50 protein-coding genes (1 of these 50 only partly in view) are annotated in these 50,347 nt (G+C 44.3%); 18 read left to right on the forward strand and 32 right to left on the reverse strand.

Annotated elements, in window-relative coordinates; all coding sequences use genetic code 11:
• From L3V43_RS18265 to L3V43_RS18290, 6 genes are all read right to left on the reverse strand, one after another.
• A protein-coding gene (locus tag L3V43_RS18265; RefSeq protein WP_010605638.1) for a tRNA pseudouridine(13) synthase TruD crosses the window boundary here: on the reverse strand, positions 1 to 28 show its 5' portion. Its footprint begins 1,010 nt before the window's first position; 28 of the gene's 1,038 nt are visible here — the first part of the coding sequence; the start codon lies at positions 26 to 28; its stop codon lies beyond the left edge, outside the window.
• Positions 25 to 501, reverse strand: coding sequence for a 2-C-methyl-D-erythritol 2,4-cyclodiphosphate synthase (gene ispF, locus L3V43_RS18270; protein WP_102056158.1), 477 nt, complete (start codon positions 499 to 501; stop codon positions 25 to 27). Before ispF ends, L3V43_RS18265 begins: the two co-directional genes overlap by 4 nt.
• Positions 494 to 1,192, reverse strand: a complete 699-nt coding sequence (ispD, locus tag L3V43_RS18275; protein ID WP_211867882.1) for a 2-C-methyl-D-erythritol 4-phosphate cytidylyltransferase — start codon at positions 1,190 to 1,192, stop codon at positions 494 to 496. The genes ispF and ispD overlap by 8 nt, the downstream gene beginning before the upstream one ends.
• Positions 1,176 to 1,469, reverse strand: coding sequence for a cell division protein FtsB (ftsB, locus tag L3V43_RS18280; RefSeq protein ID WP_010605642.1), 294 nt, complete (start codon positions 1,467 to 1,469; stop codon positions 1,176 to 1,178). Before ftsB ends, ispD begins: the two co-directional genes overlap by 17 nt.
• A gap of 32 nt (positions 1,470 to 1,501) precedes the next feature.
• On the reverse strand, positions 1,502 to 2,146 hold the full coding sequence (locus tag L3V43_RS18285; RefSeq protein WP_010605643.1) for a hypothetical protein: 645 nt from the start codon (positions 2,144 to 2,146) through the stop codon (positions 1,502 to 1,504).
• A gap of 84 nt (positions 2,147 to 2,230) precedes the next feature.
• On the reverse strand, positions 2,231 to 2,701 hold the full coding sequence (locus L3V43_RS18290) for a DUF2947 domain-containing protein (RefSeq protein WP_045962078.1): 471 nt from the start codon (positions 2,699 to 2,701) through the stop codon (positions 2,231 to 2,233).
• A gap of 84 nt (positions 2,702 to 2,785) precedes the next feature.
• Here L3V43_RS18290 and L3V43_RS18295 point away from each other — a divergent pair, with 84 nt between their 5' ends.
• Genes L3V43_RS18295 through L3V43_RS18305 form a run of 3 tightly spaced genes read left to right on the forward strand, consistent with a single transcriptional unit; the run spans position 2,786 to position 5,089 of the window.
• On the forward strand, positions 2,786 to 3,022 hold the full coding sequence (locus L3V43_RS18295) for a DUF1653 domain-containing protein (RefSeq protein WP_010377401.1): 237 nt from the start codon (positions 2,786 to 2,788) through the stop codon (positions 3,020 to 3,022).
• A 46-nt stretch (positions 3,023 to 3,068) separates the two neighbouring features.
• On the forward strand, positions 3,069 to 3,902 hold the full coding sequence (locus L3V43_RS18300) for a MoxR family ATPase (RefSeq protein WP_010605645.1): 834 nt from the start codon (positions 3,069 to 3,071) through the stop codon (positions 3,900 to 3,902).
• A 2-nt stretch (positions 3,903 to 3,904) separates the two neighbouring features.
• Positions 3,905 to 5,089 (forward strand): VWA domain-containing protein, encoded by a 1,185-nt coding sequence (locus L3V43_RS18305; protein WP_010605646.1) that lies wholly within the window; start codon positions 3,905 to 3,907, stop codon positions 5,087 to 5,089.
• 47 nt (positions 5,090 to 5,136) lie between these two features.
• Here L3V43_RS18305 and L3V43_RS18310 read toward each other — a convergent pair whose 3' ends face one another.
• A complete protein-coding gene (locus L3V43_RS18310) occupies positions 5,137 to 5,790 on the reverse strand; it encodes a response regulator transcription factor (RefSeq protein ID WP_010605647.1) in 654 nt (217 codons plus the stop codon).
• A gap of 86 nt (positions 5,791 to 5,876) precedes the next feature.
• A complete protein-coding gene (acs, locus tag L3V43_RS18315) occupies positions 5,877 to 7,817 on the reverse strand; it encodes an acetate--CoA ligase (protein ID WP_102056155.1) in 1,941 nt (646 codons plus the stop codon).
• Positions 7,818 to 8,131: 314 nt separating this feature from the next.
• On the opposite strand from acs, the gene L3V43_RS18320 reads away from it, so the two are divergent.
• The gene (locus L3V43_RS18320; protein ID WP_237117119.1) at positions 8,132 to 9,292 is read left to right on the forward strand and encodes a DcaP family trimeric outer membrane transporter; all 1,161 of its coding nucleotides are present in this window, start codon (positions 8,132 to 8,134) and stop codon (positions 9,290 to 9,292) included.
• 467 nt (positions 9,293 to 9,759) lie between these two features.
• Here L3V43_RS18320 and hflC read toward each other — a convergent pair whose 3' ends face one another.
• The 9 genes from hflC to L3V43_RS18365 all read right to left on the reverse strand — a co-directional run bounded on the left by hflC (position 9,760) and on the right by L3V43_RS18365 (position 19,722).
• Complete coding sequence (gene hflC / locus L3V43_RS18325) at positions 9,760 to 10,638, reverse strand: protease modulator HflC (protein WP_010377388.1); 879 nt, start codon at positions 10,636 to 10,638, stop codon at positions 9,760 to 9,762.
• Positions 10,639 to 10,643: 5 nt separating this feature from the next.
• On the reverse strand, positions 10,644 to 11,819 hold the full coding sequence (gene hflK / locus L3V43_RS18330) for an FtsH protease activity modulator HflK (RefSeq protein WP_237117118.1): 1,176 nt from the start codon (positions 11,817 to 11,819) through the stop codon (positions 10,644 to 10,646).
• A 92-nt stretch (positions 11,820 to 11,911) separates the two neighbouring features.
• A complete protein-coding gene (hflX, locus tag L3V43_RS18335) occupies positions 11,912 to 13,201 on the reverse strand; it encodes a ribosome rescue GTPase HflX (RefSeq protein ID WP_237117117.1) in 1,290 nt (429 codons plus the stop codon).
• Positions 13,202 to 13,225: 24 nt separating this feature from the next.
• Entirely contained in the window at positions 13,226 to 13,489 is a 264-nt protein-coding gene (hfq, locus tag L3V43_RS18340; protein ID WP_010377383.1) for an RNA chaperone Hfq, read from the reverse strand.
• A 76-nt stretch (positions 13,490 to 13,565) separates the two neighbouring features.
• Positions 13,566 to 14,456: a tRNA (adenosine(37)-N6)-dimethylallyltransferase MiaA gene (gene miaA / locus L3V43_RS18345; RefSeq protein ID WP_237117150.1), complete on the reverse strand. Its 891-nt coding sequence runs from the start codon at positions 14,454 to 14,456 to the stop codon at positions 13,566 to 13,568.
• A 106-nt stretch (positions 14,457 to 14,562) separates the two neighbouring features.
• Entirely contained in the window at positions 14,563 to 16,428 is a 1,866-nt protein-coding gene (gene mutL / locus L3V43_RS18350) for a DNA mismatch repair endonuclease MutL (protein WP_237117149.1), read from the reverse strand.
• Between the two features lie 3 nt (positions 16,429 to 16,431).
• On the reverse strand, positions 16,432 to 17,775 hold the full coding sequence (locus tag L3V43_RS18355) for an N-acetylmuramoyl-L-alanine amidase (RefSeq protein ID WP_102056149.1): 1,344 nt from the start codon (positions 17,773 to 17,775) through the stop codon (positions 16,432 to 16,434).
• A complete protein-coding gene (gene tsaE / locus L3V43_RS18360) occupies positions 17,768 to 18,241 on the reverse strand; it encodes a tRNA (adenosine(37)-N6)-threonylcarbamoyltransferase complex ATPase subunit type 1 TsaE (protein WP_069020897.1) in 474 nt (157 codons plus the stop codon). Before tsaE ends, L3V43_RS18355 begins: the two co-directional genes overlap by 8 nt.
• Positions 18,238 to 19,722, reverse strand: a complete 1,485-nt coding sequence (locus L3V43_RS18365) for an NAD(P)H-hydrate dehydratase (RefSeq protein WP_237117116.1) — start codon at positions 19,720 to 19,722, stop codon at positions 18,238 to 18,240. Before L3V43_RS18365 ends, tsaE begins: the two co-directional genes overlap by 4 nt.
• Before the next feature lie 11 nt (positions 19,723 to 19,733).
• On the opposite strand from L3V43_RS18365, the gene queG reads away from it, so the two are divergent.
• Positions 19,734 to 20,867 (forward strand): tRNA epoxyqueuosine(34) reductase QueG, encoded by a 1,134-nt coding sequence (gene queG, locus L3V43_RS18370; protein ID WP_010377373.1) that lies wholly within the window; start codon positions 19,734 to 19,736, stop codon positions 20,865 to 20,867.
• Positions 20,868 to 20,958: 91 nt separating this feature from the next.
• On the opposite strand, the gene L3V43_RS18375 is transcribed toward queG, so the two are convergent.
• From L3V43_RS18375 to L3V43_RS18385, 3 genes are all read right to left on the reverse strand, one after another.
• Positions 20,959 to 22,092 carry a response regulator gene (locus L3V43_RS18375; RefSeq protein WP_010605658.1) on the reverse strand — a complete coding sequence of 378 codons (1,134 nt, stop codon included), beginning with the start codon at positions 22,090 to 22,092 and terminating at the stop codon, positions 20,959 to 20,961.
• A 156-nt stretch (positions 22,093 to 22,248) separates the two neighbouring features.
• Entirely contained in the window at positions 22,249 to 24,216 is a 1,968-nt protein-coding gene (locus L3V43_RS18380) for a hybrid sensor histidine kinase/response regulator (protein ID WP_010377369.1), read from the reverse strand.
• A 150-nt stretch (positions 24,217 to 24,366) separates the two neighbouring features.
• Positions 24,367 to 24,855: a GNAT family N-acetyltransferase gene (locus L3V43_RS18385; protein ID WP_102056146.1), complete on the reverse strand. Its 489-nt coding sequence runs from the start codon at positions 24,853 to 24,855 to the stop codon at positions 24,367 to 24,369.
• A 67-nt stretch (positions 24,856 to 24,922) separates the two neighbouring features.
• Between L3V43_RS18385 and L3V43_RS18390 the strand changes: the two genes are divergently transcribed.
• The 4 genes from L3V43_RS18390 to L3V43_RS18405 all read left to right on the forward strand — a co-directional run bounded on the left by L3V43_RS18390 (position 24,923) and on the right by L3V43_RS18405 (position 26,867).
• The gene (locus L3V43_RS18390) at positions 24,923 to 25,474 is read left to right on the forward strand and encodes a glutathione peroxidase (RefSeq protein WP_199539679.1); all 552 of its coding nucleotides are present in this window, start codon (positions 24,923 to 24,925) and stop codon (positions 25,472 to 25,474) included.
• 64 nt (positions 25,475 to 25,538) lie between these two features.
• On the forward strand, positions 25,539 to 25,820 hold the full coding sequence (locus L3V43_RS18395) for a peptidylprolyl isomerase (protein WP_010377362.1): 282 nt from the start codon (positions 25,539 to 25,541) through the stop codon (positions 25,818 to 25,820).
• Positions 25,821 to 25,920: 100 nt separating this feature from the next.
• The gene (locus L3V43_RS18400) at positions 25,921 to 26,499 is read left to right on the forward strand and encodes a glutathione S-transferase family protein (RefSeq protein WP_019647242.1); all 579 of its coding nucleotides are present in this window, start codon (positions 25,921 to 25,923) and stop codon (positions 26,497 to 26,499) included.
• Between the two features lie 11 nt (positions 26,500 to 26,510).
• Positions 26,511 to 26,867, forward strand: coding sequence for a DUF2750 domain-containing protein (locus L3V43_RS18405; RefSeq protein WP_010605663.1), 357 nt, complete (start codon positions 26,511 to 26,513; stop codon positions 26,865 to 26,867).
• A 43-nt stretch (positions 26,868 to 26,910) separates the two neighbouring features.
• On the opposite strand, the gene L3V43_RS18410 is transcribed toward L3V43_RS18405, so the two are convergent.
• The 10 genes from L3V43_RS18410 to ndk form a co-directional block, all read right to left on the reverse strand.
• Positions 26,911 to 27,297 carry a VOC family protein gene (locus tag L3V43_RS18410; protein WP_010377356.1) on the reverse strand — a complete coding sequence of 129 codons (387 nt, stop codon included), beginning with the start codon at positions 27,295 to 27,297 and terminating at the stop codon, positions 26,911 to 26,913.
• A 448-nt stretch (positions 27,298 to 27,745) separates the two neighbouring features.
• Positions 27,746 to 29,215: a ribosome biogenesis GTPase Der gene (gene der, locus L3V43_RS18415; RefSeq protein ID WP_010605664.1), complete on the reverse strand. Its 1,470-nt coding sequence runs from the start codon at positions 29,213 to 29,215 to the stop codon at positions 27,746 to 27,748.
• Positions 29,216 to 29,289: 74 nt separating this feature from the next.
• The gene (gene bamB, locus L3V43_RS18420) at positions 29,290 to 30,471 is read right to left on the reverse strand and encodes an outer membrane protein assembly factor BamB (RefSeq protein ID WP_010605665.1); all 1,182 of its coding nucleotides are present in this window, start codon (positions 30,469 to 30,471) and stop codon (positions 29,290 to 29,292) included.
• 9 nt (positions 30,472 to 30,480) lie between these two features.
• Positions 30,481 to 31,098 (reverse strand): tetratricopeptide repeat protein, encoded by a 618-nt coding sequence (locus L3V43_RS18425; RefSeq protein WP_010605666.1) that lies wholly within the window; start codon positions 31,096 to 31,098, stop codon positions 30,481 to 30,483.
• A 9-nt stretch (positions 31,099 to 31,107) separates the two neighbouring features.
• A complete protein-coding gene (gene hisS / locus L3V43_RS18430; protein ID WP_010605667.1) occupies positions 31,108 to 32,385 on the reverse strand; it encodes a histidine--tRNA ligase in 1,278 nt (425 codons plus the stop codon).
• Between the two features lie 178 nt (positions 32,386 to 32,563).
• Positions 32,564 to 33,682, reverse strand: a complete 1,119-nt coding sequence (gene ispG / locus L3V43_RS18435; RefSeq protein ID WP_102056143.1) for a flavodoxin-dependent (E)-4-hydroxy-3-methylbut-2-enyl-diphosphate synthase — start codon at positions 33,680 to 33,682, stop codon at positions 32,564 to 32,566.
• Positions 33,683 to 33,687: 5 nt separating this feature from the next.
• Positions 33,688 to 34,539, reverse strand: coding sequence for a RodZ domain-containing protein (locus tag L3V43_RS18440; protein ID WP_237117115.1), 852 nt, complete (start codon positions 34,537 to 34,539; stop codon positions 33,688 to 33,690).
• A gap of 8 nt (positions 34,540 to 34,547) precedes the next feature.
• Entirely contained in the window at positions 34,548 to 36,041 is a 1,494-nt protein-coding gene (gene pilW / locus L3V43_RS18445) for a type IV pilus biogenesis/stability protein PilW (protein WP_010605670.1), read from the reverse strand.
• A gap of 144 nt (positions 36,042 to 36,185) precedes the next feature.
• Positions 36,186 to 37,322 carry a bifunctional tRNA (adenosine(37)-C2)-methyltransferase TrmG/ribosomal RNA large subunit methyltransferase RlmN gene (locus tag L3V43_RS18450; RefSeq protein ID WP_102056140.1) on the reverse strand — a complete coding sequence of 379 codons (1,137 nt, stop codon included), beginning with the start codon at positions 37,320 to 37,322 and terminating at the stop codon, positions 36,186 to 36,188.
• Positions 37,323 to 37,517: 195 nt separating this feature from the next.
• Complete coding sequence (gene ndk, locus L3V43_RS18455) at positions 37,518 to 37,949, reverse strand: nucleoside-diphosphate kinase (RefSeq protein WP_010377338.1); 432 nt, start codon at positions 37,947 to 37,949, stop codon at positions 37,518 to 37,520.
• A gap of 308 nt (positions 37,950 to 38,257) precedes the next feature.
• On the opposite strand from ndk, the gene yegQ reads away from it, so the two are divergent.
• The 7 genes from yegQ (at position 38,258) to L3V43_RS18490 (ending at position 46,727) form a co-directional block, all read left to right on the forward strand.
• Complete coding sequence (gene yegQ / locus L3V43_RS18460; RefSeq protein ID WP_069020889.1) at positions 38,258 to 39,616, forward strand: tRNA 5-hydroxyuridine modification protein YegQ; 1,359 nt, start codon at positions 38,258 to 38,260, stop codon at positions 39,614 to 39,616.
• A gap of 2 nt (positions 39,617 to 39,618) precedes the next feature.
• The gene (locus L3V43_RS18465; protein WP_010377334.1) at positions 39,619 to 39,864 is read left to right on the forward strand and encodes a YfhL family 4Fe-4S dicluster ferredoxin; all 246 of its coding nucleotides are present in this window, start codon (positions 39,619 to 39,621) and stop codon (positions 39,862 to 39,864) included.
• Between the two features lie 479 nt (positions 39,865 to 40,343).
• The gene (locus L3V43_RS18470; RefSeq protein WP_102056138.1) at positions 40,344 to 43,031 is read left to right on the forward strand and encodes a PAS domain-containing sensor histidine kinase; all 2,688 of its coding nucleotides are present in this window, start codon (positions 40,344 to 40,346) and stop codon (positions 43,029 to 43,031) included.
• Positions 43,032 to 43,033: 2 nt separating this feature from the next.
• A complete protein-coding gene (locus L3V43_RS18475; RefSeq protein WP_237117114.1) occupies positions 43,034 to 43,438 on the forward strand; it encodes a response regulator in 405 nt (134 codons plus the stop codon).
• Between the two features lie 2 nt (positions 43,439 to 43,440).
• Positions 43,441 to 44,379 (forward strand): GGDEF domain-containing response regulator, encoded by a 939-nt coding sequence (locus L3V43_RS18480; RefSeq protein WP_237117113.1) that lies wholly within the window; start codon positions 43,441 to 43,443, stop codon positions 44,377 to 44,379.
• Between the two features lie 347 nt (positions 44,380 to 44,726).
• The gene (locus L3V43_RS18485; RefSeq protein ID WP_102056136.1) at positions 44,727 to 45,887 is read left to right on the forward strand and encodes a M23 family metallopeptidase; all 1,161 of its coding nucleotides are present in this window, start codon (positions 44,727 to 44,729) and stop codon (positions 45,885 to 45,887) included.
• A 126-nt stretch (positions 45,888 to 46,013) separates the two neighbouring features.
• Entirely contained in the window at positions 46,014 to 46,727 is a 714-nt protein-coding gene (locus L3V43_RS18490) for a response regulator transcription factor (RefSeq protein ID WP_102056135.1), read from the forward strand.
• A 91-nt stretch (positions 46,728 to 46,818) separates the two neighbouring features.
• Here the strand turns inward: L3V43_RS18490 and pyrE are convergent, their stop codons facing one another.
• Both pyrE and rph read right to left on the reverse strand, forming a co-directional pair.
• The gene (gene pyrE / locus L3V43_RS18495; protein WP_010605678.1) at positions 46,819 to 47,463 is read right to left on the reverse strand and encodes an orotate phosphoribosyltransferase; all 645 of its coding nucleotides are present in this window, start codon (positions 47,461 to 47,463) and stop codon (positions 46,819 to 46,821) included.
• Positions 47,464 to 47,484: 21 nt separating this feature from the next.
• The gene (gene rph / locus L3V43_RS18500; RefSeq protein ID WP_010377321.1) at positions 47,485 to 48,198 is read right to left on the reverse strand and encodes a ribonuclease PH; all 714 of its coding nucleotides are present in this window, start codon (positions 48,196 to 48,198) and stop codon (positions 47,485 to 47,487) included.
• 153 nt (positions 48,199 to 48,351) lie between these two features.
• On the opposite strand from rph, the gene L3V43_RS18505 reads away from it, so the two are divergent.
• A complete protein-coding gene (locus L3V43_RS18505) occupies positions 48,352 to 49,212 on the forward strand; it encodes a YicC/YloC family endoribonuclease (protein WP_235366947.1) in 861 nt (286 codons plus the stop codon).
• Positions 49,213 to 49,408: 196 nt separating this feature from the next.
• Positions 49,409 to 50,149 carry an integrase arm-type DNA-binding domain-containing protein gene (locus L3V43_RS18510; protein ID WP_237117112.1) on the forward strand — a complete coding sequence of 247 codons (741 nt, stop codon included), beginning with the start codon at positions 49,409 to 49,411 and terminating at the stop codon, positions 50,147 to 50,149.
• The last annotated feature ends 198 nt before the right edge of the window (positions 50,150 to 50,347 follow it).

The following is a 50,347-nucleotide window of genomic DNA, read 5'->3' on the forward strand; positions in this document are numbered from 1 at the left end:
TGCCGTAAAGATAATTTAGTGTCTTCATGCTTTTACCAATAGCACCACAGCATGGCTTGAGATCCCTTCCTTACGTCCCTCAAAACCCAGCTTTTCAGTAGTGGTTGCTTTAACATTAACTTGCTCCAGCTGCGCTTCACAGTCGTTTGCGATTTTACCGCGCATCGCATCAATATGTGGTCGCATTTTTGGTGCTTGCGCGACAATCGTGATGTCGATATTGCCTATTTGATAGCCAAGCGCTTTCACTTGTTCCATCACGCGGCGTAATAAAATACGACTGTCGATATTTTCAAATTCACTCGCGGTATCAGGAAAGTGCTTACCAATATCTCCCAGCGCAAGCGCTCCCAACAAGGCATCACACAATGCATGAATTGCCACATCACCATCGGAGTGAGCAATAAACCCCTGTTCGTAAGGAATTTTTTCCCCACAAATCGTCAATGGGCCAGCTCCACCAAATTTATGAACATCAAATCCGTGGCCAATTCTAATCATGCTGTTTACCTTGTTGTTGAATTATAAACTCCGCCAGAGGTAAATCCTCCGGCGTTGTGATCTTAATGTTATCTGTACGCGCGGCAATGAGTTGGACTGGCTGATTTTGTAATTCCATCGCTGATGCTTCATCTGTGATATTTGCACCTTGAGAAAGTCCAAGCTCCAGCGCAGCCAATAACTCTTCATACCTAAACATTTGAGGCGTAAAAGCCTGCCATAACGACGCTCTAGGTACGGTCTCCTGTACCAACTCCGCACCGCGTTTGATGGTATCTTTAACCTTGGCAGCCAGTATGCCACCTTGCTGTTGATCTATACATTGTGAAATCAGCTGATGAATATCGTCCAGCGCAACTAAAGGTCGAGCCGCATCATGAACTAACACCCAGTCAGGGCAACTTGGTGCTAACGCTTTTAGCGCCAATAAAACGGAGTCGGCACGTTCTTGTCCACCTTCACAGTAGCTAAAACGGCTATCAGGTAGTAACGCCGATGAAAAATATCCATCTTCTTTGGAAACGGCAACCATAAATTGATTGACGCACTCAAGTCCGGCTAGTTTTTCCAGTGTATGTACTAAGATCGGTTTACCTAATAGTGGAATATATTGTTTAGGCATCTGCGCCTGCATACGACTGCCAACCCCAGCTGCGGGGATGACGACTGCAAGTTTATCGTTTCTTTTCATGAGGTACTTTCGGTAATACACGGATAAAAGTTTCGCCAGGCTTAATCATGCCAAGCTCATGACGAGCGCGCTCCTCAACACCTTCAAGGCCGAGTTTTAAATCTTCGATATCCGCTTTTAATAGTTTATTTCGTTTACTGAGGTTGGCATTGGTTTCTTGGTGCGATTTAACCACGGATTTTATCCGAGTGTAGTCCTCCACGCCGTTGTGGCCGAACCAAAGTCTGTACTGAATAAATAGCGCTAAAACCAACAGCGCTAACTGAAAAAATCGCATTGCTTAATCCAAACTTCTGTTTTTTGAGTCGATTAGGATCGTTGACTCGTTTTTGTTTTTTGTACTTGTGGCCAATTAATTGCACTGGCAAGTAGCATTTCCCTTAGCGTCAGCCTTCGTGGTACTACCGCCTTGCCAAAGTGCCAAGAATGGCCACAACAGGCAGCTGTCATTAACGCTTTCGTCGGTTTTAGCAGTTGTACACGCGCTTCATCACTTGCTTGTAAGCTATTGCCACTAACACTAAACCAGCCAAATTGGTTGCAGTGCAATTTGTCAGCCTCACCCACTTGGTCAACACTATCGAGCCTCACGGTTGTCCCCGTCGAGTCTGCATATAGCACGGGAACCACCAGCCCCACTTTCACCTTAGTAGTAAAAAATGCTGCGTTGGCAGCGTCATCACATTTAGGCTGTGATTTTTGCTTTGCTAACCAACATCCATTGAAACTATCTAGCTCAAGCGGGACATCACCATGAATAATATGTGTGGCCGCGCGCTCAACATAATACGGCAGGCTGTTTAACAAACGCTGAAGGCGAGTATGATCGGAGAGTTCAGCAAGTTTCGGCAACTCTCTGGCATAAAATACGTTTACAAGCTCGGCAAATACAAGGCGAGATGCTTCGTCATACCAGATTGTATTTTGCTGTTGCTCCAAAACGCCTCCCGTCAATGCAATCTACTTTAGTAGACTGGTGTACATCCTTTATACACTAGCCATGTTTCAAATCAAAGCAAACTGCTCAGTTGTACTTGCTTACGGCTTGGTTCCTAATTTTGCTTGCCCCTCAGCCATAAATTGTACTACCGAACTGCGTTTTTTTCCTATTAAGAAACTACCGTCAGTCAAAAACATAAAGTTCTGCCAACATCGCTTAAACACGTCAAAGCGGGTCTCGATCACATCATCTCGAGAGAGACAAAAATACACGGTAGTATTAGCTTGCCAATCAAGAAATTGCTCGATAGTTTCAGGAAATGCTTCTCCAGCTTCCCACGGCTGCTCCCAATTGAGGGTTTCTTGCCATGAGTCCGCTTTACCAACCCAGTCAGTTTTATCAAAGAAATCAGGGTGATCTTTTTCGTTGCTTACCATAGTGCTCCAAAGCACCGCAGCGCGCGCCGCTGACATTGGTTTTATCAATGCCAGGTCGGATTCTTCGATTGGAAGATCTTTATGTTTGAAAACCCAAGCTTTCTTATAATCGTCCAGCGCAATATAATTCATCTTTAAACACCTTCAGTCTTAATGGCACGGATTATAACATTTCAGCCCGTCACGTACGGCTTTTATTTTTTGGAGCTTGAATTAGTGGATATCACACCTGGAATTTACCGCCACTACAAAGGAAAATTATATCGAGTGCACGCCTTGGCAACGCACAGTGAAACGCAAGAGAAGCAAGTGGTTTATCAAACCCTATATGGAGATATGAGCTTTTGGGTTCGACCACTTGAAATGTTTTTAGAAGACGTTATGGTCGAAGGCGAAGCGGTGCCTCGCTTTACCTTAATCGAAACCGAAGCAGGGTTGGCAGCGAAAAGCTGATTGTGGCAAGATGAGCCTATCTCATCTGACCACAAGAAGTTGAACTATGTTTAAAGGTACTGATCAATATATTGCTACCTCTGCTCTACAACAGGCCGTGAATGCGGCCATCGTTTTAGAAAAACCACTCCTCATTAAAGGTGAACCTGGTACAGGCAAGACCTTACTCGCCGAAGAATTGGCAAAAAGTTTAGATACCGAACTAATCCAATGGCATATAAAGTCAACAACCAAAGCCCAGCAAGGCCTGTACGAATACGATGCGGTCTCGCGTTTACGCGACAGTCAACTTGGCGATCCTCGCGTTAATGACGTTGGCAATTACATCATCAAAGGTAAGCTGTGGCAGGCATTTAGCGCCACAAAGCGCCCCGTTCTGCTGATTGATGAAATCGACAAAGCCGATATTGAATTCCCCAATGATCTGCTGTTAGAACTCGATAAAATGGAGTTTCATGTCTACGAAACTAACGAGCAAATAAAGGCAAAGGTGCGCCCCATCGTTATTATCACTTCAAACAATGAAAAAGAGCTACCAGATGCCTTTTTACGCCGCTGCTTTTTCCACTACATCGACTTTCCGAGCAAAGAAGAGATGCAGCAGATTGTAGACGTGCATTTTCCACATATTAAAGCAAATTTAGTACAACGAGCACTCGAAAGCTTTTTCCAATTACGCGACACACCAAACCTAAAGAAAAAGCCAAGCACGAGTGAATTACTCGACTGGCTAAAACTATTATTAGCGGAAGATATTTCCCCTGACGCGTTGCATGACAAATCTAACCAAGGTGGCCTAATGCCGTTATTTGGTGCGCTACTTAAAAACGAGCAAGATGTTTCTTTGGTTGAGAAACTTGCCTTTATGAGCCGCCGCTGATCATGCTCATCGATTTTGTACTCACGCTTAGACGTTACGGTATCAAAGCGAGCCTGCGCGAATTACTAGACTGTTTAGAGGCGCTGGATAAAGAAGTTTGCTTTGCCGATCTGGACGGCTTTTACTTTTTGGCAAAAACCATCTTCGTGAAAGATGAAACCTTGTTTGATAAATTCGACCGTGCGTTTGCTGATTACTTTGAGGGAATAGAGTCAATTGATCTCTTCTCACAACTTCAACAGCAGCAATTGCCTGAGGATTGGTTGCGTAAAGAGTTTGAGAAGTCGCTGTCTGAAGAAGAAAAAGCCAAACTTAACGCCATGGGTGGACTCGATAAGCTCCTTGAAACGTTGAAAGCACGCTTGGCTGAGCAACAAAAACGTCACGCAGGCGGCAATAAATGGGTTGGTACAGGAGGCACTTCGCCTTTTGGCGCTTACGGCTATAATCCTGAAGGGATCCGCATTGGCCAAGATGGAAATCGCCATCGCAGAGCAGTAAAAGTCTGGGATAAACGGCAGTATCGCAATCTTGACAGTAATACCGACATCAGCAGCCGCAATATTAAGCTTGCACTCAAGCAATTGCGTAAATTTGCGCGCAGTGGAGCAAGCGATCAGCTCGATCTTAATGAAACCATTCGCGCTACCGCAAGACAAGGCGGCATGCTGGATGTGAAAATGGCTCCTGAGCGACATAACTCAGTGAAGGTATTGATGCTGTTTGATATTGGCGGCTCTATGGATGACCATATCCAGCTTTGTGAACAACTCTTCAGTGCCGCACACAGTGAATTTAAGCACCTCGAGTTTTTTTACTTTCATAATTGTGTGTACGAACATGTTTGGCACGATAATGACCGTCGTGACAGCGAATTGCTTGATACTTATCAGCTAATTAACCGTTACGGTTCAGACTATCGACTAATATTTGTTGGTGACGCGACAATGGGCCCCTATGAAATCACCTATCCCGGAGGTAGCGTAGAGCATTGGAATCAAGAAGCAGGTGCTACTTGGCTGAATCGTTTAACCAATCACTTTAGTAAGGTGGCTTGGCTTAACCCTCAGCCGCAAAGCTATTGGTCTTATTACCATTCGATAGAGCTAATAAATCAATTAATGCAAGACAGAATGTATCCGCTAACAATAGAGGGACTAAGTCAGGCGTTTAAAGAGTTAAGCTAAAGCATCATTGCTTGCAAGGTAAGCACCTTGCAAGCAATGATGCGAAATTAGTCACTCGCTTCGATAGGTTCTAGTTGTAGTTTTGAAGCAATCAATACGGCTTGAGTACGATTATAGACACCCAACTTTCTGAAGATAGCGGTGATATGTGCTTTCACCGTTGCCTCTGAAATATTTAGCTCGTAGGCAATTTGCTTATTCAGCAAGCCTTCGTGTAAATATTGTAGCACTTTATATTGCTGCGGCGTGAGCGAGGCCACTTGTTGGGCAAGCTCTTTGTCCTCCCCTTCAAGTTCAGCCACTTTGTCTTTCATGCCTTCAGGCAACCACGTGTCACCTTCGAGCACTTGCTCTATGGCTTCGGTAATTTGTTCTACTGACGCCGCTTTTGGGATAAAACCCATCGCGCCGTATCCCATCACTTTAGAAATGATAGAAAGGTCTTCGCTTCCCGAAACCACAACAACTGGAAGACTTGGGTGATCCTCACGGATCCGAATTAGTCCATATAAATCACCATTGCCCGGCATATGTAAATCGAGCAGGAGTAGGTCTAGTTCTTCTTGTTGTTGTAAGACCGAGAGCGTAGTGTCAAAGTTTTCAGATTCGAATACCTCTAGTCCTTCAAACTGCGCTTTTAGAGCCCCCTTAAGCGCCTCTCGAAATAGAGGATGATCATCCGCGATTAAAAACTGATACATGCTATGCTCCTAAAAAATCGGCTGTTATCGTAAAGATAACAGCCGTTATAGTATGTTTATATTAGGTCGCAATTCAAGTTATTCAGTTAACGATTCAATCTATTCTCGATTAACTCATCAACCACACTTGGATCGGCAAGTGTAGAAGTATCCCCTAACTGTTGATACTCGTTGGCTGCAATCTTACGCAAAATACGGCGCATGATTTTACCAGAACGGGTTTTAGGTAAACCTGGAGACCATTGGATCATGTCAGGGGTTGCAATTGGGCTTAGCTCTTTACGCACCCAATTCCTCACCTCTTTAGTTAACTCATCAGATACCGTTACCCCTTCATTTGGCGTGATATAGACATATATCCCTTGGCCTTTAATGTCGTGTGGGTAGCCTACCACAGCCGCTTCAGCAACCGCTTCGTGAGCGACTAACGCACTTTCGATTTCAGCAGTACCGAGGCGGTGACCTGAAACGTTAAGTACATCATCCACGCGACCAGTGATCCAGTAGTAACCGTCTTCATCACGGCGACAACCATCACCCGTAAAATAAACGCCTGGATACGCCGAGAAGTACGTTTGTTCAAAGCGCTCATGGTCGCCATAAACCGTACGGGCTTGTGAAGGCCAACTATCCAAAATCACCAGATTACCTTCGGTCGCGCCTGTCAGCGTATTGCCTTCCGCGTCAAACAGTGCAGGAGCAATGCCAAAGAATGGACGGGTCGCAGAACCCGGCTTAAGTGCAGTAGCCCCAGGTAGTGGCGTGATCATGATGCCGCCCGTTTCGGTTTGCCACCAAGTATCTACGATAGGACAGTCACTATTACCAATTTGCTCATAATACCAAGACCAAGCCTCTGGATTAATTGGCTCACCCACCGAACCCAAAATACGTAAACTATCACGCTTGGAACTTGCTGTTGGCTCATCACCTTTTGCCATCAGAGCACGGATCGCGGTAGGCGCAGTATAAAGGATAGTAACGCCATGTTTATCAACGATTTCACCCATGCGACCAGACGTTGGATAAGTTGGCACGCCTTCGAATACAACTTGAGTACAACCATTTACTAGTGGACCATAAGCAATATAACTATGACCTGTGATCCAGCCCACATCCGCGCTACACCAGTAAATATCATCTTCTTGAAGGTCGAATACATACTCATGGGTCATTGATGCATACACTAGGTATCCACCCGTAGTATGCACTACCCCTTTCGGCTGACCGGTAGAGCCCGAGGTATAAAGAATAAAGAGCGGATCTTCCGCATTCATCATTTCAGGTTCACATTCGGCTGGCTTATCAGCAACTAATTCATGCCACCAGACATCGTGAGCATTCCATTCAACATCGCCTCCTGTTAATTGATGTACAACCACATGCTCGATAGTGGTGACGCCTGCTTGCGCTACCGCTTCATCAACATTTGCCTTAAGCGGCACACAATTACCACCGCGACGACCTTCATCTGAGGTGATGACAACTTTGGCGCCAGAATCTTTAATACGGTCTGCAATCGCAGAAGGTGAAAAGCCCCCAAACACAACGGAATGGATAGCACCAATTCTTGCACAGGCCTGCATGGCATAAATTGCTTGTGGAGTCATCGGCATGTAGATAGCGACGCGGTCACCCTTTGCAACTCCTAGGCTCTTGAGGCCATTGGCAAGCTTTGCGACTTCATCGTGTAGTTGTTGGTAGGTAATATTTTCCGTTTGTTCTGGGTTATCACCTTCCCAAATCAACGCAACTTTATCGGCGCGCTTTTCGAGGTGTCTATCGATACAGTTATAAGAGGCATTTAGTACGCCGTCTTCATACCATTTAATATTGATATGGCCTTTATCAAATGAGGTATTTTTAACTTTACTATAAGGTTTGAACCAATCTAAACGTTGACCGTGCTCTTTCCAAAACTCTGCGGGGTCATCAATCGACTTTTGATATAGTTCTTGATATTGCTCGTCGTTGATTAATGCTGCGTTCTTGATTTTTTCAGGAACTGGATAAATGCTCTGTGACATAGTCATCTCCATTATATTTAGAGGTCTAGGTCTGCTAGACACGCTTTTCCTAAGGATCACCCAGCCTTGGGTGTTTAAGTATTAGACCTTAGTTGTAGAACACCTGCAAACGTAAAAGTTTCATACAACTTACCGACTGTACCTAATTCAAACGTTATGATCGCGTTATCCTCCGCTCATTTACTGTATGCCACCTTAGTCTAATAGACCAATAGGTAATTGAGTAAAAACCAACCTTAAACAACAGTTAGTGATGATTAATATGAATATCGGCTGCTGCCAACTGCAAAGCACAGCTATTGAGGAACTGGATTATGACAACGAATAACATTAATAAAAAACTGCTCGCAGTTGCTATCAGTAGCCTCTGCGCTCTCCCTGCCACTGCGGCTGAGATTGGCGATACTAAAGTTAACTATGGTGGTTATATCAAGCTAGATGCCATTTGGAGTGACTTTTCTGACGGCGCGCTGGGTGCGCAAAATATCGGCCGAGACTTTTACGTTCCTGGTACGACTCCTGTCGGGGTTAACTCAGATAGCGATGCTGTGTTTGATATGCACGCTCGCCAATCTCGCTTTAGCTTCGGGACCGATACTAAGCTTGATGATGGCAGCAGTATCAAGACTAAAATCGAGCTAGACTTTATTTCTACATCTGGAGGCAATGAGCGTGTGAGTAACTCCTACTCACCTCGTATTCGCCAAGCCTTTGTGAGCCACAAAGGCTTCTTGTTCGGTCAAGCTTGGTCAAACTTCCAAAATGTTAGCGCGCTACCAGAGACTTTAGATTTCGTTGGTCCAGCTGAAGGCACTGTTTTCGTACGCCAAGCCATGGCTAAATACACCACGGGAAACTGGTCTTTCTCTATTGAAAACCCAGAAAGCACGGTTACCACTGCAGATAGTGGCCGTGTCGTCACTGATGACGCTAGCATGCCTGATTTCACTGCACGTTACACACACAATGCAGATTGGGGTCATATTGCGGTAGCGGCACTTGCGCGCCAAATAACCTATAAAGTCGGTGGAGCTGATGAGTCTGAAAGCTCATTTGGGGTCAGTGCATCTGGTCGTGTTAATTTTGGCAACAATAACTTGAAGTTTATGCTGACCCAAGGTCAAGGGCTTGGTCGTTATGTAGGACTGAACGTTGCTAATGGTGCGGTATACGACGGTAACTCGTTACATGCAATTGACTCGACGTCGGGCTTTATTGCTTACCAACATAGCTGGAATGATCAGTTCCGCTCAACATTCTTATACTCATTCTTTAATGCTGATAACGAAAGCGATTTGCTGGCGGTAACTGGCGATCCGACAAAATCAAGTATGAGTTACAGCGCAAACCTACTTTATTCACCCGTTAAAAAGCTTACCTTTGGTGCTGAATATAAGATGGGTACTCGGGAAACAGAAAGTGGCCTCGAAGGTGATTTAGATAGACTGCAACTTTCAGTGAAGTACGTGTTTTAAGGTTTTGTAATTTTAATAGGCTAGTACCAATTCACTTCCTAACTGCGGCCTATTGGCCGCTTTTTTATTGTTGGTCGCGACATAAAGTCGCTGCTACGATGTGTTTCTTCGCGATATAAAGTCGCTGCTACGGTGTGTTTCTTCGCGACATAAAGTCGCTGCTACGATGTATTTTTTCGCGACATAAAGTCGCTGCTACGATGTATTTTTTCGCGACATAAAGTCGCTGCTACGATGTGTTTTTCCGCTACATAAAATCCGCTGCTACGATGTGTTTCTTCGCGACATAAAGTCGCTGCTACGATGTGTTTTTCCGCTACATAAAATCCGCTGCTACGGTGCGTTTTTTGCGGCATGAAAGATCGCGGCTACTCGTGGGATTTCATAGTCTAACGTTGTGGCCATATCGCGCCAATAAAAAACCCCGCTGGCTGGCGGGGTTTTACAATCATCTCAAAAGCATCATCTTATTGAGCTTTTGCATCCTTCATATAATCAAAGAACTTGCTATCCGGTGATAACACCATAACGTCATTCTTATCTTTAAAGGTATTTTTATATGCTTCAAGCGAACGAACAAACCCGAAAAACTCAGGGTCTTTATTATATGCTTTAGCGTAAATGTTTGCCGCCGTTGCATCACCTTGACCGCGAACCGCGCGAGCATTACGCTCAGCATCTGCAAGCATTACTGTCACTCGACGATCAACATTAGCACGGATGGTCTCCGCCTTCTCTTGACCCTCAGAACGGTGCTCTTTCGCCACAGCTTGACGCTCCGCACGCATACGCTGGTAGATCGAGTTACTTACTTCGTTAGGTAGGTTAATTTGCTTAACACGGACATCAAGTACTTCAATCCCAAGCTCAGTTGCACTTTCAGACGCTTGAACTAACGCTTCTTCCATTAGCTCGCTACGTTCACCAGATACTATTTCTTTAATAGTACGCGAACCGAAGTTTGTTCTTAGACCGTTGTTCACCTTTTGCTTAAGTAGCGTTTCAGCATACTGTTTATCACCACGCGCACGTAGGTAATAAGCACTAAAGTCATTCACGCGCCACTTAACGTAAGAATCCACGATCAAGTCTTTCTTCTCGCTCGTCACAAAGCGATCAGGTTGACCATCAAGTGTTTGGATCCGTGCATCTAATTTACGTACTTGGCTAAAGAAAGGCACCTTCAGGTGAAGGCCGGGTTCATACACCAGTGCATCGCCATTCGCGTCTTTTTGTACCTTGCTAAATAGCAGTACAATTGCTCTTTGACCTTCGTTTACTACAAAGATACCAGAGAACGACATGATCACGGCAGTGACTAATAGAAGTAGACTAAAATTCTTCATATTGATTATCTCCCGTTACCAAATCTGTCGCGATTAAATCTATCACCGCCTGAATTGACAGAGCTATTTTGCTGTTGAGTACCTTCAATCGTTCTACGAAGCTGCTCAATATCGCTCTGATTTGGCAAACGTACTGGTGACGAAGTGTTGTTATGGGATTGCATAATCTTATCAAGTGGTAGATACAGCATGTTATTACCACCTTCAACATCAACTAATACCTTTGAGCTACGGCCCAAAACTTGCTCCATTGTATCAATATATAAGCGTTTACGCGTTACTTCTTTCGCAGCTTGGTATTCTGGTAGTAACTTTTCAAAGCGCTCCACTTCACCTCGAGATTCAAGGATTATACGCTCGCGATAAGCTTCTGCTTCTTGCGTCATACGAGTCACTTGACCACGCGCACGCGGTTCAATTTCTTTCGCATAAGCTTCTGCTTCACGAATGAAACGCTCTTCATCTTCTTGTGCAGCAATCGCATCATCAAATGCGTCTTTTACTTCTGAAGGAGGACGCGAGTCCTTAAAGTTAACGTCTGTAACAATCAAACCAAGATTGTATGGTTCGATAATACTGTTTAGCTCTTCCCAAGTGCGCTGACGAACCACTTCACGACCCGTAGTTAACACTTGGTCCATGCGAGAATGGCCCACAACGTAACGTAGAGCACTGTCTAGCGCTTGTTGTAAGCTGTGATCAGCATCGGTCACACTGAAACGATAAAGCGTTGGATCTACAACACGATATTGCACTTCAAACTCAACACTCACGACGTTTTCGTCTTCCGTAAGCATAAAGCCAGACGCCGACAATGAACGCACCGCTTCAATATCTACAGGAATAACACGCTCGATGAACGTGGCTTTCCAGCGCAGACCCGGCTCAGCAATACGGTCAAATTTACCAAATTGCAACACGATACCGCGCTCAGCTTCTTTTACCGTGTAAATACCACTTAGTGCCCATACGATGGCTGCGATAATAAGTATAAAGACGAAACCAGCACCGCCTAATCCGCCATTACCACCTTTCCCCGGCTTACCGCCGAAAATACCGCCGAATTTATTACCAAATTTACGGAATACTTCATCTAGATCAGGTGGGCCTTGATCCCGCCCCCCGCGGTTTTTCCACGGATCGTTATCATTGCCATTATTACCCGGTTCGTTCCAGGCCATAGCTATACTCCATTGTTATTTAAATGAATTAGGTTAAATCTAACAAAATTCGAGCGACTCTCATATAAAAATACGCTCGAAATTGACGATTTTTAACTACCAACAACCAAATCATTGAGATTTCGCCCGAATTCCTTATTGAGCTTTTCCCATTCGATTTTTGGCATTCTTACCGAAACAAGCCAGTTGCCTTGCTCGTCGTAGCCTTTTTCATCCACGGCATTAAGCTCAAATAGTGCACCTCGTAAGCGCCCAAGCGCAGGAGGTACGGCAAGCTCAGCTGTGAAAACGGTTTTTGCCAACAACTCTTTAACGGCGTCGAATAACAACGAAATCCCTTCTCCAGAGTGGGCACTTAACCACACTCTGAGCGGTTTTCCTTCATCGTCCCTATCTATTCTAGGCGCAACTTCGTCCATTAGATCAATTTTGTTGTAGACTAAAAGTTGAGGAATGTCATTGGCTTCAATTTCCTCTAGAACCAATTGTACCTGTTCTATATTTTCTTTTCTTCTCGGATCTGCAACATCGATGACATGAAGCTGTAAATCCGCCTCACGAGTCTCTGTTAAAGTCGCCTTAAATGCTGCTACCAAGTCATGAGGTAAATGACGAATAAAACCTACTGTATCTGCTAAGATAACGGGGCCAACATCATCGATTTCGATCTTTCTTAGCGTAGGATCAAGCGTTGCGAACAATTGGTCCGCAGCATATACATCCGCATCCGTAATTTTGTTAAACAGCGTCGATTTACCCGCATTGGTGTAGCCTACCAGAGAAACAGTTGGGATCTCGTTACGACTACGCGCTCGACGCCCTTGCTCACGCACAACGGCTACCTTGTCTAATCGTTTACGAATACTCTTAATTCGCTCTCTTAGTAACCGTCTATCGGTTTCTAATTGGGTTTCACCAGGACCACGTAAGCCGATCCCCCCTTTTTGCCTTTCTAAGTGCGTCCATCCTCGAATTAAGCGCGTAGAGATATGCCTTAGCTGAGCAAGCTCAACCTGCAATTTACCTTCGTGGGTACGGGCTCTTTGCGCGAAAATATCTAAGATCAGCGTTGTCCTATCTAACACTCGGCACTTACAAACGCGTTCTAAATTGCGCTCTTGTGAGGGACTGAGTTGGTGGTTAAATATGATGACATCTGCGTTGTGGATGTTGACAATCTCGGCAATTTCTTCAGCTTTACCCGTTCCGACAAACAACTTTGCATGTGGTGCTTGACGGCTGCCTTGCACAACCGCCACACTACTAACACCAGCAGAAGAAACTAGCATTTCCAATTCACGTAGATCTTCGCGATCTCCTTCGTGAGGAAATTCTATATGAACCAAGACTGCCTGTTCGCCGGCTTCATAACGGTCAAACAAGCATTAAGCTCCTACTAATAAGAATTAATAATTACCTTCTTCACCTTGGTCGCCCGCTTCACTTCCGGTTGCATTTTGGAAGTTAACCGCACGAGCTGGAACCACAGTGGAGATGGCGTGTTTGTAAACCATTTGGTTTACTGTGTTTTCAAGCAAAATCACAAATTGGTCAAATGACTGGATCTTGCCCTGTAATTTAATGCCATTCACTAAAAAAATTGAGACAGGAATGCGCTCACGACGCAAGACATTCAAAAATGGGTCTTGTAAAGATTGGCCTTTTGCCATTTTCTTATCCTTCGTTTTAGGTGTTATTATGTCAGGTCGTTGATTTAATCAGAACACGCTGATTTAACAACTACTATTAGCTTAGCGAAGTTAGAACACGTTGCAAGTTTTCTTGACTATCGGTGTCAAGCCAAGTCACATCTTGCCACCCCCTCAGCCAAGTTAATTGCCGCTTCGCCAGTTGTCTGGTCGCTGCGACGCCTTTGAAAACCATTTCGTTATAATCGCACTCGCCAGCTAAATACTCCCACATTTGCCGATATCCGACACAGCGAATAGAAGGCAAATCAGGGTGTAAATCTTTACGTTGATATAAGGCCAAAACTTCATTTTTAAAGCCTTCATCCAACATTATTTCAAATCTTTTCTCTATACGTTCATGTAAGACTTTTCGGTCACTTGGTGCAATCGCAAATTGATGAAATTGATACGGCAATGCATCCTGTTTGCTTTGCTGCAATTGAGTCATCGTTTTACCACTAATGCGATAAACTTCCAAAGCACGGTTGATACGTTGCGAATCGTTTTCGCTGATTTTAGCCGCGGCTTCTGAGTCAATCTCTTTTAACTGTTGATGCAGCGCAGGCCAACCCTTTTGTTCGGCTTCGCGCTCCAATACCGCTCTGATTTCAGCATCAGCCTCTGGTAATGGCGACAGACCTTCAATCAAGCCTTTAAAGTACATCATCGTGCCACCCACTAAAATTGGCACCTTGCCACGCTGATGAAAATCGTCAATTAGTTTAATAGCATCAGCACGAAACTCAGCAACCGAATAGCTTTGTGCTGGATCAATAATATCAATTAGGTGATGTGGTGCCTGTGCTTGCTCTTGTACGCTCGGCTTTGCCGTACCGATATCCATCCCTTTGTACACTAACGCCGAGTCTACACTGATGATTTCGGTATTTAACGCTTGGCATAACTCTATGGCCAATGCGGTTTTGCCCGCTGCTGTCGGTCCCATTAGGGTAATGACAGGTAACTTGTTCACATCTAACCTACTAATAAACTGCACTAATCTCGTATTATAGCTGATAGTACATGGTAATTAATACCTACTTAGGCACGAATTACTGCGAACTTAAAAAACTGACCAACTTCTGGGCATCAATTGTAACCGCACTTTTATGAATACGAGCCAAACATGAGGCTTTTGAAAGTAATTTTTCTTTAACTAAATCAAAATGCTGGCTATCGAAATAGCTACTGGGTGTTGAGACTTCTAGCCACTGTAACCAATCTTGGAGTTCAGCATCTGAGCTTGGTTCCATCATCTGCTTAGAAATTTCACCAACATCTATGCTATAGAGCGACACTGGCAACTTTTTAACTAAAATATGACCATCAAAAATTTCAATCGCGAACCCTAAAATTGCCAACCAAGTTTCACGCTGCTGTAATGCTTCCAGTGCGGCTTTATCTAACTTGATGCGCACGGGTAACAACAACGCTTTGCCTTGCAATGTGCCATCTTGCTCAATTTGCATTTGCCAATATGGCAACAGCCCCTGCCTACAATCACCAAACAACAAATGATTGTCTTGCTCAAGTATGACTTTACCTTGTGGTAACAGCATCCAGCTAGATTTACTAGCGGATATCGGGGCGCTACTTACTTCACTTGACGGTAATGCAGCTTCTTCAATTTGATCGAAGTGCTGCATCTGTTGATGTGATAGCCCTTGATAGAGCTGGTTTACATTCACCTGTTTTTTGCCACCACCTGTTGCACCGCCATAATTACTTCGGCCACTACTTGAAGCTGCTCTTGATGCCTCAGAGCGCTCGCCGAAGGCACTTGGAGCCGAATAGGTCTGTGCTTGCGTTTCGGGCTGTAAGGTTGAACGGTAACTTTGATGATAGGTTTCATCTACCTGTTCTTGAGGCGCAAATAATGGCGATGCGATATCAGGTGCTTGAGTCTCGGTCTCGCTTGCACAAGATAAATCAATTTGCTCCGTCGCGACCTGCTTTATTGCTTGTACAATAAAGTCGTGAACCAAGCGCGCTTGATGAAAGCGAACTTCGTGTTTCGCTGGATGGACATTAACGTCAACTTGTCTCGGGTCTAATTCAAGATATATGACAAAACCGGGAAGCTCTTCATGCCCGATTGATTCATCAAATGCTTGGCGAATCGCATGCAAGATGAGCTTATCTCGCATCATACGACCGTTTACGTAGGTATATTGTGTGCCGTTGTTGACCCCCGCAGGTAACACCCAACCGAATAATCTTAGTCCCTCATGCCCTGAGTCGATAAAGCTTGCTTGCTGTAAGAATGCTTTACCACCAACTTGCGCAACTCGCTCAACACCTTTTTCAATAGTGCGAGGGCGATATTGGCGAACCACCTTTTGGTTATGAGTGAGCGTGATGGCAACATCAAAACGACTCAATGCAATACGCTTAACCAGCTCATCGATATGGCTAAACTCGGTTTTTTCGGTGCGTAAAAACTTTCTTCGTGCAGGCGTGTTGAAAAACAGATCTTTGACTTCAATCGTGGTGCCGTCTGGGTGCGCGGTAGGTTGAACCTGCACAGCCATATCTCGCCCTTCGGCGAAAGCCTGCCAAGCAGTTTCTTGCGCTTGAGGTTTAGAGCTCAGAGTCAGTCGCGATACTGAACTGATGGATGCCAGCGCCTCACCTCGAAAGCCAAGCGAAGCAATACACTCCAGATCATCTAAACTTTTCAGTTTACTTGTCGCGTGGCGAGACAATGCCAACATCAGCTCGTCTTTAACAATACCGATACCGTTATCACGGATCCGAATAAGCTTGTGTCCTCCACGCTCAATGTCTATTTGAATGCGCGTCGCACCTGCATCAATACTGTTTTCCACCAGCTCTTTCACGACGGATGCTGGCCGCTCCACCACCTCACCGGCAGCGATTTGGTTGGCTAACCGAGCTGGAAGTATTTCTATCGTCATCATTTACGCTTTTGGAATAGTTAAGACTTGCCCAATAAACAAGGTATTGTTTTTCAGGTTATTTGCTTTTTTCAATTCACTGACCGTAATGCCATAACGACTAGCCAGCACACTCAATGATTCGCCACTTTTTACTTTATGCGTCACCGGCTTGTTGGATTGCATACGCGCAAAGAGCGAATTATCCGGTGGATTTTTCTCATAATAGCCTTTTATCGAACTAAAAATAGCCCGAGCTAAACGTTCTTGATAATGCGGAGACATTAATAGCTTTTCTTCTTTGGGGTTTGAAATAAACCCGGTTTCCACCAGAATCGAAGGTATATCTGGTGATTTTAGTACCCCAAAGTTTGCAGCTTGCGGTCTGCTTTTGTGCATTTTTGCCACTTTTTTCAGCTCTTTGACGACTTCTTCTGCGACCTGAAACCCGGTTTTCATCGAATGTTCCATCGACATATCAAGTAACGCTTTGGCTAAATATTTTTCGTTGGCCGTATCTTTAATTAAGTCGGCTGCACCACCCAATAATTGTGAGTGTTTTTCTTTGTCTTCTAGCCACTTACCTATTTCAGAATTCGCTCTGCGTAGTGATAACACCCAGACCGACGCGCCGCGTGGTTGAGGGCTGGTGAAGGCATCTGCGTGAATAGATACAAAGAAATCCGCTTTTCTTTCGCGCGCTCTTGCAGTTCTCGTATTCAACTTGAGGTAATAATCGCCAGTACGAATAAGCTTTGCGCTCATCCCCGGCTGGCTATCTACTAAGCGTGCTAAACGCTTCGCAATTTGAATGGTTACAAGCTTTTCATAAGTACCTGAAGGTCCAATAGAACCTGGATCTTCACCGCCATGACCGGCATCGATGGCGATGACAATATCTCTGTCTTGCGCGAGTGTTTTTCGTGGTGTGGCAGTTTTTGTATCGTCATAAGCACTCATCTGCTTACCATACAAATCAACGACTAAGCGGTTTTTATACGGACCGGTTGGTGCTAACGCAAAGATTTTTGGCGTAGCGCTACGACTTAGCTCCACAACAATCCGTGCAGAATTGCTGTTTTTCGGTTTGCTGTGGCGCACCTTGTTTACAACTCGATGTTCGTCAGGAACACTCGGAAAGTCTTTTTGTTGCTTGGTGTTTTCAAGATCGATCACCAAGCGCAGTGGATTTTTCAGCACAAAATAGCTGTAATCCGGCTTATCGCTCATATCAAAAACAATACGAGTGCTTTCTGGGGAGGGCCAAACACGCACACTTTCGATGGCGTTTTGGGCGATGCTCTGCATGCTCGTTAAGAGCATGCAGATAAAAATGAAAATATAACTAATAGTCGGCTGATTACGCATAATCTTGTAATTGTTTTAATAGTGCCTCGCCGCGGCTAGACTTGGCCTCAAGTGTAATTTGACGGCCATCACCAGCATACTGCATTGTGACGTCTATATCTGGGTTTGGAATAAAGCCTTCACCTTTTTCAGGCCACTCAACAACACAGATAGCATTACTTGCAAAGTAATCCCGGATCCCCATGTATTCGAGCTCTTCAGGCGAACCTAATCGATATAAATCAAAATGATATATTGAGACATCATCCAGTTCATAAGGTTCAACTAAGGTATAAGTTGGACTTTTTACCTTACCTGAATGACCAAGGCTTTGCACGATCCCGCGAGTGAGCGTGGTTTTACCTGCGCCTAAATCACCGTGTAAAAATAGTACCGCACCTTGACGAATAACATTGGCAATTTTATTACCCATGGCAACTGTTGCTGGCTCATCAGCCAAATCGAATCTCATATGACCTGTCGTCACCCTAAAATACCTCGAATATGTTCGAATAAATCCCCGGCCAACATACCTTTTTCGCCATCATGGGCGGCCTGCTCGGCAGCTAAACCATGAATATACACGGCTAGGTTTGTTGCGGCAAATGCTTCCATCCCTTGGGCAATTAAACCGCCTATGATACCAGATAAAACATCGCCCATCCCAGCACTCGCCATTCCTGCACAGCCTGAACGATTAATATTTATCCGCTCACCTTCAGATATCAAACTGCCCGGCCCTTTTAGTACCGTAACGGCGCCATATTCATGGCTAATTTTTTTAGCCACCGCGAAACGGTCATGTTCATTTAGCGGTGTCTCTAAGTGGTTCAATAACCGCCTTGCTTCACCTAAGTGAGGCGTTAATACCCAGTTTGATTTTTGCCTCGGTGCATGCGCTAAACAATTGAGCCCATCAGCATCCACAACCATCGGTAATTCAGTTGCCATCGCATGGTTAAAAAGTGTTTTGGCCCAAGCGTCTTGACCAAGCCCGGGACCAAGCACTATCACACTGGCTTTTTTTATCAGTGGCGATAACTCATTCGCACTCTCAACACCATGCACCATTAATTCAAAACGCCCCTGTAAGACGCTCGCGATATTATCAGGATGAGTAGCGACCGATACAAGGCCAGCTCCTGCACGCAGAGTGGCTTCTGCCGCCAATCGAATTGCTCCAGCCATACCACGATTACCGCCAATAAGTAACACATGACCACGGGCATTTTTATAGCTATCTAGTGCTCGCTGCGGCCTTGCTGCCATGAACGTTTGATGATTTAAGTAATTAGATGTTGGCGTTACTAGGGTTTTGAATGCTTCACCAACATCTAAATCGGCTAACAATAGCGCCCCCACAAAACGCTTTGCCGAGCCGCTAAGTAAGCCCTGTTTTAACGCGATAAAGGTGATGGTTTCGGTAGCCAAAAATGCACTAGGTGCAACTTCTCCTGTTGTGGCATTTATACCGCTCGGTACATCAAGTGCCAATCTAGTAATTGGCAGTTTATTCATTTTGTCAAAACAAAGGCAAACATGGTTAGGCAGCTCACCTCTAAAACCTGTGCCGAACACACCATCAACCACAACCGTAAACTGACTTAACTCTACCTCGTTCAACGAAGAAACCAATGCGCCTTGATATTGAGAAAATGCCTGCTGCGCATCGCCCGTTAAGCTTTCGGGTGCAAATAACGCGAGTACGGTGACGGAAAATCCGGCCTGCTGACATAATTGAGCGACGACAAAACCGTCTCCCGCGTTATTGCCTTTACCTGTGATAATTAAGATATGGCTGGATTTGGGCAGGCTGTTTTCAATAAAGCGAAATGCAGCAGTCCCTGCTCGTTGCATTAAGGTACTTAGATCTGTGCCTGATAACTTTGCGGCTTTTGCTTCATATTGCTGCACTTGTTGGGCTGAGTAAGCAAATTGTGGTAAATTGTCCGTGTATTCATTAGCCATTATTTCTTCCCGTGACGACCGATAATATCAATTATAGTGAACTTGCAGCACAAATTAAGCAATGGGGCCAAGAACTTGGCTTTGCAGAAGTCGGTATAACCGACATTGATTTACGCGAGCATGAAGCGCAACTTCAGCGCTGGTTAGACGCAGGCTATCATGGTGAAATGGCGTATATGGCGGCGCATGGAATGAAGCGTGCCCGCCCCGCTGAACTGGTTCCTGGCACTCAACGCATTATTTCGGTGAAAATGAACTACCTGCCACCCGATGCCAGCTTTGCCAGAGCGCTTGGTAATAAAACCACAGCCTACATCTCTCGTTATGCATTAGGTCGAGACTATCATAAGGTAATGCGCAACAAGCTAAAGCAGCTCGGACAAAAGATTGAGCAAGAAGTCGGTACGTTAGGGTTTCGCCCTTTTGTCGACTCAGCCCCAGTACTAGAGAGACAAATTGCAGAAAAAGCAGGCCTTGGCTGGCGTGGAAAAAACAGTTTAGTGATCAATAAGCAGGCGGGCTCTTGGTTTTTCTTGGGTGAGCTGTTTGTTGATATTCCTCTTCCTATTGATAAACCAAACCAAGAAGAAGGTTGCGGCCGTTGTACCGCCTGCCTAACTTTATGCCCTACTGGCGCCATCGTAGAACCTTATGTCGTTGATGCGAGACGCTGTATTTCTTATCTCACTATAGAGCTTCAAGGCGCTATTCCAGAGGAATTTAGAGCAAAAATGGGCAATCGGATATACGGTTGTGATGATTGCCAGTTAGTTTGTCCATGGAATCGCTATGGTCAAATAACGGAAGAAGCCGACTTTTTGCCGCGAACTCAACTTAAAGATCAGCAATTGTTGAGCTTATTTGCTTGGGATGAAGCAACATTTTTGAAAAACACCGAAGGCAGCCCCATTCGTCGGATTGGACATGAACGTTGGCTACGGAACTTAGCCGTAGGCCTTGGCAATGCACAATACGATGAAGCTATCGTTATAGCACTGGAAGATAAGCGTCAAAGTGCCACTCCCCTTGTTATTGAGCATATCGACTGGGCGCTGGAGCAACAAAGACAAAAGTCAGACCAACATGAACGCAAAAAAGCAAGGTTGATCCGCATTATTGAAAAGGGCTTGCCACGAGACGCTTAGCGGATTTGTCGCGATAAAGAAGTCGCGCTAAAAAAGCCGTGCTAAAGAAGTCGCGCTAAAGCGCGACCTACGGCGGTATTGGAAGTAGGGTTTATTCTGAGCGTCGCGAGAGTAGTTTTAAGTCTTCTTCGATATCATGGAAAGCGGTTTTCACTTCTCGCACACTTTCTTCCCGTGCGACTGAGCTTTGGATCGCTTTATCGACGTTTTGATAGATAAACATCTCCTGATCTTCGTCTAGACCCATAGTAGGAATGCGCTCTTCAAATAACTCTTGTAATGAGCGGAACACTTTTTCGTTTTCTTGACGGTTTTTATCAAGCAGCGACACCATGCTGTTAAACTTACCTTGCACCATTTTTATCGCTTCTTCCAGGTCCTCGTGTTGCTGCACCAGCTTGCGTTTAGTGGAAATGGCAATTAACTGTTGCTCCGTTACACTGGCAATAAAACAGATATGATCCCGCAATCTACCGTGTTTATCTGGATCGTCTCCCGGCATATTGAGGATCAAAATACTCAAAAATGGATAGTTAACCAATATGCGGTTAGTAAATTCATGTAATCGCCCTTTGGTGTGTAAGATTTCAAATAATTCAATGACGATAGGTGAGCAAATTCCCGTAGTGGCAAAGTGATGCTTTTGCCCCTCAAGCCGAACCTCGACATTACAATTAAGTCCCAGTCCCTTTAAACATTGACATAAAGCTTCCGCCAGTCGCGGGATTGTTTCTATTTCACCTATTTGCTCGATGTAGGTAACGATTTGCCCCATTTCACTGCTATTAGCCATGGCGCTAAATGCTGTGGAGGTTGCATCTTCAATTTGCTGAGCCAGAATATCTTTTTCTAGTAGCATTTGGTTCAAGTGCGTGAGCTTGGCTTTTAACTCACCTTGGCCAAACGGCTTAACAATATAATCTTCCGCCCCCACTGAGTAGCCTTCCATGCGCTCTTCAACAGAGCCCCTTGCCGACACAAACATAACGATAATATGCTGTGTGTTTGGATTGGCTTTAATCGCCTTACATACCTCATAACCGCTCATTTTTGGCATGCTCACATCAAGTAAAATTACTTGAGGATCAAAGTCTTCGACTACTGCTAGACATTCATGACCGCTTCCAACGGTTTTTAACTCAAAGTCTAAGTCTTCTAAAATCTCTTCAATGATTTCTAGATTAAATGGTTCGTCGTCAACTGCTAAGATTCTGCGTAAAGCCATAAATGAATATCCTTCGTCGGTTCACAATGAGAAAGGCACTACGGGAAAATAAGGTAATTCAAGGCCAGTGCCTCAATAGCTCCCAATCAGATTGTATTAGTACAAGCTCTATTATTATTTATAGACGCTTACTCAACGCCTTTCCAATTACAACCATTACACCGCATTACTCTCAAGATGCTCTGTTAAAGGCAGACTCACATTGATACATGCACCGCCCTCGGGATTATTTTCGGCGTAAATCTGCCCTTTATGCAGTAAAATAAACTCCTTACAAATAGCAAGACCTAAACCCGTGCCGCCGGCACCACTGTCTGTTTTACTGCTTTGCACAAACTTGGCAAAAATCTGTTCCAATTCGTCATCCGGAATACCAACCCCTTGATCGGCAATCTTGATATGAATATCTTGATCTTTACAGCTTAACAGTACACTCACCTCACTACCTTCAGGGCTAAACTTGAGCGCATTGCCCAATAAGTTTCTGATCACTTGATTCATTTGCTCCGGATCGCAAAAGGTCATCACGCCTTGAGCGGGCTTTTCAAAGCGGATTTTTATCTTTTTCTCAAGCGCAGTGCCTGATACATCTTCAATACCGCTTTGGATCACATTAACTAGATTGTGAAAGCTTGGATTAAATGGAAAGCGACCTGCGTCTAACTTTGATAAATCAAGCAGATTGTTAAGCAGTACCAATAGACGCTCACCACTGGTTTCGATACGGGATAAATACTTTTTGAGCTTGTCCGCCGGCACTTCAGGAGCCGTTAGCTTATCTAAACCGAAACGAGCAAAACTTAATATAGAGTGCATTGGTGTGCGAAGCTCATGAGACATATTGGCTAGAAATTCAGATTTAGATAGGTTGGCCGCTTCCGCCGCTTCTTTGGCTTTTTGTAACTGTGCCGTTCGAGCTTGCACTTCAAACTCTAGTAACTCTTTGGTTTCTTCTAGCACTTCTTGTTGCTCTTTAAGCTTTGAGACATTTTTAAAAATGACCGCAAATGCCATATCGCCGTGATGATCGATTTCGTTAAACGTTCCCATCAAAGGAATGCTGCGCTCACCCGCTTTTGGCAGACTCAGCTCACAGTTAAAATGCTTTAACATACCAACATGCTTCATCAAATCACGTAATTGCGACACGGATATTTCATCAAATAGCTCAAAAATAGAGAGTGGCTGTAATTCTTCTTCCGTCAGCTCAAACAATTCGCAACACGCGTCATTTGCTTCAATAATATGGCCCTGGCGGTTGAACAGCATAATCGGATCCGGGGTATGTTTATAAATCACGCGCAGCAGACTGTCGCGTTCAATCAAGGCATCGACTGTATCCTGTAGGCGCTCAACTAACTCTTGGTTATGGCGTCTTAAGAGCTCTGTTTGCCATAATTTATGTAGGCTTTGTAATAAATCGCTCTCATCAAACGGTTTAATCAGAATGTCTTCAACCCCTTGACGCACGGCTTCTAACATATCCACTTGATTAACCCGAGAAGTCATCAATAAGCAGCGGCAATTGTGGTGCACTTGACGAACTTTATTAAACACATCTAAGCCAGTGTCTTTTTCTAGATTAAAGTCACAAATAAGGAGGTCAACAGGATGTCGCTCGGCAACTTGCATCGCTTCATCAAGCGTCGTCGCGGTCGTCACCGCAAGCTGTGCTCCGCGTAGACCGTTAGCTAAGGTCTCTAGGCGAGGCGTATGATGGTCAACCAGCAACACTTTGGGCAGCACTAAAGTATTAGTAGAACCAATTTCCAGTAGGCGCTCCAGTAGGCCAGTAATATCTTTATTGGCAAAGAAGGGGTAGATAACAATGCCATTTGGCAAGGCGCGGTTGATTTCACTGAAAGATTTTAAGTGCTCGGCATTATCGGGTTTAGGTGCCAGCAATACTAACTTATCATGATTCCTCAGTTGATATAACGCTTGGAGCTTACTGGCGGGCACCCCATGAGCAATAACAACAACATCGAATTTATCAAAATCGAGATTTGCTTCCAGACTCCGGTAATGCACATGCTCTACCTCGCCACCGAGTAACTCAAATAATACCTTTACTCGCATCGCTTGCACACTGCTGCTGTCAATAATCAGCACTCGATTCGTCATAACCAGATCCTTTACCGATAATTCTGAGATCCAGTTTAGTAGAAGAATCACAAGACGCTAAAAAATAGCACTATTTTGATATGTTTGACGCCACGGTCTAATTCACGCAGCGAAAAAAATTCAAACAGCAAAGAGCAACGGCGTATAAAGCTATGCGAGAGATTTGCCCAAAATCGTCAAGCTATAGTGATTACCATCCATGACCGCGACGTTGGGTAATTCTCCCCACTTTTTATAACCGTGTTTTTCAAACAAGCGGATACTGGGGAGATTATGAGAAAAAATAAAGCCTAGTAGCGTTGTAATAAACAAGCTTGGCGCTTGCTGCTCTGCAAAGTCCATAAGTTTGCTACCTAATCCTTGGCCTTGTGCCGTTTTTGCAAGATAGATACTCACCTCAGCCGTGCCATCGTAGGCAGGACGTCCATAAAAGCTGCTAAAGCTTATCCACGCTATCACCTTTTCCGCCAGCTCTACCACATAAATTGGGCGATTTTGCGTATGTGCGGCGAACCAACTTTGCTTTTGTGCTACGCTTACGGGCTCCGTATCCGCGGTGACTTGGCGGCTCGGTATCGTTTCGTTGTAAATGGCAACTATGGCGCAAAGGTCATGCGGTTTAGCGAGTCTAATATTCATGAAAGCTGATCAAGGTAACGAATATTTTCGTATCATAAGAGATAACATAAATAAAAGGAAAGCACTGATGATAAAAAGTCTTTCGATTCTGAGCTTAGCGCTCGGTTTCCTAATCTCGAGTAACGCGTATGCAAAGACATCCAGCTGTAATGATTTTACCAATGTTGAGCTGCGAAAACTGCGTTCTGATGACTCACTTAATCTATGTGAATTTAAAGACAAACCGCTTCTCATCGTAAATACAGCCAGTAACTGTGGATTTACAGGTCAGTTTGAAGGGCTTGAGCAACTACATCAAAAATATCAAGATAAAGGCCTTGTTGTACTTGGTTTTCCCTCAGATGACTTTTTCCAAGAAGAAGACGACGAAAAGGAAACTGCAAAAGTATGCTTTATCAACTACGGTGTAACCTTCAATATGTTTGCTACATCGGAAGTTCGAGGCTCGGATGCTAACCCCATTTTCCAACATTTGAATGAAGTAACAAGCTCTCCAAATTGGAATTTTTACAAATACTTAGTGTCAGCTGATCGGAAAACAATCAAGCGCTTTAACAGTCGCACTAAACCTATGTCTGACGAGCTCACTAGCGAAATTGAAAAACTCTTGCCTAGATAAGCTGATTTTTTAACGTACCTAGATTAGAATAAAGTATGAATAATAAATAATCATCGGAGAAATTATGGCAATCGCTAGTGCAAGACACATCCTAGTAGATAGTGAAGCGCAATGCATGGAGCTCAAAGAACGCATTGCAGCAGGGGAAGATTTCGCAGAAATCGCAAAGCAGTACTCCAATTGCCCGTCGGGCCAAGATGGTGGTGCGCTAGGTGAGTTCGGACCAGGCATGATGGTGCCTGAATTCGATAAAGTGGTTTTTTCAGCCCCAATCAATCAAGTACAAGGGCCAGTGCAAACGCAGTTTGGTTTTCACTTGCTTGAGGTAACCAGTCGTAGCGATTAATTCGCTTGCGAAAAGTTAATCACTTCGCCATCATTCCTTAATACCAACTCGCTACATTTACTAAATGAGCGAAAAGATACTTAGTTGAAGGAATGATGGCATGAAACTTATCGGTTCGAACACCAGTCCATACGCCCGTCGAATTAGAATGTGGGCCGCGGCTAAACAGCTCCCAATGAGCTACCAGCATATAGATATATTTTCCGAAGCAGGCCATGACGAACTTATTCGCCATAATCCTGCCCGTAAGATCCCATTTTTAATTGACGATGCACAACTTATTTGTGATTCCAATCTGATTGTTCGCTATCTCCGTGAAAAACATCAACTTCCATTTCCCAGTTGGGATCAAGAAAATTGGCTGATCCTTATCAATGCCTGTAATGATTCTTTGGTAGAACTGTTACTTAGCAAGCGCTCAGGTTTTGATATTGAACAAGATAAACTATTTTTTAATCTACAGCGGGAACGAATTGGTCATACCCTGCACTATCTCAATGAAGAGTGTGTGACAGAAGAGTTTTTACACTGTGATTATCTCCAAATCAGTTTATACTGCCTTATTGATTGGGTTCTATTTAGAGAACTCGTCGACCTGAGCGATTACACCAACCTAATGGCATTTCATGGCCGTTGGCAAAGCCAAGCAATCGCCCAGCAAACTGATCCACGAAATTGAGAACACCTATGATGAATGAAGAAGAAATTGGCTCAGAAGTCAGTGAGTTTATTGAGCAAGTAAAAAATACTGAAAGCGTTTGGGCACTTAGCTCTGATGACGGTGGCATGGTTGTGGTTGACTCTAACCAGTTTGACGAGACAGATGTGTTATTGCTGTGGGATAGTGAAGAAAAAGCGCAAGCTCAATGTCGCGACGAGTGGAGTGAGTTTTCACCGATGAGTATTGATGTTGAAAGTTTTCTTGACGAATGGGTACTCGACCTAAAAGAAGATGATGCACTCGTTGGTCTAAACTGGAATGATGACAACGTTTGTGTTGAAATCGAGCCCGTTGGTCTTGCTAGACTACTTGTCGATATCGAATAAAAGCACACCGCATCAAAGTGGCGCTCATCCTTCGTGAGTGCCGCTATTCACCCGGCTTTGACACCAAAGCAATTAAAGTCCCTTCAATGGCTCTTACATAAGCTTGTGTTACTCTGCCCTTTTGGTTTGGTGAGCTTAATGGCTCAGCCCCTGCGGCTACCGCCTTATCATAGCATTCAGGGACATTTTCACAGCTTATGGTAATTTCAAACCCAAGTGCAGGCTGTTTAGGATGGCAACGAATATAGTCTTGCCTAAACTGTGATTGGGCTAATGGATGACTGGCAAAGGCGAGTTTCACTTCTCCTGTGTCTAACTCACCATAATCCCCTTCATCGGTCATATCAAAAGTGCTCAAGCCAAATGCTTGATAGTAAAAATCCAGCACTTCCTCAACACTTTCTACATAAATCACCGTTTTAGCAAACACCTAAGCCTCACTATCAATAAACCTAATGTAACTTAACCTGAGTTTTGGGTAAGAAATGAGCTAACTCTTTATTTTTCAAGCTTGTCTAAACCATATACTTGTCTAGCCAGAGAGTTTTAGGGATAACTCCGCTCTCGCGTCCTGCTACCGCCCTGGTACCTACATCCTGTAGGCAAGGCGGATTTACGCACCAATAGCTGGCTATTGGAAGTAAATTCAACAAAGTTAGCGCTGAAACTAGCTGCTAGAAAGGCATTAATTATCCGAAGCTCAGGTTATATATAACTTAAGCACAAATGTTGGGCAAGGTAAAACAAAGCGAGAGAGTTCAGGGTTAAAGTTAAATATAGTCGAATGTGGAAAAGGAGTTGATTGGATAGATATGGAACTTATGTTCAGCTCGACACACCCACCAGATAGTGTCGAGCTATAATTCCCGCAAAAAGCCTTACGACTTATTGCGGTTTTCTTTTGCAAATGCACGAAGCTTACGCTTTTGCGATAGCGTCATTTTGTTTGAACGACCAGCGTAAGGGTTATCCCCTTCGCGGAATTCAATCTTAATCGGCGTACCCATTACGTTAAGCGCTTTACGATAGTAGTTCATCAAATAGCGCTTATAGCTATCTGGCAGTTCATGCACCATATTGCCGTGGATAACAATACGCGGCGGGTTATAACCACCTGCGTGTGCGTACTTAAGCTTCACACGGCGTCCACGAACCAATGGTGGCTGGTGATCCGCCTGAGCCATATCCATAATACGACGTAACATTGCCGTACTTACTCGCTTAGTCGCTGATTCATAAGCTTCGTCAATCGACTCAAACAAGTGACCAACACCTGTACCATGTAATGCGCTAATAAAGTGCAGACGAGCAAAATCAACAAAGCCCAAGCGTCTGTCTAGCTCAGTTTTGATACGCTCTTTGACATAGTCATCAAGACCATCCCATTTGTTTACCGCAATAACCAACGAGCGACCCGCATTTAGTGCAAAACCAAGTAGACTCAAGTCTTGATCTGAGATCCCCTCGCGCGCGTCTACAACGAGCAATACCACGTTGGCATCTTCAATCGCTTGCAGGGTTTTGATAACCGAGAATTTCTCTACGACATCGCTGACTTTCTTACGCTTACGTACACCGGCGGTGTCGATTAACACGTATTCTTTATCATTGCGCGTCATTGGAATGTAAATTGAATCGCGTGTTGTACCCGGCATATCGTAAACGATAACGCGGTCTTCACCTAAAATACGGTTAGTTAGTGTTGACTTACCTACATTTGGACGACCGATAATCGCGAGTTTAACAGGCTTGTCTTCAAAACCCGTTTTGCCGTCTTCGGCTTCTTCACCTTCAAGGTAAAGCTCGGCGATATCTTCATCATCATGCTCAAGCTCTTCATCTTGAGCCGTAAGTTCAGCGATAATCGGTTGTAGCGTCAACTCTAATAATTGAGTAACACCACGACCATGCGCAGCGGCGATCTGTTGAACGTCACCAAGCGCCAGCTGGTAAAACTCAGCACAGTTGGAGTCAGCATCAATGCCATCCGTTTTATTGGCGACAACAAAGCAATTCTTCTGTTGTTTACGAAGGTGCTGCGCGATAGCTTGATCAGCAACCGTCATACCTGCGCGCGCATCCACCAAAAATAGCACAATATCCGCTTCTTCAATTGCAAGCAGCGACTGCTCGGCCATTTCAGTTTCAATGCCTTCTTCAGAGCCATCGATACCACCCGTGTCTACCACAATAAACTCGTAGCCTTCATAGTTTGCTTGGCCGTATTTACGGTCGCGAGTCAGACCCGGAAAGTCAGCAACTAACGCGTCACGAGTACGTGTTAAACGATTAAACAGTGTGGATTTACCCACATTAGGTCGCCCAACCAGAGCGATCACAGGAAGCATAGACTACCTCTTTTATAAACAACAAAAGGCTTCGCAAAAGCGAAGCCCCATAAAAAATCTAAAAATTCAGAAAGTTACTGCGGAATTTGAACTGCGCTAAGTTCACCATCACGCGTGTAAACAAATACTTTGCCATCGACCACAATCGGTTCGACGAAAAAACCTGAACTATCAAACTCGGTACGCGATACCAACTCACCAGAGCTCTTATCTAGCCAATGTAAGTTACCTTCCTGATCGCCAACCACTACATAGTTGCCAGCAACCGTTGGAGCGGTTAAATACCAACCGCGTAGAGCTGGTTGTGTCCAACGTTCAATACCTGAGTTTTTGTCTAGTGCATACAGTACGCCATCGCTATCAACCAAATAAATTACGTCAAGATCGAGTGTAAGGTCTCGGTAACTACTGTACTCACGATCCCACACGACATTGCCGCTGCGCACATCAATGGCGACTAGTTTACCATTATAGGCGATAGAATACACATATGCGCCGCTTACAACAGGTTTAGTATCAACATCCACCAAACGTTCAAACTCAGAAGCCCCTTTTGCAATTGCAACATCCGAGCTCCATGCGGTAAAACCGTTTTCAGCGATAAGTGCTGTTAACTTACCACTTTCTTCGCCAACCAATACGCCACCATTCGCGCTGGTTGGTGAGCTTAAACCACGTAATGTCAGCGCAGGGACTTCTTGCTCATAGTGCCAACGCTCTTCACCTGTATCTGGGTGTAGCGCAACCAGCTTGCCTGAACCTAAGTTAACGTAAAGAAGACCATCGCCTGCAGCCGGCGCTGACAGCGCTTCACCTGGTACCGACTTACGCCAAACTATTTCGCCGGTTTCACGGTCAAGCGCAAAAACCTGCCCGTGTTCAGAGCCAACATAGAGTTTACCATAAGCTTGTGTGATCCCACCTGACAGCTTCGCACTGTCGCTGTCTTCCCATGGCCAAAAGTTGGTATTCTCACGAACATCAACTTGCCACTTTTCTTTACCTGTTTGTGCATCAAATGCTGTCACTATACCTTCACGGGCAGCTGCAAAAACAGTGCTTTGGTAGCTTGTTGGAGATAAACGCGAAAAGTAGTGCTCAACCCCGTCACCAATCCCTTCTTGCCAAACCACAGAGGCGTCGAATTGATTGTTGATCTCAGGGAGCTTTAACTCTTCTTCATCATCACTAGAAGAACAACCAGCGGTGAGTGCTGCAACACATAAAGCCAATGAGGCCATCGTTAACTTCTTCATGGCAACTCCTTAAACCGTTGTCTTTTGTGCAAGATCATCCAGTTTAATTTGCAGCATAGGGTTGCTATTGCCTTCCGCTGCTTCTAGTGCCGATTGATAAGCACTTCGAGCTTTATCTTTATCTCCTTGAGCAAGGTAAATATCACCTTGGATCTCAGCAAGCTGAGCCTTAAACGCTTCAGGCATAGGCTTAGCGAGTGTTGCCAGTGCTTGTTCGTATTGAGACTGTGACGCTTGTACACGTGCAAGTCTTAATAAAGCCGTTGCTTTTAGCTCAGCGTTAGCAACATTATCAGCCGCCCAAGTTAGCTTCTCTGCAGCTAGCTTAAGATCGTCTTTGTCGATTGCCTCTTTAGCAGCAACGAAAGCCGCTAACACGGCGTAGTTAGAATCAGCATTTGCAGCAACAAAAGCGTCGCTTTTAGCTAGTACATCATCACTTTCAACAACCTGAGTGTATGCTTCTGATGCTGCTTCTGCGCTATCGATCTGGCTTTGGTTATACGCTTTCCAGCCATACAGACCACCTAAACCAAGCACAGCACCAACCACAATCGTTGTACCATTTTCACGGAAAAATCGTTTTATTGCTTCTGCTTGTTGTTCTTCTGTTGAATAAATTTCCATTCTAACCTCTTAGCCTACCAGCTCTGCTAACAGCGTTTTTACTTCTGCAAGTGGTAAGGTGATTTGTTCTTTCTCTTCACGCAGATACTTCACTGTCACTTTGCCTTCAGCGAGTTCATCTTCGCCTAGCACTAGCGCAATAACAGCATCGCTTTTATCTGCACGCTTAAATTGTTTCTTGAAGTTGCCACCGCCACAATGAACCATCACGCGAAGGCCAGCAATATCATCTCGTAATTGCTGTGCAACCACAGGAGCTTGAATCGCCGCTTTGTCACCCATCGCAACGACGTATACGTCAGCATTCCGACGAATATCACCCACACATTCCAGCGTTTGTAGCATCAACACTAAACGTTCGATACCCATAGCAAAACCAACGGCTGGCGTTGCTTTGCCGCCAAGCTGCTCAACCAAGCCATCGTAGCGGCCGCCAGCACATACAGTGCCTTGAGAACCTAAGCTTGTTGTCACCCACTCAAATACAGTGCGGTTGTAGTAATCTAAGCCACGTACCAGTTTTTCATTAACTTGGTATTCGACGCCAGCTGCGTCTAAACGTTCACACAAATTAGCAAAATGTTCGCGTGATTCTTCATCTAAGTGTTCAGAAAGCTTAGGTGCATCAACCAGTACAGCTTGCACCTCTGGGTTTTTGCTATCTAACACGCGCAGTGGATTGCTATACATACGGCGCAGACTGTCTTCATCAAGCGCTTCTTTGTGTTGCTCCAGATATGCAATCAGAGCATCACGATATTCAGCACGCGCTTCATTTGACCCCAAAGAATTGAGCTCAAGCTTAACATGGTCTTGAATACCAAATTGCTGCCATAGACGCGCCGTCAATAAGATCACTTCGGCATCAATATCTGGTGTTGCCATACCAAAGGTTTCAACACCAAATTGATGGAATTGACGGTAACGGCCTTTTTGCGGTCTTTCATGGCGGAACATAGGTCCCATGTACCAAAGGCGCTGTTCTTGGTTGTATAGCAAACCATTTTGATTACCCGCACGGACGCACACAGCTGTGCCTTCCGGACGTAGCGTTAAGCTATCGCCATTACGGTCATCAAAGGTATACATCTCTTTTTCGACGATATCGGTCACTTCACCGATAGAGCGCTTAAATAGATCGGTCGACTCAACGATTGGAAAACGGATCTCTTGATAGCCAAATGCCGCTACTGTGTCTCTTAACACCGATTCTACTTTCTGCCAGACCTGCGTGTCACCTGGCAGACAATCATTCATTCCACGGATTGCCTGAAGTTGTTTAGTCACTGAAAACCCTAACTTAAATTTGTCACCAATCGACTTACTACTACTTGAGCCTTTAACTAAATACGCTCAAACAGTCTCATCGCATTGGTTTTATTTCTTTAATGCCATTTATCGTCGTGCAGTTTAGCACGCCGTGAGAAAGCGCGAAAATTCGCTTATCTTAACGATTACGCCGGTATCAGTCGATGATTTTTACATCGATTTTTTCTTCGCTTTCTTTTTTATCTACATATTCTCGGATCTGAGATTCTAATTGAGCAACGATATCATCATTATCAATCCGTGTTTTTTGGCGCTCGCCATTGATATAAAGACCTGAACGGCGATTTGCGCCAGCAAGACCTAAGTCACTGACGAGTGCTTCACCAGGACCATTGACCACGCAGCCAATCACAGACACCGAAATTGGCGTGACGATATCTTCTAATCGCTCTTCCAGCTGATTCATCGTATTCACTACATCAAACTCTTGGCGTGAACAACTGGGGCAAGCAATAAAATTAATGCCGCGCGAGCGAATTCGCAGTGACTTTAGAATATCAAAACCCACTTTGATTTCTTGCACCGGATCAGCCGCAAGTGAAACACGTAATGTATCACCAATCCCTTCAGCAAGTAACATCCCTAGACCAACTGCCGATTTAACCGAACCGGCTCTAAAACCACCCGCTTCGGTGATCCCAAGATGCAGAGGTTGGTCGATTTCTTTTGCCAATAAACGATAAGCGCCAACGGCTAAGAACACGTCGGAAGCTTTTACCGAGACTTTAAACTGATCAAAGTTATGACGCTGAAGAATTTCGACATGTCGCATCGCAGACTCAAGCAAAGCTTCAGGTGTTGGTTCACCATACTTTTCTTGCAAATCGCGCTCTAGTGAGCCGCCATTCACACCAATACGAATTGGGATATTGTGCTCACCCGCCGCGTCAATCACTGCACGAATACGGTCTTCACTGCCAATATTCCCAGGGTTTATCCGCAAACAATCGGCACCGTACTTAGCCACTTGTAATGCAATACGATAATCGAAGTGAATATCCGTAACGAGTGGAATATCTACTTGCTCTTTAATGCTTTTGAATGCTTCAGCTGCATCCATTGTCGGCACAGAAACACGGACAATATCCGCTCCGGCGTCTTGGATAGCTTTAATTTGTGCCACCGTCGCATCAACATCTAGAGTATTGGTGTTCGTCATAGACTGTACTGCTATCGGTGCGCCATCACCAATAGGCACATTACCGACATAGATCCTTGTTGATTTTCTACGCTTTATAGGTGGTTCTGAAAACATGCTGACTACTCTGTTAACGGTAAATTGAATTTAGCTAGACGGTTTTTAGTAAACGCAGGCAAAGACACTGGTTTACCGTCAAGCGTGACCTCTACGGCCTGATGCTTGCCGAGTATAACAGAAAAAGGGGCCTTACCTTCAACTGTCATAGTATATCCCGCTTTTTTAACACCAAATGCAACACGCTCTTGTGTTGCGTCAAACATTTCAACCCAACTTTCTTCGTTGAAATGCATGACCACCGTGCTCAATGCAGAATCTCGTTTTGTCGCTTGCAGTTTCGTTTCAACTGGCACCGAAACCTCCGTTTCACTCGTCTGCGGCTCGCTTTGCGGGGTTGTGTCATTGTTTTGCTCAGTAGGCAATTCTAGCTCATCCATCGCTGGTGTTGTGACATTTTCAACTGGCGTTTCAAGCTGAGTAACCGACGTTTCAGGCACCACTTCTTGCTCTGAGCTATTGGTCTGCCAAAACCAAAATGCCGACGACCCCAGTACGATAGCCAGCACAATGTAGCTCACCATCATTAGGCGGTTATCGTGGGCTTCTTTATGAGTACGGCGAGAAAAGCTTTGCATCCGCTTTTTCTGTGGCGGCAGCTCCGGAGATTGATATCTAGCCAGTACTTCCGTCGGATTCAACCCCAGTAGCGCAGCGTAATTTTTAATATAGCCACGCACAAAGGTTTCAGGCCCTAGGTCTTGATAGTCATCCTGCTCGAGCTTGGTAAGTTGGGCATGGGTCATCTTTAAGCGCGATTCAATTTCAGCAAAGCTGATCCCGGCATTTTGTCTCGCCGTTGCTAAAGTTTGCCCGAGTGAAGGCTGCTCTTGTTCAGGTGCTTCCTGCTCTTTCATTGTTTGGTTCATAAAACGTAATTTGTTGGGTCTACAATTAATAATCCGTGGCCTGCTTGCAGCGCCACATCAGGAGTGAGTTTATTCCATCGCATAATTTCATCGATCAACACACCATATCGATCGGCAATACTGAGCAAAGTATCTCCCGCCGCAATTTCATGCACGACATTGGGATTGTTAAGATACACCTTTTGACCTGCGTACAATCTTGCAGATTCCCGCACTTGATTATATTCCATCAATTCAACCATTTTAATGTCGTATTTGACTGAAATACTAAACAGGTTTTCACCTGCAATAACGGTATGAAAAGGTACCTGAGGAGGCGCAACGTCACGATTTAATAACGGTACACTTGAACTGCTGGATGATGTAGTCGCTAACACTTGAGGCTCACGTGAGCGAGGACTAAATGTGACTTCCGATGGGTCCGGTTGATAAAACTCAACCCGAGCTTCAGAGTCCGAGCTAACGTTCACTAAAGATGTGCTTTTTGCCACTTCAGGTTTTGCCGAAGGCGCAGAATTATTGGCCTCAATGGGTGAATCAACGGTGAATGATTGGGTTGAATTCGGTTGCGTTTTCTTACGTTTAATTTTAATTTTTGGATTCGCAACTATATGATTAGGCGACGCCTCGGCAAGCTGATTTAACTGCGCTTCTCGATAGCGATTGCGCAACCGTTCAAATTCACTTGCAGCGATATTATTCGTTAAGATAAGGCCTGCTTGTGCAGATTTAGGGTAGCTTTGCACCAAGGTCGTGGCGATGTCTTGCGCTTTTTGTAAGTGGCCCATTTGCATATGCACTAGGTGCCCAAGCATTAAGCTTCTTGGTGAAATAAATCCACGCTTGGCAACGTTATCAAGCACATCTTCTGCTCTTAAGAAATCACTGCGAGCATAGTACAGGCCCGCGAGTGCAAGTTGCGACGACATTTGCTGAGCGTTATGCTTAATCGCATTTAACAGATATTCCTCGGCAAGGGAATACTCGTTTTGCTTCAACGCACACAGGGCTAAGTTTTCATAGCTTGCAGATACCCGCAAATAACTTGGCACCTCTATCGCTTTGAAAAAGTATTTGCTCGCTTTGTCATACTGTCCAACGCGACAAAGAAAAGTGCCATAGTTGTTTAGTGTGTCGGGATTATCTGGCTCAATATCCAAAGCCGCCTGATAGGCATTATCAGCACGTTGTTGCTCGCCCACCTGTTCGTAATAATACGCTAATGTATAATGAGCTTCGGCCAGCTTTGGCGCTAACTGTAATGCACGCTCTAAGTTAAATTTGGCTGAGGTGGTGTTACCAGAATTGAGATATTGAAGTGCAAGCGCAATGCGAGTTCTTGCGGCATTGGTGTTATTGACTTGTTGTTCGGCCACAGGACGCCCATCGGAGCGATAACTACTCTCCGTCACACAACCTGACAGAACTAAACTCGCGCCTGCGAGAATGGATGCAGCCAATCCTGTTTTGCGATAATTTCGCGATTGCATCACTCACCTTTGAATGCCACTGGGTTCTATGTGTGCCCTATATTACCCAAAAGGCTAAGAGATTCATCTCTTTTTTACCAGATAGTCAGAACTTATCTGAGGTTAAGATGAAATGAGCTGAGTAAACCCAGCTCATTTTTAATATTATTGTGCGCTTACATTGACAGTAATAGCATTGTCGTCACGCTGCTTTTTCTTGGCTAAACGTTTGGTTCTATCTACGACATCACCTACTAGCTGTCCACATGCAGCGTCAATGTCATCGCCACGAGTACGACGAACGATACAGGTAAGTCCTGCAGCTTGTAACACCTTAGAAAATCTATCGATACGGCTGTTGCTAGAGCGACCGTATTCATTCCCTGGGAACGGGTTAAATGGGATCAAGTTAATTTTTGACGGTGTGCCTTTGAGAACTTGCACCAACTCATGGGCATGATCTGTACTGTCATTCACGTCTTGTAGCATCACGTACTCAATGGTGACGTCTTTATTTGCTTTAGAGCCATCAATATAGCGACGACATGCTGCTAGGAACTCTTCAATCGGATACTTTTTGTTGATTGGTACAAGTACATCACGTAGTGGATTGTTTGGCGCATGTAGCGAAATCGCCAGTGCCACATCAATCTTTTCTTTCAAGATATCAAGCGCAGGTACCACACCCGATGTACTTAGCGTAACGCGACGCTTGGATAAACCAAATGCCCAATCGTCCATCATCAGTTCCATCGCCGGTACAACGTTATTTAGGTTTAACAGAGGCTCACCCATACCCATCATAACGATGTTAGTAATTGGACGTTTAGTGCTATCGCCTTTATGCAGACCAATGTCGGTTGCCACGCGCCAAACCTGACCAATGATCTCAGACACTTTTAAGTTACGGTTAAAGCCCTGCTGCGCTGTTGAGCAAAAAGTACACTCTAGCGCGCAGCCAACTTGAGAAGACACACACAGTGTCGCTCGGTCTTTTTCAGGGATCCACACGGTTTCAACTTCTTGGCCACCCTCGAGTAATAGAGCATATTTAATGGTACCGTCAGAAGCCTCTTGCTTTACTGAAATTTCAGGCGCCTTAATCTCACACTCAGCTTGCAAACGCGCACGCAACTTTTTGTTCAGATTGCTCATATCATCAAAGTTGTCGATGCCAAAATGATAAATCCATTTCATCACCTGATCCGCGCGAAACGGCTTTTCGCCATATGATGCAAACAACTCGCGCATCCCCTCGCGATTTAAATCAAGTAAGTTAATTTTTTTCTCAATAGTGGTCATGAACAACCTCGGTTAAAGACGGTAAGAACAGCTAAATTGCCAACAACACATTGTACAAAAAAGCAGCAAGCATCACAAATAATGTAACGTGTTTTGTGAAGTAGTGTGATTACTTTACAAAGCACGCTTATCCCTCAGCTTAGCTACGGGACAAAAAAAGGGCTCGAAAGCCCTTCTTTGGCACCAAGTCCCGAATTAACGAGTACGTGGGCAGATCTCTTCTTCAGCGAAGAAGTAAGCGATTTCGCGAGCAGCAGACTCTGGCGCGTCAGAACCGTGTACTGCGTTCTCGTCGATGCTGTCTGCGTAGTCAGCACGTAGCGTACCAGCTAGCGCTTCAGCAGGGTTAGTAGCACCCATGATTTCGCGGTTTTTACGAACTGCATCTTCACCTTCAAGCACCTGAACCATTACTGGACCAGAAGTCATGAAAGAAACTAGTGCACCAAAGAAAGGACGCTCTTTGTGCTCTGCGTAGAAACCTTCAGCTTTCTCTTGAGAAAGGTGAACCATTTTTGATGCAACGATTTTAAGACCAGCAGACTCAAAACGGTTGTAGATAGCACCGATGTGGTTTTTAGCTACAGCATCAGGCTTGATGATTGAAAAAGTGCGCTCTAAAGCCATCTTTTTTGCTCCAAAATATTATTGTGAATATTAACGGGCGCGAATTATACGTGTTTTGGTAGAAAAAACCTACTATCTCACGCCGCTTTCTTTGCGAAGAAACGAAAATTTGGCGAATTATTTGTCGATTAAATGCGCAGAGTTGCTAGTAGAAGCCTTAACAGTAAGGTCTCTTGCCCTTCCTTGCACAATGTCAAAAAACCTGATCTACATCAAAATTACTTGCTTAGCTTTCTTCTATACTGCGCCGCTTTTTAGAATCAGCACGCGAAATCACTCAACAGCTGACCCGTAATCAGAGGTAAACCATGTTTGTACCAGAACTTCTCTCTCCTGCCGGCAGTTTAAAGAATATGCGTTACGCTTTTGCGTACGGTGCCGACGCTGTGTACGCCGGACAACCAAGATACAGTCTACGTGTACGCAATAACGAATTTGACCTAAACAACCTCGAAATCGGTATTAACGAAGCCCACCAGCAAAACAAAAAGCTCTATGTCGTATCAAATATTGCGCCGCACAATGGCAAAGTGAAAACTTACTTACGTGATATTGAGCCTGTTATCGCGATGAAGCCAGACGCGCTTATCATGTCCGATCCCGGACTAATTATGCTGGTGCGCGATAAGTGGCCAGACATGCCAATTCACTTATCCGTACAAGCGAATGCTGTTAACTATGCAGCGGTGCAATTTTGGGCCAAACAAGGAGTTGAGCGCGTTATTCTTTCTCGCGAGTTGTCGCTACAAGAAATAGAAGAAATTCGTACATTGTGCCCAGACACTGAGCTTGAAGTGTTCGTTCACGGCGCCTTATGTATGGCTTATTCTGGTCGCTGTTTATTGTCGGGTTATATCAACAAGCGCGATCCAAACCAAGGTACTTGTACCAATGCCTGCCGCTGGAGCTACGATGTCAAACCTGGTCAAGAAAACGAAACCGGGGATGTTGTCCATAAAGTCGATCCAAAAGCGATTATTCCAACCTTAGGAGAAGGTCAACCAAGCGACGAAGTATTTATGCTCGAAGAGCAAGGTCGCCCAGGTGAATACATGCCAGCATTTGAGGATGAGCATGGTACTTACATCATGAATTCCAAAGATTTACGTGCTGTCCAGTATGTTGATCAACTCACTCGCATGGGCGTGCACAGCCTTAAAATCGAAGGCCGTACCAAGTCATTCTATTATGTTGCTCGCACCGCACAAGTCTATCGTAAAGCCATTGATGATGCTGTTGCAGGTAAACCATTTGACCCAAGCTTAATGAAAACTCTAGAAAACCTAGCCCATCGAGGATATACAGAGGGCTTCTTGAAACGTCATGTACATCAAGACTATCAAAATTACGACTACGGTCATTCGGTGTCTGACCAACAGCAGTTTGTTGGTGAAGTGCTAGGTCGCACTAATAATGGTCTCGTTGAAATTGAGGTTAAAAACAAGTTCTGTACTGGTCACAGCCTAGAATTAATGACGCCTAAAGGCAATATTCACTTTAATCTTGAGCACATGGAAAATAAAAAAGGCGAAGCGATAGATGACGCCAAGGGCTCTGGTCATATCGTCAAAATTCCACTGCCAGAAGACATAGACTTAAGTCACGCCATTTTAATGCGCAATTTGGGCCAAAGTGAGGACACTCGTAATCCTTTTAAAAAGGCATAACGATGGCACTACTTATTAATGATAAATGTATCAACTGTGATATGTGCGACCCCGAGTGTCCTAATCAGGCCATTTACATGGGCGATAAAATTTATCAAATTGACCCTGACAAATGCACTGAATGCGTCGGCCATTACGACACACCAACCTGTGTAAGTGTCTGCCCCATTGATTGCATTAAACCAGATCCAAACCACAAAGAAAGCCTTGATCAGTTGGCCGAAAAGTACCTTCGACTCACTGAATAACAAGGTGAAGCCACGCGCTTCACCTTGTTAATCTCTCAACAAGCATCTTCCCTACCTCACGATAAAGATTTCCAAACCTGAGGTCAGGATAAGGAATGATCTAACCCTCTGTTTTTAAAGTTACATTAAATTACTTTCTTATCTAGCCAGAGAGTTTTGGGGATAACTCCGCTCTCGCGTCCTGCTACCGCCCTGGTACCTACGTCCTGTAGGCAAGGCGAATTTACGCACCAATAGCTGGCTATTGGAAGTGAATTCAACACAGTTAGCGCTAAAACTGGCTGCTAGAAAGGCATTAATTATCCGAAGTTCAGGTTTCTTGCGCCTCTTGTCGAAATTTCAAATAGATATACTACAGTTAAAGCAGAGCATTAGGACTTTTAAAGCGTATTTTACTATCGCAGCTTGAGTGCGCTTTTAGCGTCTTAACGGCGGATGTTTTTATATGAATCGGCTTTACGTTGAGGTAAGGAAATAACATGGATTTGAACTCGTTTGAGTCATTTTTTAATAGCGCGTACATGCCGCATGGTCATTGCTATTTGTGGCAACCTCACCTGCTATGGACCAATGTCATCTCCGATATCTTGATAGCCGCCGCCTACTTTTCTATTCCTATGGCGATTATGATTTATGCAAAACAACGCCCTGACGTTGGCAGAAATTGGGTCTTTGTGTTGTTCTGTAGCTTCATCACCTTATGTGGACTCACGCACTTAATTGGCGTTTATACCGTTTGGCATGGCGCTTATGGTATTCATGGCATTTCAAAAGCAGTCACAGCGTTTATCTCAATGGTAACGGCGGTTTATCTTTTTAGACTTATCCCAAGCGCCGTCGCAATCCCAACTCCCAATCAATTCCATGGCGTGACCGCAAGGCTCAAACGTATTACCGATGAAAAGCAGGCGCTTCATTCGCAACTCGACCAACACAGAGTTACCGAGTTTATGCTCGATGCCTTACCCACTAGTACCTTGCTACTTGACCAGCTACTCACCGTGAGTAAGTGCAATCCTTATTTTTATCGCGAGCTTGGGTACGACACGCCAGATGCATTAATTGGGCTGAGACTACACGATATCGTCAGTTTGGATGATCCGTTCGACAGCTTAGAATCCATTAGCCAATCTCTACTCAACCAAAACGATTACAGTAAAGAAGCACTGTGCCATGTGAAAGACAAATTTGGCAATCTAATCCCGATGGAGATGCGCTTAGTACAAGAACCCCATGACGGTGCCAATCTCATTTTAGCGGTGTTTAATAACCTATCGTCACTTAAACGCACAGAGCAAGCACTTGCGGAATCCACCGAACAAATGAAGCGTGCAATCGGGGCAACCGAAGATGGCATTTGGGAGTGGAACGTTGTCGACAACAGCGTCAGCTATTCATCTCGTTTAAAAACCATGATAGGTAAGCGCGACGACGAAAAAGTCACCTATGACGATTGGTTTGCACATATCCACCCAGACCATCAGGGCAAAGTGCAAGATGCCATAGATCATCACTTTGCCACCAAAGATCAATATTTTGTCGAGTACTTAGGGCGAGACAACAAAGGAGAATACGCGTGGTTTTCCGCCGTAGGCAACAGCCAATTTGACGACCACGGTAAAGCATTGGTGATGTCTGGAGCACTTAGAAATATCCATCAGAAAAAATCCCTTGAGCTGCAAATTGCGGAAAAAAACAAAATTCTCAATGCCATCTACGAAGGTGCAAGTCAGGCTATTTGGCTATTAAAGGTAGAAGAAAACCAAACATTTCGAGTGCTCGAGTACAATAAGTTTGCTTGTCAACGCACTGGCGTCAAACTTGATGAAATATTGGGTAAAACCCTCAGCGAACTAAGGGGGACAGTGTTAGAAGCGGAGCTAGTAGATAGAATCGAAAAAAACTACCAACTTTGTGTTGAGGTCGCAAAACCCGTAGATTACACCGAAATGATACCGTTTAAAAACAAAGAGTATTGGTATCAGACGACTCTTTATCCACTTAAAGACAGTAAAAACCAAGTTGAGCGGATCGTTGGTATCGCCGTCGATATTACTGCGCGAAAATTCGCAGAAAAAGAGCTTGAAGACAACCAACGCTTTTTACAGCGAATGATTGACTCAGCGGTGTGTGGCCTTTATCTCTACGACTTAAAACTCCACAAAAACACGCGCATAAACAAGCGTTATACTCAACTCCTTGGTTATACAATTCAAGAGTTAGAAAGTTCAAATTTAGAGCTATGTTTTCATGAAAGTGAACGCGCACTCGTTTACGAGCATATTGATGAAGTGAGAGCCAGCCAAGACGGTGAACTTATCCCGATAAAATATCGCTTTAGACACAAAGAAGGGCATTGGGTTTGGTGTTATTCTGTCGATACCGTAATCACTCGAGATCACAATGGCGAGCCAGAGCTGATGCTGGGTACTTTTGTCGATATGACCGAGCACACCGAATTACTATTACAGCTGCAAGAATCTAACGCCCACCTTGAGCACTTTGCCTACATTGCGTCTCATGACTTGCAAGAGCCACTCAGAAAGATCACCGCTTTTTCGGACAGTTTGGCGCAAAGAATTACGCCAGAGTTGAAAGACTACGACGATGCAAAGTTTGAAATAGAGCGCTTGGTAGATGCCAGTCAACGAATGCGGATAATGATCCAAGACCTACTCAAGTTATCACGCTTGCATTCCCACGAGTTGAAGCTACAAACAACTAATCTAACTTTATTGCTAGAAGATATCTGTGAAGTGATGAGCTTTAGTATCGAGGAAAGCGGCGCAGAAATTAAACTCGAGAATGGTGATTTACCCATCGAACTTGATCCCTCGCTTTTTCTTCAAGTGCTGCAAAACTTAATCAGTAACAGCATTAAATTTAAGTCACCAGAGCTTACGCCCGTGGTCCAAATTTACGCCAGCCAAACCGGCCATGAAACGGTGATCCATTACAAAGACAATGGACTTGGGATCCCAAAATCTCGACGCCAGCAAATCTTTGAACCGTTCAGGCGTTTTGGCACCACACAAGAGTATGGCAGTGGTATTGGCCTTGCGCTGTGCCGACAAATCGTAAAACTACATGGCGGCACAATAAAATGCCTGCAAAGTGATGATGGCGCTTTGTTTGAAATCATACTGCCAAAAGAAGTTAAGGAGTAATAATGGAACTGTTATTAGTTGAAGATGATACAGATGATGTTTACTTTTTTAAAAGAGCATACAGCAGTATTACCAATGCGCCAGAGCTTAAAATTTTTTCTGACGGTCATGAGCTGCTACATTACCTCGATTCTATCGCAACTTACGACCAAGTTATCTTGCTGGATTTAAACATGCCAAAAATGAGTGGCTTTGAAGTCATGGAAGCTTTAAAAAATGAACAAGTTGCCGATAAATTAATAACGGTATGCTATACCACCTCCACTCACCACAGTGACATTCGTAAAGCATATCAATTGGGTGCTAAGTCATATATTACCAAGCCTGGACGCTTAAGTGATTTAGAGTCGTTGATCAAATTAATCAAGCAGTATTGGTTTGACAATAACTGTGTCGTGCAAGGGTAACTATGAATACATGGCTGATTTATCTTCTTGAAGACAACGATGAAGATGCTTACTTAGTAAAGCGTACACTTGCAAGTACTGACGGTAGACAAAAGTTTAACGTTAAACATTTTAAAAATTTAGAACAACTTGAAACCGCCTTAAATACAGTCAGGCCTGAAGCCATCCTAATCGATTTGAATATCGATGAGAGTCAAGGTCTTACCACGCTGATTAAAGTAAAGCAGTTACCCGTCAGCGCCCCTATAATCGTGTTAACTGGGGTATCTGAAACGCTGTTTGGCGAAAAGGCAATTCAACTTGGTGCGCAAGATTATATCCCAAAACATGAAGTGAGCGGCCCACTACTGGCACGTACAATCACCTTCTCAAAAGAACGCTACGAAATGCAGCGGAATCTAGAGAACCTGGTGGTTATGGATAGACTCACTATGTTACATAACCGCGGCGCATTTGATAGCGAACTAGAAAGAGCGATTAGTGAATCAGAGCGATATGGTCATGGATTTGGTGTGTTGTTTATTGATCTCGACAACTTTAAACCAGTCAATGATCAACTTGGTCATCAAGCAGGCGACCAATTGCTAAAAATACTGTCGGCAAAACTTAAAATGTATAAACGTGCTTCGGACTTTGTAGCACGCTACGGTGGTGATGAATTCGTGGTTATCGCCCCTCACCTGACCGAAAAAAACCAGTTACGAAAACTGGCTCAGCATAAGTATGACTTGCTAAGTGATAATTACTGTCTCCAAGATGAAAGCGCCAACATCCGCGAAGTAAAGCTAGACTTGAGTATCGGTGCTGTGATTTATCCCACTGACGCAACATCGGCTGAAGAGTTAGTTGCTAAAGCCGACAAAGCCATGTATCACGCAAAAACTAATAAACTACCTTACGCGTTATACTCGGATGCAGGGCTCACGACAAAACAGGAATAGAGAGAGCTATTCAACTCTATTGTGCAAGTATTGCCTATCAGACTTTCGCCTAACATGGTTGCGCCTTTCGACGAGAGGCAAAACATTACTTCGCTGTTTTCGGCGCTCTCCCCCTTGCCTTTCCTCTAGCAACTCTTCAAGCTGAGACAGAGTAATTTGCCTTCTCATAGCAACCTCCACATCACATTAATTTATTTTCTATAGTCGCTTTTACCCTAAAACCCAATCTATCGGATCAGGAACATATGATCCACATCAAAGAAACCATACTGTAAACTTTTATTTTACAAAATAATCACATTTAGGTATAACTTAATTGAACAAAAAACAAACAGAAAGGATACAACATGAAACGCCACTATCTATCAGCGTGTTTAGTCGCGCTCCTCTCACATCAGGCAACAGCTGCTGGTCAGCATGACTCAGTAGCTATACCTGAATTTACTGCGGAACACATCAGTGCCTTACCTATTTCTAGTGTAATGGCAGTAAACCCTGAACTGTTTCTTTTCAGCAATGCTTTACAACAAGTAGATTGGCAGCAAGTGCTTGACAGCACGGCACCACATTTAAGTGACAAGCTCGAAGTGCTCTTGCACTATGCTGGATATGCCAGTATTAACCCTAAATTGTTGCTGGCACTAATGGAACTTGAATCAGGTGTGATAAGCAACCCAGATAAACAATCCCTCTCTGCACCGTTTGGTAAACTCTCTCATGAACAGGGGTTTGATGCGCAAGTAAAAGATGTAGCGCTTAATCTGAGTGCGAGGTACTACGCATTTCAAAAACTTCGCGATGAAGGCAAAGCCAAAAAGTTACCTGCGGTAAACGAAGCAACCGTTGCACTTGCAGATCTAACCCATACATCTGCAAACAAGCTATTAGACACCTATCAAACATTATTTAACGGCGAGTCATTAGCACTAAAAGCGGACAGCAACATCGCTTTTAGTGAGCGGGCTTCAACACAGGCAGTATCGGCTGCTAGCTTTAGCATGAGCTTTCCATGGCCGTCGGGTTACGCTTGGTATAGCGGTGGTGCACACTCAAATACAGGCTCTGGTTACCCTTACTCTTCGCTTGATTTTAATAACGGTTCAGGTGGCTGGGGAAGTAATACACCTTGGGTTCAAGCAGCGCACGGCGGCACAGTGACTCGCTACTCAGCTTGTAATATTCGCGTGACTCACTCAAGCGGTTATTCAACTCAGTATTACCATATGGAAAGTTTGCAATATAACACTGGTGATGTCATTTCTGCAGGCGCTTGGCTTGGCCGTTACGCGGACGATAAAGCAACAGCATTGTGCCAAGGTGGTCAATCAACAGGTCCTCACGTTCACTTTTCTCTACTGTACAACGGTGGGCATATTTCGCTGCATAATTGGTACATCAGTGGCTATCGTATAGATGTGGGTAACTCCAACTATGACGATAACTGTAATCGCTTCTTTTTTGAGAAGAATGGGTATCGTACTTGTGCATGGCGTGCGTTATATAAGTAACGTGAACTTGCACAACCATGGTATTAGGCTCAACTTTTTAGTTTGAGCCTAATAAAAAACTTAAAATTTTTGTAAAACAAATGTATATTAAATTTAATCAGGAATAAAAAAGGATTTAATACTTCTATGTTTGCAAAGGAATATTCCAATAACTCGCTAGCATGGCAAGATCGAGCGTTTTTTATTCTGACTCATGCTCGAGCTAATACCAGTTCCACAAATTATACCGTGCTTATCAAAGTGCTTGAGACACTGGGACATACGGTAAAAGTCGACACTCGACTACCAGAGTCTGCGCAACGCGAACAAATCGCGTTATTTTTGGTAGATACAGAACACCGAGATTGTAATGAACTTATCAGTGCTGAAGTAAAGCTATTGGCGGCTAAGCACAAGGTACTGCTATTTAATGCCAATGAAGACAACGTTAATGAAAAAACGGCGCTACTTGGCAATGTGAAAGGCATACTCTATCGCAACGCTCCGCCAGAGACGTTATTTCAAGGGTTAAGCAGTGTGCTCAAAGGCGAGCTTTGGTTTTGTCGAAGTGCTATTTCAGAGGCGTTTAGCGAACTGATTGCCGCCATGCCACAAGCATTGCCTAACAGCGACATCATCTTAAGTAATGAAGAATTAAATATGCTTACCGGCAGAGAAAAATCTGTGATCAAGCTTATTGCTGCTGGTGCTAAAAACGAAGATATCGCTGATAGACTAAACATCAGTAGTCACACAGTTAAAACGCATATCTATAGCGCATTTAAAAAAACCAATTCACGCAACCGAGTTGAACTTGCTAATTGGGCACTACGCCATATACCGATAGTGAGTTTGAATTAAGAGCTGTGTAAAGACACACAATAAAACCGAGATAAAAAAGAAGTGAATGAATGGCTAGCATAGTACTAGCCATCTGCAGAAAATCGTAGGCTTACGCTACACCATAGCTATCACGGTATGCTTTAACTGCATCTAAGTGCGCATCCATACCACCTTGTTGCTCAAGGTAAGTAATCAAATCAGCCAATTTCACGATAGACACCACTTGAGTATTAAAGTCACGCTCAACTTCCTGAATAGCAGAAAGCTCAGCTTTGCCTTTTTCTTGGCGATCTAATGCGATTAATACACCGGCAAGATCTGCACTATTAGCGGCAATGATCTCCATCGACTCACGAATAGCAGTACCCGCTGTGATCACATCATCAACAAGCATAATACGACCTTCAAGCGCCGAACCAACTAAGTTACCGCCTTCACCATGCTCTTTCTTTTCTTTACGATTAAAGCAATAAGGCACATCTTTGTTGTGATGATCGGCAAGTGCAACGGCTGTCGTTGTCGCAATAGGAATCCCCTTGTACGCTGGGCCAAACAACACATCAAACTCAATGCCAGCATCTTCCAATGCCGAAGCATAGAAACGACCTAAACGCGCCAGATCACGACCTGTGTTAAACAAGCCTGCATTGAAAAAATAAGGGCTAGTACGACCAGACTTTAACGTAAACTCACCAAACTTAAGCACCTGCTTTTCTAAGGCAAATTCAATAAACTCTTTTTGATACGGTTTCATGTTTTTCCTACTGAGTGTTGATTACGCTAACGCTTGCTTTTGTAGATCAATGATTTCACGAATTGAATGTTTCGCAAGACCAAGTAACTCATCTAGCTCGTCGAACGAGAACGGTTCGCCTTCAGCTGTACCTTGTACTTCAATCAGTTTGCCAGTTTCAGTCATGATCACGTTCATGTCTGTCTCTGCTTCTGAATCTTCAAGATACTCAAGATCGGTAATTGGCTGACCTTTATAAACCCCAACCGAGATTGCCGCGATCATAAACTTTAACGGGTTTACATTGATCATGCCTTTGGCACGCATGTGCGTTAGTGCATCTACCAATGCCACACAAGCACCGCTAATTGACGCCGTGCGTGTACCACCGTCCGCTTGAATAACATCACAGTCGATAGTAATGGTATTCTCACCTAACGCTTTTAAATCAACTGCGGCACGGAGAGCGCGCGCGATTAAGCGTTGAATTTCCATGGTACGGCCGCCTTGTTTGCCACGTGCCGCTTCACGGTTGTTACGCGTATGTGTAGAGCGCGGAAGCATACCGTATTCTGCGGTGATCCAGCCCTTGCCTTGACCTTTCATAAAGCGTGGCACACCCGCTTCTACAGAAGCCGTACATAACACTTTAGTGTTACCAAACTCTACCATTACTGAGCCTTCAGCGTGCATTGTATAGTTACGAGTAAATGTAACCGGCCTGATCTGATTTGCAGTTCTTTCGCTTGGACGCATCCACGTTCCCCCATCATCAAAATTTGCCGTACATTATAAAGGGATCATAGAGACTATGCCACGCGATCCGACTAAAAATAAAATTCACTTTAGGGCTGTGTGGAAATTCGGCTATAATGCTCCGGTTAAACCAAGCTAATTTAGGGACTTTATATGATCCATAGTATGACCGCCTACGCCCGCAAAGAAGTGAAAGGTGACTGGGGCACTGGGGTTTGGGAAATTCGTTCAGTTAATCAACGCTACCTCGAAACCTTTATCCGCGCACCAGAACAATTTAGAGGCTTAGAGCCAGTAATACGTGAACGCCTGCGTAAACACTTACAACGCGGCAAAGTTGAAGTATTCCTAAAGTTCACCGCAAATCCTGCGCACGTTGGCCAACTAACCGTCAACGAATCGCTTGCAAAGCAACTTGTTGAAAGCGCCAAGTGGCTACAATCACAAAGCGGCGGTGATATCAATCCTGTAGATATTCTACGCTGGCCTGGCGTAATGGAAGCAGAAGAAGTCGATTTAGACACCGTAAACAGCGAACTGTTAGGTGGCTTTGATGAGCTAATAGAAGACTTTAAAGCTGCACGAGCAAGTGAAGGCGAAAACCTAGAAACCATGCTCATCACCCGTCTTGAAGGTATTCTAGAGCAAGTTGCCATCGTTGAAGGCTACATGCCTGAAGTCACTAAGTGGCAACGTGAAAAACTTTCACAAAAATTAGAAGAACTAAAAACCGACATCGACGAAGGCCGCCTAGAGCAAGAGCTAATTTACCTTGCGCAAAAGCAAGATGTTGCAGAAGAGCTCGACCGCCTCAAGTCACACGTCAAAGAAACCCACAAAATCCTCAAAAAAGGAGGCGCTTGTGGCCGTCGTTTAGACTTTATGATGCAAGAATTCAACCGCGAATCTAACACCCTAGCCTCAAAGTCAATCAACAGCGAGATCACCAACGCCGCCGTTGAACTTAAAGTTCTAATTGAGCAAATGCGCGAGCAAATTCAAAACATCGAGTAATGTTTCAGGCTGTTTCTGAGTGTTAAAATAGCCTTTAAAATCTTAGAGTTATAAGTTTTACGTGTTTCAACCTGTTGCCCCGAATTGCTCTTTGTAATGAAAAAATGATGGCAGAAATGGTGGCAGATTTTGAAAAAATTCAAAATTTGCCCCAAACTTTAAAAATCTGCCACCACTTTTATTGTAAAGGTATGATATGGCAAACAAAATCAACGCTCAGCAAATTAAGTCTTTAATCAAAACGGGTAAAGTAGGCTATCACTCAATTGGGAATGGCCTTTATATTCGAATCAGTAAAGAGCGAAGCGTTTTTTGGGTAGTTAGATATACAATTCATAAAAAGCGCAGAGAAATCACCTTCGGCAAATACCCCGATGTTTCATTGGCTGAGGCACGCTTAAAGTCAGCGCAAATTGTGCTTGATGTGAAAAATGAAAACATCGACCCTCAAGCCGAAAAAATGCGCCTCGATAACGAAACCTTAAAAACCGTCAATGATCTTGCCGAAGACTGGCTGCAAGAATGCGAAAAACGCTTAAAGCACCCAAATATCCCTAGACGTATTTATACCAAAGATCTCGCCCCTTATTTTGGTGGGTTAGCAATCGGAAAAGTAAACCCTAGAGATATTCGCGGCGCGATACAACGCATTGCGCAAAGTGACCGCCCAAGCATTGCAAATGACGCGCTCATGTACTGCAAGCAGCTATTCAGGCATGCAATTAAGCTAGATTTACGCACCTCAAACCCAGCTGAAGCATTTAACGTGTCAGATGCGGGCGGTGTAGAACAAAGCCGCAACCGTGCCCTATCTCTTGACGAACTAGAGAAGGTGTATCAATGGCTTCAAAACAAGCGATGCAAATTCAATCTGACGGCGAAAATAACAAAGTGTTTTATCTCAAAACAACCTACTATCAAATCCAAAAAGAAATGATCAATGCCATCAACAAAGTCGAAAACAAAACTCTGAAGCCGAACGATTGCCCTTACAACACTTCAAGCATTTGTAACTCCCCCAAAAAATGAAACAGTTCATAAGTAGAATTTTCCATTAACTAAAATAGGAAAATTTACGATGAGAAAAAGCAAGTTCACCGAAACCCAAATTGTCAGCATGATCAAGGAAGCTGAA

This window comes from Pseudoalteromonas sp. L23 (assembly GCF_021728455.1).
Lineage (GTDB): Bacteria > Pseudomonadota > Gammaproteobacteria > Enterobacterales > Alteromonadaceae > Pseudoalteromonas.

Coding starts and splice junctions, on each gene's coding strand:
- ispF (WP_102056158.1), bottom strand. CDS start 501: ATGATTAGAATTGGCCACGGATTTGATGTTCATAAATTTGGTGGAGCT.
- ispD (WP_211867882.1), bottom strand. CDS start 1,192: ATGAAAAGAAACGATAAACTTGCAGTCGTCATCCCCGCAGCTGGGGTT.
- ftsB (WP_010605642.1), bottom strand. CDS start 1,469: ATGCGATTTTTTCAGTTAGCGCTGTTGGTTTTAGCGCTATTTATTCAG.
- L3V43_RS18290 (WP_045962078.1), bottom strand. CDS start 2,701: ATGAATTATATTGCGCTGGACGATTATAAGAAAGCTTGGGTTTTCAAA.
- L3V43_RS18300 (WP_010605645.1), top strand. CDS start 3,069: ATGTTTAAAGGTACTGATCAATATATTGCTACCTCTGCTCTACAACAG.
- L3V43_RS18305 (WP_010605646.1), top strand. CDS start 3,905: ATGCTCATCGATTTTGTACTCACGCTTAGACGTTACGGTATCAAAGCG.
- L3V43_RS18310 (WP_010605647.1), bottom strand. CDS start 5,790: ATGTATCAGTTTTTAATCGCGGATGATCATCCTCTATTTCGAGAGGCG.
- acs (WP_102056155.1), bottom strand. CDS start 7,817: ATGTCACAGAGCATTTATCCAGTTCCTGAAAAAATCAAGAACGCAGCA.
- L3V43_RS18320 (WP_237117119.1), top strand. CDS start 8,132: ATGACAACGAATAACATTAATAAAAAACTGCTCGCAGTTGCTATCAGT.
- hflC (WP_010377388.1), bottom strand. CDS start 10,638: ATGAAGAATTTTAGTCTACTTCTATTAGTCACTGCCGTGATCATGTCG.
- hflK (WP_237117118.1), bottom strand. CDS start 11,819: ATGGCCTGGAACGAACCGGGTAATAATGGCAATGATAACGATCCGTGG.
- hfq (WP_010377383.1), bottom strand. CDS start 13,489: ATGGCAAAAGGCCAATCTTTACAAGACCCATTTTTGAATGTCTTGCGT.
- miaA (WP_237117150.1), bottom strand. CDS start 14,456: ATGGGACCGACAGCAGCGGGCAAAACCGCATTGGCCATAGAGTTATGC.
- mutL (WP_237117149.1), bottom strand. CDS start 16,428: ATGACGATAGAAATACTTCCAGCTCGGTTAGCCAACCAAATCGCTGCC.
- L3V43_RS18355 (WP_102056149.1), bottom strand. CDS start 17,775: ATGCGTAATCAGCCGACTATTAGTTATATTTTCATTTTTATCTGCATG.
- L3V43_RS18365 (WP_237117116.1), bottom strand. CDS start 19,722: ATGGCTAATGAATACACGGACAATTTACCACAATTTGCTTACTCAGCC.
- L3V43_RS18375 (WP_010605658.1), bottom strand. CDS start 22,092: ATGGCTTTACGCAGAATCTTAGCAGTTGACGACGAACCATTTAATCTA.
- L3V43_RS18380 (WP_010377369.1), bottom strand. CDS start 24,216: ATGACGAATCGAGTGCTGATTATTGACAGCAGCAGTGTGCAAGCGATG.
- L3V43_RS18385 (WP_102056146.1), bottom strand. CDS start 24,855: ATGAATATTAGACTCGCTAAACCGCATGACCTTTGCGCCATAGTTGCC.
- L3V43_RS18390 (WP_199539679.1), top strand. CDS start 24,923: ATGATAAAAAGTCTTTCGATTCTGAGCTTAGCGCTCGGTTTCCTAATC.
- L3V43_RS18395 (WP_010377362.1), top strand. CDS start 25,539: ATGGCAATCGCTAGTGCAAGACACATCCTAGTAGATAGTGAAGCGCAA.
- L3V43_RS18400 (WP_019647242.1), top strand. CDS start 25,921: ATGAAACTTATCGGTTCGAACACCAGTCCATACGCCCGTCGAATTAGA.
- L3V43_RS18405 (WP_010605663.1), top strand. CDS start 26,511: ATGAATGAAGAAGAAATTGGCTCAGAAGTCAGTGAGTTTATTGAGCAA.
- der (WP_010605664.1), bottom strand. CDS start 29,215: ATGCTTCCTGTGATCGCTCTGGTTGGGCGACCTAATGTGGGTAAATCC.
- bamB (WP_010605665.1), bottom strand. CDS start 30,471: ATGAAGAAGTTAACGATGGCCTCATTGGCTTTATGTGTTGCAGCACTC.
- L3V43_RS18425 (WP_010605666.1), bottom strand. CDS start 31,098: ATGGAAATTTATTCAACAGAAGAACAACAAGCAGAAGCAATAAAACGA.
- ispG (WP_102056143.1), bottom strand. CDS start 33,682: ATGTTTTCAGAACCACCTATAAAGCGTAGAAAATCAACAAGGATCTAT.
- L3V43_RS18440 (WP_237117115.1), bottom strand. CDS start 34,539: ATGAAAGAGCAGGAAGCACCTGAACAAGAGCAGCCTTCACTCGGGCAA.
- pilW (WP_010605670.1), bottom strand. CDS start 36,041: ATGCAATCGCGAAATTATCGCAAAACAGGATTGGCTGCATCCATTCTC.
- L3V43_RS18450 (WP_102056140.1), bottom strand. CDS start 37,322: ATGACCACTATTGAGAAAAAAATTAACTTACTTGATTTAAATCGCGAG.
- ndk (WP_010377338.1), bottom strand. CDS start 37,949: ATGGCTTTAGAGCGCACTTTTTCAATCATCAAGCCTGATGCTGTAGCT.
- yegQ (WP_069020889.1), top strand. CDS start 38,258: ATGTTTGTACCAGAACTTCTCTCTCCTGCCGGCAGTTTAAAGAATATG.
- L3V43_RS18465 (WP_010377334.1), top strand. CDS start 39,619: ATGGCACTACTTATTAATGATAAATGTATCAACTGTGATATGTGCGAC.
- L3V43_RS18470 (WP_102056138.1), top strand. CDS start 40,344: ATGGATTTGAACTCGTTTGAGTCATTTTTTAATAGCGCGTACATGCCG.
- L3V43_RS18475 (WP_237117114.1), top strand. CDS start 43,034: ATGGAACTGTTATTAGTTGAAGATGATACAGATGATGTTTACTTTTTT.
- L3V43_RS18480 (WP_237117113.1), top strand. CDS start 43,441: ATGAATACATGGCTGATTTATCTTCTTGAAGACAACGATGAAGATGCT.
- L3V43_RS18485 (WP_102056136.1), top strand. CDS start 44,727: ATGAAACGCCACTATCTATCAGCGTGTTTAGTCGCGCTCCTCTCACAT.
- L3V43_RS18490 (WP_102056135.1), top strand. CDS start 46,014: ATGTTTGCAAAGGAATATTCCAATAACTCGCTAGCATGGCAAGATCGA.
- pyrE (WP_010605678.1), bottom strand. CDS start 47,463: ATGAAACCGTATCAAAAAGAGTTTATTGAATTTGCCTTAGAAAAGCAG.
- rph (WP_010377321.1), bottom strand. CDS start 48,198: ATGCGTCCAAGCGAAAGAACTGCAAATCAGATCAGGCCGGTTACATTT.
- L3V43_RS18505 (WP_235366947.1), top strand. CDS start 48,352: ATGATCCATAGTATGACCGCCTACGCCCGCAAAGAAGTGAAAGGTGAC.
- L3V43_RS18510 (WP_237117112.1), top strand. CDS start 49,409: ATGGCAAACAAAATCAACGCTCAGCAAATTAAGTCTTTAATCAAAACG.